Source organism: Colwellia sp. SU-HH01217, assembly GCF_057543495.1.
On record NZ_BAAJLX010000007.1, the window covers coordinates 1 to 57671 of the forward strand.

A 57671-nucleotide genomic window follows, 5' to 3' on the forward strand; every position below is an offset into this window, starting at 1 on the left:
ATCACTTTAGTTTTTAAATGTTTAGCTTAATCGGAAGCTTAACTGGCTATATCGTTTAATGTGATAGGGCTAATAGGTAGTAATCGTAACAGTGGTAGTGTGACTCATGTTGTAGGTAAGCCCATGTGAGAGTAGGACATTGCTAGACTTCCTTTTAGAAAAGCCCGTTACGAAAGTGACGGGCTTTTTGCTTTCTATCACTTTAGTTTTTAAATGTTGAGCTTAATCGAAGTTTCCCCTGATAATTATGACTATTATACAAATGAGTGTTAGCGCTGATGGTAATGTGCTTTAAGTTGCAGTAAAGCATATGTATATAAAGTTCATTTATGTTAACGGATTATATTTTCAAATTGATAGATTTATCTGTATTGCATCTTTTAGATGGTACTTAATAGTAGACTTTATCTAGTTAGCTATATACTCTCCTATCATTAATTATTTAATTTTAAATGGAGTTTTATGTGCTTGAGTATATAGCGCTAGGTATTCTAGTTTTTGTCGCTGTGACTATTTTTTATGGCATTATTGCTATTCATGATATCCCTTATGAGATCGCTAAGAAGCGTAATCACCCGCAACAAGATGCACTTCATGTTGCGGGTTGGGTTAGCTTATTTACATTGCATATTTTGTGGCCGTTCCTTTGGATTTGGGCAATGTTATATAGAGAAGATAGAGGTTGGGGTTTTAGTAATGATTCTCAATTGAAAGATAATAAAGAGGTAAGCTCACAACAAATAACTAGCTTAATAGAACGTATCAAATTATTAGAGCAAAAAGTAGACGCTCAGTTAGAAAATTCAAGTTCATCTAGTAAGAGGAGTATGTAATGGATTTTTTGTTAATTATTACTTATCTTGCATGCTGTATAGCTTTCTTCAAAATTTTTAAGATCCCTCTAACTAAATGGACTGTGCCAACCGCCGCTCTTGGTGGGATATTTTTAATTGGTGGTTTGATTATGGTGATGAATTACAATCATCCTTATTCAGAAGTAAGCCGTCAATACTTTGTATCTACCCCTGTTATACCTACTGTTCGTGGCACGGTAGTCAGTGTTAATGTAGAACCGAATACGCCTGTTAAAAAAGGCCATTTATTATTTACAATTGATCCTGTTCCTTTTCAAAATAAGGTGGATGGCTTAAAAGCACAAATCGTATCTGCTAACTTGGACTATCAACGTGCGGTTATGTTGATGGAGAAAAATATCGGTAAGCAGCGAGATGTTGATACCAGTAAAGCGCAATTAGATAACCTATCCTCTAAGCTTCATGATGCTGAATATGATTTGTATCGTACTAAAGTTCGTGCGCATAGTGATGGTTTTGTTACTCAGATGCTCGTTTATCCAGGATTATATGTTGTGCCAATGCCGCTTAGACCCGCTATGGTTTTCGTTCAACAGGAATCTTTTACTTACGTAAGTTGGTTTCGCCAAAATAGCTCTATGCGCTTGAAAGTTGGTAGTGAGGCTGAAATAGTTTTTGATGCACTGCCTGGAAAAGTATTTAGTGCAGAAGTGGTTAATGTTTTACCTGTCTTAGCGGAAGGTGAAGTACAAGCAAATGGTAGAATGCTTAGTATTACACAAGCTAACAGTATGCCTGGGCGTATACCCGTTCAAATGAAAATAACTGATCCTCGATTTGCTGCTTATGCTCAGCATGTACCTGGCGGTTCATATGGACAAAGCGCCATATACTCTGAACACTTTAGTCATGTAGCTATTATGCGAAAAGTTATATTGAGAATGTCATCATGGATGAGCTATTTCTTTCCATTTCATTAGAAACCGAAGTAGTGACTTAACAACCATAAGAAAGGGAGTAACTAGTTTACTCCCTTTTAATCTTTATCAATAAATCTTACTGTTATTTAAGACGAAAAAAAGACGCTAAAAAGCGTTTTTAATTATTAATTTGGTGGGCGGGGGACATCTTGAACGAAGTTGTAATTTGTTGATATATAAGTGATAAGTTTTTATTATTATTTTTTTAGGTACTAGGTTAGGTACTAAATTAAGAAATCATTAAATAAAATGATTTCTATTTTCAGTTAAAATACTAAACATAAAGTAAAATTCAAGCCTTATATATTAATATCATTTAAGCTTATTATGTAAATGTTTATACGACCATAACCAAGGTAACTAAAAATGTCACAGGACAAAGAACAGCAAACCAATCAAAAACCAGCGGATATTTATTTACAGGAAGTGAAAGCAGGACGTAAGAGCGAGAAGCGACAAACAGCTTGGGAACAAATGTTAAAGAGAGCGGAAGTAAACGCTAAAGAAACAGATAAAATCAGCGATTAAAAAACAATATTTATTTACAGTATATATTATAGAAGAAGCTATTAAAGATTGTAAATTCAAAGCAAAACACAACCTAAATATATCAGCATAATCGACTAGTTACCTTTTAAAAAAATAAACTTAAACAGGTGCTTAAAGCAAAAAAGTAAAGTCAGGATAACTACATATTTTGCATCATAGAAGGAACAAGCTAGTTGATAAACGATAAGAGTATTTAGCACCAAAATATAACCGATAGACCCAAATACAGGGGGCGTAAGCGATACTAGGACAGACACTATCGCTTCAATGAATAAGAATGGCACAGCTAGTCTTATTAACGCTAAACCACTCATTACGGGCTAGTAACCTTGGTTCAAATCAAGGATAGCCCAGTAATAAGGTGTTTATTAATACCCCCGAATTGGTACGTTCTATAGAGCTATAATTGCCCAAAGATGGTTCACTAAAACAGGGTCGCCTTAACGTTATATCTATTAAGTTCCGGTTAAACCAAACTGACCAGTATCATGCAAAAGCCTAATAGAGCATAGCATTAAAATAGTTAAATTTTAAATTGCTAATTATTGGCCTCTTTCAAGTATTTACTTTTAAGTTCTTTGAGGTTTGTAAGTTCACTTTTTTTATAAAAGCCATAAGCGTATGCCGCGGCTATTAATATAGCTAAAGCCCAAGAGCTAGTAAGCTCATTTGTCAGTGATGAAAATAAACAGCCCAACCCAAACCATAAGATGATAAAAAGCTGGTTTTTATCACTCTCTATTTTTTCAATTGAAGTAGAAAGTGTAAGTACTTTCTTAATAATCTCTTGTTCAGTTTCCATTAAAATAATCCATTAAATTTTTTATTTATACTATTAAATACTTTATTACCATATTCAATGATCTTTTAATTTAAAATTGTATTTTTAGTCACCCAAAATCAACATACCACCAACCTAAGCTATTAGAGCATCGATAGAAGTTAAAAAATCACCAAGAAAACTTATTTTAGAGGTGATCAGTAATTAAGTGCTGAATTACAGCGTAACTATTTAGACTAATTCATTGGCTTATTTAATCTACTAGTAGAGTAATCTTTAGTTTGAGGTGGCCTATAGCCTTTACCTCTCCCTTTGGCTAGGTATGAAATACGCAATACTGCCTCCTGTATCCCTTTATGTTCACCACGTGTTATGTTGTAGTAGCAGTTTTTAGGCAACCAATAGCTACCGTCCATATTTTCCCAAATGCTACGGACTTTTGATAATACTCTTGCTGGCCTGTCTATCTTGTTGCCGTCTAGTATTAGCACATAATGATAATGCTGTTGTTTGGCTGTCTCTTGTTCTCTACACCAATTGAAACCAATTCTAGTAAGGCTGTATTCTCTTTTAAGCCATTTAAATAATCTACGGTTAAAAGTGGTCATTCTCTCGTTGTTATCTGTGGGCGTGAGCTGGCGCAAATCAAATCTAATTACATGAACTTTATTATGATGCTCTATCATTGCTTCAAGTTGACTAAGCATCTGTTTTAGCATGGCTGTGTAAATTCCACTTTTTCTTGCATTAATCCAGTACGTGTTTTCGCCAAAATTTATCACGTTCTTAAAGCTTATATATTTCATTATTTAGTAGTCAATAAATAGTAAGATTGATAGACAGATAATATAAAGACCCTAGTAAGAGGATGGTAACCACTAACCTTTATCTGTAGGCTATTAAAGGGGCGAAAGTGTGAAAAACATAAAAAAATGGGGGTAAAAAACCTGCAAATGTAGTCCAATGGTGAACACGCCTTATTTTATATTGGTATCAGGGTTGGTAGTTACTAACTAAAGTTGAACATCTTTAACGTATGATTTTGTGTTTATTAAATAAGAAATAGAGGCGTTTAAGCCTCTTGTTTAAACATATAATTTTAGTCAGCTACGTTATCGCGGTTTGGGAAGTTATCAGCTAATGACCTCATAGCACTTTCATTCATACAGACTAGTTTATACCGTTTACAGTGTTGCATAATCAAATCAACTAGTTTGTATGCTTGTTCAACGTTTAAAAGCTGATATAGGCTATATGGGCTACCCTCTTTATCTTTTAATCTTAATGTTGGGCTAACTAATAAAATATCGTGTTGACGCTTTAAATCAGTCGGGTAATTGCGTCCGCTCATCACATGAGCCGCTCTATCAATACTTTTTTCACTCACGCCTTGAGGGTTATATAAAATATGAATGAATACCCTTAATCTCTTAATAGCTTTAATATTTTTTGTGCTATTGTTTTCGGTGTCGTTATTAGCGCTACTTGGGTTCACCTTAGTTATATTTTTATTTATCATAAAATCTCCTAAGCTGCTAACTGCTGACGTTGTTCAACAAAAGACTTAACAAGCGATTTTATTTCGTCTTGGCTTTTATTGGTGGCCATGGCTAACAATACGGCCGTTAATTCATGCTTAAAATATCCTACTGAATTTGTGCCCAGTGTGATTGCTGCTGGTAATAAACCCTCATTTATTTTGTTGTGAAAATTGCTTTTAGATATGCCTAGCATTGTTAATGCTTGGGGCTTGCGAAGTATTTGTAAATCTGGAATTTGTGCGCTTAATGTTTTGGTTGATACGGGATTTTTCATGGTTCGCCTCAGTTGTGTAGGTATGGATTAACTGAGTGAATTGTGAAGTGGTTTTTTGATAAAGTTTAGATGTTTGGGCAAACACCCAAAGCCTATTTTAGGCTACCGCTTGGTCGTCAACCAAACGGTAGCCCCTTAGATATGTAGCTTTTTTGGTAGACTCCCCCAAGATTTATTTTATGATTCTTTTAGTGTTTCTTTCAGAAAGTGACATCCAATTTTCTTTATCCGGGCTCTTATGCCCACCAAACACTATCCCATCAGGCATAGACACTCTTATTATGGCATCAATATCTTTAGGCTCGGAAAACCCTAACTCTTTTACTATTTTCACAACATCTTGTTTGCTTGGTAAATTAGTTGTGATCGGATTAAATCCATCCCAAACTTGTCTGTATAGACTTTCAGCAACATATAATTTACTTGGTGTATCGTCATCAAAATCTAAAGTTTTTACTTTTATCGAGGATTCATAAGTATTAAATAACATCTTATGCCAAGCATCAGGAATAGCGTTTTTTAATATATCTAAATTTTCAGGTATTGGCGAAAGGCTGGGAGTTAGCGCGTTAAATAAATCATAAATATCATTTATACCATCATTTATGATATCGGAGTTTGAATTTAAAGATACAGCTGCTTGAATTATATTTTCATCACCATAAAGTTTTTTTAATGTGTGAAGTTGCTTATCTTCTTTTAACTCGAAATACTCTTCGCTAGCCAGTTGGTAAGCCTTAATAACAACTTTATTTGGTATATCATTAATATATTTTAAGTATTTATCGGCAAGCTTTGTGAAGTTTAATTGTGGCCATGGTTTTAGTTCTACGTGTTGTCTAAGAAAAGAACCATCATTAAGTATTATTTTCTTTAGAAAGTGTTCGTCAATTTCAATACCTGCTTGTTTGGAGTGGTATATAAATTCAGATAGGTGAACAAAAGAGTGATTAAGATAATTATGATCAACTAAATAGCTATCTATTGGAGTTATTAAGCAACCGATAAGCTCAGGTGATAAATTTTCTGTAAAAGTAGAACTTGTGAATTCTATTTTACTATGTGAGGGGCTTTCAATATGGTTAATAAGTTGAGCTTCACACATACCATCAATTCTCATAGGTATTACACAAAATGCTCTATCAATAGGATGAGGAGCTGGCTTTTTGATATTACAAATACCGGCTATATGGACGTATAAATTTAAATAACTCCTAAGGTGCTCGTAATGTTCTACATTTGGCTCCCTATAGTATAATTCACTTGAAAAATAAGCTTTAGCCGCAATCTCTAATTTTATAAACGCTTCACTATTACTAATAAGCATCATGTACCCTCGATACGACCTCAATTAAACAATCAAGCCAAGGCGGTGAGGTACCGCCAATTCAGGAGCTACCCTAGGCTCGATTTAACCCTTAAATAACCATTTATTAAATATTGGCTACTTGTAATTTTAAACCACAGGCTTTCATTACTTTGTTAATAGTATTAAAACTAGGATTACCATTTTCAGATAATGATTTATAAAGATTCTGCCTGTTAAGTTTTGTGTCTGCTGCTATGGCACTCATGCCTTTAGCTTTGGCAACATCAGCCAAGGCTAAACGTAATGCTACAGGGTCGCCATCTTCAATCGCGGCTTGAATGTACTCTTGTATCATTTCAGGACTATCTAAGTAGTCGCTCATGTCAAAAGGGGTAGTTTTAATGGTCATAATCAACCTCTAGCTTTTCTAATATTTGTTGAGCTTTGGCAATATCTGCGCCTTGGCTGTCTTTGTCACCACCGTTAAGTAGTAAGATTACTTTGCCGTTTCTAATAGTGTAATAAATTCGATAGCCAGCGCCAAAGAAAAAACGTAATTCAAAAAGAGACTCACTTAATTGTTTATGATCTACAAAGTGGCCTTGTATAACTTTTTTTAGTCGTAAACCTATACGCGCTTTAGCTTGGCTATCTTTCAATTTTTTAAACCATTTATCAAATAGCGGTGTTTTTTCTATTCATATACAATCATAACTTTCCTTTATTGTCGTATATGTGCGACATAATGGCAAATTTATTCATTTACAAGCTTTAACCCTTTTACTGAGCTTGATAAGCTAAAATTACCCTTTGAGCATTCTTCAATATGTTCTGACCACCAAACCATCATTGTAGCTCTACGTTTTAAATAATCAGCGCGGTTATAAGCCCGCCTCACTTCATTACTATCAACGTGCGCTAATGCTGCTTCAATTACGTCAGCATCAAAGCCTTGTTCGTTTAATGTGGTACTGGCAACAGAGCGTAAACCATGAGCAACTAATTTATCTTTATAGCCCATTCGTTTTATCGCTGCGTTTGCTGTTGATTCATTAGCATGTTTTCTAGGGTTTCTGTCAGCAGGAAAAATGTATTCTCTATGGCCGCTTATTGGTTTAATAGCACAGAGTAAGTTTAATGCTTGCTGAGTTAAAGGTACTGAATGAGGTCGTTTCTTTTTCATAGTTTCCGCTGGAACATTCCAAAGGCTTTGTTCAAAATCTATTTCTGACCATTTTGCTTTTACAGCTTCCCCAGGTCTTATCATTGTGTGTAATTGCCACTCTATTAAGTATCGGGTAACAATTTTTATACTGGCAATACTTAAATCTTGCATGAATTGAGGCAGCTCATCAGGCTTGATACTTGGCATATTCTTCTTCTTCGGTTTTTCAAAGGCAGCTTTAACGCCAGCTAAAGGGTTGGAGTGAACAAGGCCTGTATTAACCGCATAGTTCATTATTTCGTTTAGTCGTTGGTTAATTCGTTTGACAGTCTCAAGACTACCTTTTTCAGCAATAGGTTTTACTGTTTTTATTGCTATAGGGGCGGTTATTTCGGATATAGGGTATTTACCAAGATCATGAAATATATGTAGTTCAAGCGAACGCCAAACATCTACGGCATAATCTGCTGACACTTGGGTTTTCTTAACCTCGAACCATTGAGCGGCAATGTTAAACAAGGTGTTTTCTAAACGCTCTTTGTTCTGGCGTGATAATGTGTCTTTGTGTTCTTTAGGATCAATATCTTTTGCAAGTAATTCTTTTGCTTTGGCTCTTAGCTTTCTAGCATCAGCTAATGAAATATCAGGATAAACACCAAACGTTAGATTAGTTCGCTTTTTAGTGAAAGGTCTGTAGTACTTAAAAACCCATCTCTTAGTACCCGCTGGCGTTATTTTAAGTTCTAAACCCTCACCATCAAATAAGCTACTTTCTTTATTTTGAGACTTAGCTTTATCTACCTCAGTATTTGTAAGGGGGCGGGTTACTCTAGCCATAGGTCAATCTCCATTTTTAGTACCAAGAAAAGATAGGTTCGTACTTCTAGGTACTAAGTATGGTACTAAAGTTTCAGGGCTCTATCAAACAGCTTAGGACGCTATAGGTCAGTAAATATGGATAACTCATTGGTTTTAGACGAAAAAAAAGACGCCCTAGGACGTCTTTAATTCTATGGGTGGTGGAGCGGGGGGGAATCGAACCCCCGTCCAAAAAGCCTACATCCTCGGTACTACATGCTTAGTCGCTTATTTATTTAACCAATTAGACGCCAAGCGACAGGCTTCGTCATGGTGAGCTTGATACTATTTCGCGGTTCAGCCTCAAGCATGCTTCCCTCGCTAACCTATTTGGGGTGACCATCAATCCTCTAACCAATAGGTGAGATTTCAAGGTGATGGCTAGCCTAAGCGGCTAGTGCGAACGTTTCGTCGTTTGCAATTATGGTTTTGCGGCTTTTTACCAGGCCAACCGCCCCTGGGCATGCACCTTGGGTTTCGTGAATCTTGTCGAATCCTAGATCCGCCCCAAAGTTTTTACATATTAGCGTAATTTACACTGCTAACTTTCTATATTTTAACTCTATTTTTCATAATACACAACGGGAGTAAATATTGTACACCTATTGCTTGTTTATCTATCAATTGAGCTAGCGTTTTTCATGTTTCATCATACGCTCTTTGCTTCTAGCCCAATCTCTATCTTTTATATCTGCACGTTTGTCATGGAGCTTTTTACCGCGTCCTACACAAAACTCAAGTTTAACCCAGCATTGTTTCCAGTACATGGCAGTGGCTATTAATGAAAGGCCATCACGTTGTACTAACATGGCTAGTTTATCTAGTTGTTTGCGATTGAGTAGTAACTTTCTGTCTCTGACTGGATCGCAAATAACATGTGAAGAGGCTGCGTTTAATGATTGAATTTCAGCACCTAATAGATACGCTTCACCATTTTTGATAAAAACGTAGCAGTCAGAAATGTTGACTTTGCCGCTGCGAATACTTTTAACTTCCCAGCCTTGTAAGCTCATACCTGCTTCAAATTTCTCGCCAAGAGTGTATTCATGACGTGCTTTTTTGTTAAGCGCTATAGTATTGCTATTTGATTTGTTTGATTTTTTCTTTGCCATAGTGGCGCTATTATACGGAGAAATGAATTGTTTTAAATCAAGATTTACAATTAAATTCAAATTCTCTGTAATTAGCTTTTCTCGAAAACACCTAGTTGCTTTAAATCAAGGTTCTAGTGTATCGAAGTAGTGAGGTTTTATCGAAGCTTTGTTATGATGTGGCTAATATTTTCGGAGGTTCAATGCCAGTAATTAGTCGTAGTGCATTAGTCATGCATAGTGTAGAAGAAATGTTTCAATTGATAAATGACATTTCAGCTTATCCTCATTTTGTTCCTGATTGTGGAGACAGTAAAATACTATCACATGAGAACAATACAATTACCGCTGCTTTGTTAGTTTCAAAAGGTGGGTTAAAGAAATGGTTTACTACTGAAAACACTCTAGTTGACAACCACCAAGTGATTTTAAATTTAGTGGATGGTCCCTTTAAAAAGCTAACTGGTTGTTGGACATTAAAAGCGTTAGCGGACGATGCGTGTAAAATTAGTTTAGACTTGGATTATGAATTTTCTAATAAGGTCTTCGATTTAACTTTTGGACGGGTGTTTACGCATTTAGCCAACAATATGGTACAAGCATTTACTCAACGAGCAAAAGAAGTCTATGGAAGTGGAAGAAGTTAGTATGACTAAACAAATGATGGACAAACAAATCCAAATTGAAGTGGTATATGGTTTACCTCAGAAACAAGAGCTATTAACTTTACCTGTTCAGGTTGGAACTACTGTTGAACAGGCTATTAATGAGTCTGGAATTTTGTCTATGTTCTCTGATATTGATTTAACGATTAATAAAGTCGGCATATGGAATAGGGCGGCTAAATTATCTGATGTATTGAAAAATTTAGATCGAATTGAAATATACCGCCCATTAATTGCTGATCCAAAAGAAGTAAGAAAGCGTCGCGCTGAAAAAGCAAAAGAAGAAGGCAGGGCAAATAAAATCACCGGAGGAAGGTTAAAGCCAACTTAGTGATATTATGTTGTTATACCAATTTCACTAAGTATGCGACCATTTTTTCTGCGTATAAAGTAGATAACCTAATAATGAAATTGGTAGTAGTGCTAATAAAATTCAAAACTATAGATATAAAAAAAGTGGCCTAATTGCCACTTTTTTATTGCTATATTTATAGAGCTAATTAATTTTCCATGGGCGTATTAAAGTTTTCACCTAATGTGAAATCACCTTCAGCTGAGACTATCTTATCGTCAACAAATTTTATAATAAAATTTTTGTTAACATTAAAGTCTTCATTACGGCCAGATCTAAAACGATAAACGTAATACCAAGTATCCTTATCAAAAGCATCAAGTACAACTGGGCTGCCTAAGATAAATTTCACTTGTTCTTTGGTCATATCAATTTGTAATTTGTCGATATCTTTTTGTTCAAGGTAATTACCTTGTGGTATATCGATACGGTAAATCCAACTTGAGCAACCTGTAATTGTTAAAGCTAATACAACTGTTAAAACTCGAAACAACATGTTTTACATTCATCCTCTAAAAAGTAAGCAGCAATAATAACGTTGCGAGGTTGAAGATTCCATGGCTTTTTTAAAAAATCCTTCAAATAGCCAAAAAAAACTAACTCGCTAGTAATTCTTGTGCATTTGCCATGCTAAATTCAGTGATTTTGTCACCTGCTAACAGACGTGCAATCTCTTTGACGCGATTTTTAGGATTTAGTTCAGTCATAGTTGTTTCTGTATGTTGGCTGTCAGAAGATTTTGCAACAAATAATTGTTGATGACCTTTACTCGCTACTTGAGGTAAATGGGTCACACAGATAACTTGTGTATTACTTGCTAATTGTTGCAGTTTATTCCCTACCATTGCAGCTGTAGGACCACTGATACCAACATCTACTTCATCAAATATTAAGGTAGGTGTTACAACTTTACTCGCTAATATAACTTGCATGGCTAAGCTAATACGTGATAATTCGCCACCTGATGCTACTTTATGCATGGCCTCTAAAGGTTGTCCTTTATTAATACTGACTAAAAATTTCACGTTATCTAGTCCGTTACTACTTAATTGCTCTAAGTTATTTAATGTATCTTGCTCAACATTAATGAAAAATTCACCATCAGGCATATTTAGTTCATGCATACTGCCACTAATTAATTTACTGAGTTTTTTAGCCGCAGCGGTTCTTGATTTTGATAATAATTGAGCTGCAGAAAAGTAATTTTGTTTGGCTTGTTCAATTTCATCATTAAGGCTAATTAACCTTGTTTCATCACCGCTTAATGAAATAAGTTCTGATGATAATTCAGCATGTAGCTGTACAATATTTTCAGGAGCAGTATTGTGCTTTTTAGCCAATTGTAAAGCTTGAGAGTAACGACTTTCAATGGTTGCGTAAGCTTGTGGATCTAATTCAAGCTGTTCATAGTAATGGTGCAATTCAGCATCTGCGTCTTGAATTTGTACTAGCGCCTCATTTAGGGAAAGGGCAACGTTTGCTAAACTTTTGTCGACTTTAGCTAAAGCATTAATATTTTCGCAAGTGTGATTTAGCGAATCCAGAATATTAAATTGTTCATTTTCTGAAAGCGATTGGAGAGCGCCTAAGGTTTCATTCAGTAAGTCTTGTGCATTAGAATAGCGCTTAAAATCACTTTCTAGTGTATTAAACTCTCCTTGTTGCAAAGCAAATTCGTCTAATTCTCTGACTTGATATTGTAATAGTTGGTGCTTGGCGTCTCTTGATATTTTTTCACTTTGAAGCTGTGTTAATTCAGCATTAAGTTGTTGCCACTTTTGATGGTGATATTTCACATCACTTATTAGCTCTAAATGATCAGCATAGTTATCGAGCAAATTTCTCTGTTCAGACGCTTTTACAATAAGTTGATGATCATGCTGGCCATGGATATTAATTAAAAATTGTCCCACTTCTTTTAACTGTGCTAAGGGGACTTGGCTACCATTGATATAGGCTTTTGAACGTCCTTCTGCGGAGATAACTCGTCTTAAAATACAGTCGTTATCACTCACTAAGTCATGATTTGTTAGCCACTTTTTAACTACTTTATTATGTTTAATATCGAATGTAGCTGCTAAATCTGCTTTTTTACAGTCAGGTCTTACAACATTTGTTATTGTTCTTTGTCCTAAGCATAACCCAAGAGCGCCGATAGCAATGGATTTTCCTGCTCCTGTTTCGCCTGTTATGGTTGTCATGCCTTTTTGCCAATCGATATCGAGTGAGCGAACAATAGCAAAATCTTGAATATTTAATTGTAAAAGCATAGTAGCTCCAAAATGTAATAAACGCTTTTTTAAATAATCGTCGTTAATTACGAAAAAACCAGTTACTGTTAATTTATACAGTAACTGGTTTTAGTGCAAGCTGTTTTACAATTTTTGTTTAAAAAAACTTCAACTTTATTTATTAGCCAAACTATATATGATTAATAAAGTTTGTTGCCCCAACTCAATTTACTCCGTAAAACGTTAAAGTAATCATGATCTAATGGGTGTATTAATCTTAAACCACATTCACTTTTCTTTATGATTACTTCATCTCCAGGCATTACCGATAAGATCACATGACCATCGCAACTTACTTGTAAGTTCTCATAATTTTCATTGGCAAGTATAAGCTTAATTTCACTGTCACCATCTACGACAATTGGTCGACTAGTTAAGGTATGAGGAAACATAGGCACTAATGATAATGCATTAAGGTTAGGGGTTAAAATTGGACCGCCTGCTGACATCGAGTACGCGGTAGATCCTGTTGGTGTTGATATAATTAAGCCATCTGAACGTTGGCTAAACATAAATACACCATCAATATAAACCTCAAACTCTATCATACTAGCCACTTTACCGGCATGCAGTACTGCTTCGTTAACAGCACTGTTAGAGCTTTTTAGTTTACCATGACGATAGACTTCAGCTTCAATAATAAAGCGTTGTTCTGATCTAGATCCGCCCCTTAAAATTGCATCAAGAGGAGGAAGTAAAGTACTAGGAGAAAGGTCAGTCAAAAAACCTAAGTTTCCTCGATTAACACCAATTACACCAATGTTATAACCTGCTAATACTCTTGCGGCACCAAGCATATAGCCATCACCACCAACAACAATCGCTAGATCTGCTTGGTCGCCAATATCCGTTAATGAAGTTATTGTGAGGTTTTCAATATTAAGCGAAAGCCCAACTGAACTTTCTACAAGTACTTGATAATTATTTTTTTGCAGGTGTTCGAGCAAGGTCTCTATAGTCGCTTTCGCACCTTCATGATTAGGTTTACCAATTAACCCTATCGTTTTGTATAGTTGTTTCATATGCTAATTTCTTAACTAAATATCTAGGATGTGATGATCTTTGTGTCATTACACAGACAAACTTTAAAGAGCAGTATACCCTAATAACTTACTGTCATATTTGCAGTTTCGCTGTATTTTATGCACTTGTAAAGTTGACTTTTATTAAATGAATTTCTTTTCAAGCTTGAATCAGAAAAACAAAGCCCCATAATTAGCCTCATTGATATAATTTATTTCGTTAGTTTAAACAGAAATTGGGAGTTTTCCATGACGACAGAGTCTACAAATGAAAATGGTGCTAATTTAACACCAGAGCAAGTTGCTGAAGATATTATTAAGCAAGCCGAAGAACAGGTTGAAGAGCAACATGAACATGGTCATGAAGCTATTAGTGCGGAACAAGAAAAAATTAATGAGCTTGAATTAGCGCTTGTTGCTGCACAATCAACAGTGAACGATCAAAAAGATTCAGTTGTTCGTGCAAAAGCTGAAGTTGATAATGTACGCCGCAGAAGTGCACAAGATGTCGAGAAAGCACGTAAGTTCGCTTTAGAAAAGTTTTCTGCTGAGTTATTACCTGTTGTTGATAACTTAGAACGTGCGATTAGCAGTGTAGATAAAGAAGATGAGGGACAAAAAGCTCTTGCTGAAGGTGTAGAGTTGACATTACAAAGCATGATGTCTGCTTTAGATAAATTTGGTGTAAAAGTTGTCGATCCACAAGATCAACCATTTAATCCAGAACTTCATCAAGCAATGTCTATGCAAGAAGTAGAAGGTGTAGCCCCGAACACTGTTATTGCTGTTATGCAAAAAGGCTATGAACTTAATGGTCGTTTAGTAAGGCCTGCGATGGTAATGGTATCTAAAGCCGCGCCAAGTGTTGATGCAACTGCATAGTTTTAATAGATAAAAAACGAAAAGCTAAACCATAGTGTTTAGCTTTTTTTTTTGTGGAATAATAGTATTTTTAATCAAATATTTATTAAATAATTAAAAGTGAATTGTTTTTTATGCCTTGCTAGGCTAATAAAAATGTAGCGTTTAGCATTTATGTACCGATAAGTGTTCATGTTATTTGTGTTGAATACACATTTTTTTACTTTTTTCGCTTTTAAGAGTTGAAAAGGCTTTTCAAGCCCCCATTTATTATTCAACGACAAATGATTCATTATTTAAACGCAGCTTACTTTATTTGTTAAGTTGCCGATTATTAAAATAGGAGCTCCCAAGATGGGCAAAATTATTGGTATTGACCTAGGAACAACTAACTCATGTGTGGCTGTTTTAGACGGTGGTAAAACACGTGTTATTGAAAATGCAGAAGGCGATCGTACAACCCCTTCTATTATTGCTTACACTGAAGAAGGCGAAACGTTAGTAGGACAACCTGCTAAACGTCAATCAGTGACCAATCCAAAAAATACATTATTTGCGATTAAGCGCTTAATTGGTCGTCGTTTTGACGACGAAGAAGTACAGCGCGATATTAAAATAATGCCATTTGGCATTGTTAAAGCAGACAATGGTGATGCTTGGGTTACAGCACGTGATAAAAACGTTGCGCCACCACAAGTTTCAGCTGAAGTTTTAGCTAAAATGAAAAAAACTGCGGAAGACTTTTTAGGCGAAACAGTAACCGAAGCGGTTATTACGGTACCTGCTTACTTTAACGATTCGCAACGTCAAGCAACTAAAGATGCTGGTCGTATTGCTGGTCTTGATGTAAAACGTATTATCAACGAGCCTACAGCTGCTGCACTTGCTTACGGTATGGACAAGCAAGAAGGTGATAAAACTGTTGCAGTTTACGATTTAGGTGGTGGTACATTTGATATCTCAATCATCGAAATTGATGAAATGGATGGCGAGCACACTTTTGAAGTATTAGCGACTAATGGTGATACTCACTTAGGTGGTGAAGATTTTGATAACCGTTTAATCAACTATTTGGTAGCAGAGTTTAAGAAAGATCAAGGAATGGACTTAACTGCTGATCCTCTTGCTATGCAACGCTTAAAAGAAGCTGCTGAAAAAGCAAAATGTGAATTATCTTCAGCACAACAAACTGATGTTAATTTACCTTACATCACAGCAGATGCTTCAGGTCCTAAGCACATGAACATTAAAGTAACTCGTTCAAAATTAGAGTCACTTGTTGAAGATATGGTAAAAGCTACATTAGAGCCACTTAAAAAAGCACTTAAAGATGCAGACTTATCAATCAGCGAAGTTAACGATGTAATTTTAGTTGGTGGTCAAACACGTATGCCATTAGTACAAAAAATGGTAACAGAATTTTTCGGTAAAGAGCCTCGTAAAGATGTAAACCCTGACGAAGCTGTAGCTGCTGGTGCTGCTATCCAAGCCGGTGTTCTTGCTGGTGACGTAACTGACGTATTACTACTTGATGTAACTCCACTTTCATTAGGTATTGAAACTATGGGTGGCGTTATGACTAACGTTATCGATAAAAATACTACGATACCGACTAAGCAATCACAAACTTTCTCAACTGCTGATGATAACCAAGCGGCTGTTACAGTTCATGTGGTTCAAGGTGAGCGTAAGCAAGCAAGTGCGAATAAGTCTTTAGGACAATTTAACCTTGAAGGTATTGATCCAGCGCCACGTGGTACACCACAAATCGAAGTAACTTTTGATATCGATGCTGATGGTATCTTGCACGTAACAGCTAAAGATAAAAACACGGGTAAAGAGCAAAAAATTACCATTAAAGCTTCTTCTGGTTTATCAGATGATGAAGTAGAGCAAATGGTACGCGATGCTGAAGCTAACGCTGATGAAGATGCTAAGTTCGAAGAACTAGTTCAAGCGCGTAACCAAGCAGATGGTATGGTTCATGCTACTCGTAAACAAATTGAAGAAGCTGGTGATGATTTACCAAGCGAAGACAAAGAGAAAATTGAAGCGGCATTAACAGAGCTTGAAGCTGCAATTAAAGGCGATGATAAAGCTGAAATTGATGCTAAATCTCAAGCTGTTATTGAAGCGTCTGCTAAGTTAATGGAAATTGCTCAAGCGAAACAACAAGCTCAAGCAGCTCCAGAAGGTGCTGAAGCATCAAGTGATGATGCAGCTCCTGCTGACGATGTTGTTGATGCAGAGTTTGAAGAAGTTAAAGAAGACAAGTAAGTCGATTTAAGCTTTAAATTGAATAACTTTCAATAAGTTATATTCAATGTGTAGTAAAGCGTCGGTCTTAATCCGGCGCTTTTTGTTATAAAAAGATGTGAAAATACTGTGAATTTATTGCACTAGTAAATAGCCGTAACCAAGAAGCCAATTATGTCAAAACGTGATTATTATGAAGTTTTAGGGGTGAGTAAAAGCGCCACTGAAAAAGAAATCAAAAAAGCTTATAAACGCTTAGCGATGAAATTTCACCCTGATCGTACTCAAGGTGATAAAGACAAAGAAGAGCAATTTAAAGAAGTAAAAGAAGCTTACGAAGTACTGAACGATGACCAAAAACGTGGCGCTTATGACCAATACGGTCATGCTGCTTTTGAACATGGTCAAGGTGGTGGTGGCGGCCATGGCGGTTTTGGCGGTGGTTCTTTTGACGATATATTTGGCGATATTTTTGGCGGCGGTGGTCGTGGAAGAGGTCAAAGCCAATCACGCGCACGTCGTGGTTCTGATTTACGTTATAACTTAGATATATCACTTGAAGAAGCGGTTAAAGGTAAAACGTTAGAAATTAAAGTACCTACTTATGTTGCTTGTGAACCTTGTGATGGTTCAGGTGCTAAAAAAGGTACTAGCGCGAAAACTTGTTCTACTTGTCATGGACATGGACAGGTGCAAATGCGCCAAGGCCTGTTTGCTGTTCAGCAAACTTGTCCAACTTGTAGTGGTAAAGGTAAAGTTATTACAGACCCTTGTACATCATGTCGAGGTCAAGGTCGTGTAGAGAAAACTAAAACGTTATCGGTTAAGATTCCACCAGGCGTTGATACAGGCGATAGAATTCGTTTATCTGGCGAAGGTGAAGCCGGCGAACTTGGTGCTCCTGCAGGGGACTTATACGTTCAAACGAATGTACAAGATCATGCAATATTTGTCCGTGATGAAAATAACTTGTATTGTGAAGTGCCTATCAGCTTTACGACAGCAGCATTAGGTGGTGAAATCGAAGTACCTACTTTAGAAGGTAAAGTTAAGCTTAAAGTGCCGAAAGAAACACAAACGGGTAAAATGTTCCGATTACGTGGTAAAGGTGTTAAATCGGTACGTAGTAGTTTTACTGGTGATCTAATGTGTAAAGTGGTTATTGAAACCCCAGTGAACTTGTCAGGCGACCAAGCAGACTTATTAAGACAACTTGAAGATAAAATGGGTAAGAGCAGCTCTAAGCATCGCCCTAAAGAAACAGGTTTTTTCGAAGGTGTTAAAAACTTCTTTGATGACTTAAAAAGTTAAGCATTAATTTTTATCAGTGTTATATGAAAAAGGTTGAACATTACGTTCAACCTTTTTTTGTACTATTATTTAAAACTATAAGCCCACTTAATGTTATTAATGATGCAAATTAATCGTCAAAATTAGGCAGGACACCGCTGCGACTATGCTCAAAAATAAGTGATGTTTCAACATTAGTAACTTCGTCTCTTGAGGTTATGGCATTAAATACAAATTGACGTAAATGTTCACTATCACGAACAGACATATGAATAAAGTAATCAAAATTTCCGCCCATATGGTAAAGGCTAATAATTTCAGGGAGTTTGAGTAAATCGTCGCGTAATTGGTTAACAATATCTTCAGAGTAGGGTTGTAAACGTATTGCCGCTATTGCTTCGATGTTACCGCCAATAGTTTTAAAGTTAACATCGATAAATGCATTTTTTATTACGCCATTGCTTTTTAAGCGTTTAACTCTTTCTAAGCAAGTTGATGGTGCAATACCAATTTGCGCCGCTAATTCTTTATTGGTGATATCAGCATCATTGTATAATATGGTTAATATTTGTAAATCTATACTGTCGAGCTTCTTCATTTGGCGCCTTTAAAATAATTATTGCTTGATTAAAGTAAATACTACACTTAATTCAGGTGGTGAAACTAGTATAATATGTTAATTTATTGAATTTTTGACGTTTTAAATTTTATTATCCGAATTTTTTGTAGTCGTTAGCATTGATTAATGTGGTAAAATCGTTAAAAATTTTACCTTGATATTGTTTGCCAGTACTGGGTCATTTGACATATTATGACTGTATATCTATGTAATTGTTTTTCGTTATAAAAAATAAAAGGTTTACTCTATGACTTTGCTTTGGATACCCTTGTTATCCTTACTTGGCAGTATTATTTCTTCAATGACGGGGAAGTTAACACGCAATCAATCAACGGGTTTGACGATGTTAATGCCAATCATCGCATTAATTATTGCTGTATCTCTCGCACCCGCTGTGTTTTCTGGTGAAGATATTCGTGAAACATTTTCTTGGATCCCTTTACTCGGGATCGATATAGCTTTTCGACTCGATGGTTTAGCACTACTCTTTGTCTTTATGATCTTAGTGATTGGCATTTTAGTTATCTTCTATGCGCGTTATTACTTAAGTGGTAATGACTCTATGCCGAAGCTTTATTCTTATTTAATGTTATTTATGACAGCAATGCTTGGTATTGTGATGTCCAATAATATTATTCAGCTTTGGTTTTTCTGGGAACTTACCAGTATTAGTTCATTTTTGTTAATTAGTTATTGGTGGCATCAATCTGAAGCACGTAAAGGTGCTATTATGGCTTTAACCATAACAGGGGGGGGCGGTTTAGCATTACTAGCAGGTTTACTACTTTTAGGGAATATTGTTGGTAGCTATAATTTAGATGTTATTTTAGCGAGTAAAGAAATAGTTCAAGCGAGTTATTGGTATGAAACAACCCTTGTTTTAATTTTATTAGGGGCTTTTACAAAGTCTGCACAATTTCCTTTTCACTTTTGGTTACCTCATGCAATGGCAGCACCAACGCCGGTTAGTGCTTACCTTCATTCAGCAACTATGGTTAAAGCAGGTGTTTTCTTATTAGCTCGTTTTTATCCTGTTTTAGCTGGTACTGATATGTGGTTTATTATTGTCAGTATTACTGGTTTGACTACATTGCTATTCGCCGCTTATGTCGCTCTGTTTAAGCATGACTTAAAAGGATTACTCGCTTATTCTACGATAAGCCATTTAGGGTTAATTACCTTACTGTTTGGTTTAAACACCGACTTAGCTACTGTCGCTGCTATTTTTCATATTATTAACCATGCTACGTTTAAAGCTTCTCTTTTTATGGCAACCGGCATTATTGATCATGAAACAGGGACGCGTGATATGCGCAGACTTAATGGTATGTGGCGATATATGCCGTATACCGCAACACTAGCTATGGTTGCTGCAGCCGCTATGGCAGGTGTACCGTTGCTCAATGGTTTTTTATCAAAAGAAATGTTTTTTGCTGAAACACTCCATCAACAATTATTAGGGTCAATGTCATGGATTATTCCTGTATTTGCCACTATAGCGGGTGCGTTAGCTGTTGCTTATTCTGCTCGCTTTATTCACGATGTGTTTTTTAATGGCGATCCTATTAACTTACCTAAACAACCTCACGAGCCACCTCGCTATATGCGAGTACCAATCGAAATTTTAGTGGCGTTGTGTTTGGCTGTAGGAATTTTTCCTAATTATATTGTTAATGATATTTTAACTGCTGCCTCTTTTAGTGTACTTGGTGGTTATGTTCCTACGTTTAAAGTAACACTATGGCATGGTTTTAACTTGCCTTTATTAATGAGTGCTGTTGCGGTTACTGGTGGTTTAATTTTATATACTCAGCGCCGTTATTTATTTAGATTTCAAGAGTCATTACCACCACTTAATGCGAAGAAAGCTTTTGATGGTTTAATTTATGATATGACTAAATGGTGTCAAGCTAAGATAAACGCAATTGAAAATGGCTCATTACAACGCTATTTAACCATTATATTTCTTGTCGTGTTAGTTTTTGCTGGTTGGCCGTTATTTGAAATGGATTATTTAAGCGGACAAAAAGATTTAACACCCATTGATAGTCACAATGCGATAGGAGCTGCACTATTAATGATAGGTGCCTTGAGTACTGTTATTTGGTATCGCAAGCGAGTAATTGCATTGTTAATGATTTCGGTGGTTGGATTAATGGTATCTGTTGCATTTACCCGTTTCTCAGCGCCCGATTTAGCATTAACTCAGTTAACTGTTGAAGTTGTTACCATTGTATTGCTTATGTTGGCCTTATTTTTCTTACCTCAACAGTCAATAAAAGAGAGTAGTTCAATTCGCTTAGTTCGCGATGTAGGTATTTCTGCGGCTTTAGGGGTTGTTGTAGCGAGTATCTGTTACGCACTCATTACTCGTCCACTTGAATCTATTTCTGATTTTTTCTTAGCGAATGCAAAAACAGGTGGCGGTGGCACTAACGTTGTTAATGTTATTTTAGTGGATTTTCGTGGCTATGACACATTAGGTGAAATATGTGTTCTTGGTATTGCCGCATTAGGTATTTACAAATTGTTGATTAATTTACCATTATCAATTCCTGTTAGAGACAGTGAAGGGCGTACGTGGGCTAAAGAAAGATATCCAATTTTATTAGCGAGTATTTCACAATCGTTACTACCTTTAGCATTAATGGTGTCGTTCTATATTTTCTTACGTGGACATAACTTACCTGGTGGTGGATTTATTGCGGGCTTAGTAACAGCGGTTGCATTTATCTTGCAATATATAGCCCATGGTTCGAACTGGATTGCTGAGCGATTAACGATTAACTACCGTAAAATTATTGCATCGGGCATTACTATTTCATTATTTACTGGTGTTGGCAGTTGGTTTTTTGGTAAGCCTTTCATGACAACCTGGTTTGATTATTTCGACATTCCGTTTATTGGGAAAATAGAACTAGCCAGTGCCTTAATGTTTGACTTAGGTGTCTATATTACAGTGGTGGGAGCTACCCTGATGATTTTAGCTAGTCTTGGTAAATTAACGATGAATACGCCTAAAGAAGAGGTGAAAACTTAATGGAAATACTTTACGCATCCTGTGTTGGGTTACTCGTTGCTTGTGGTGTTTTTTTAATACTACGCTCTAGAACTTTTACCGTTGTATTAGGATTAACAATGCTCTCTTATGCGGTGAATTTATTTCTATTTTCATCAGGTAGGCTCAGTCTTAACCACGCGGCGGTGTTGGGATATAACACTGAATACACTGATCCATTGCCACAAGCTTTAGTGTTAACAGCGATTGTTATTGGTTTTGCTATGACTGCATTTGTTGTAATTCTAGCGATTAGAGGACGTGCTGATATCGGCAATGATCATGTAGATGGTAAGCTGCCAGTTAAAAACAAGAAGAGTAAAGTATGATCCAGCATTTGACATTTTTACCTATTTTATTACCAATGCTCGCAGGGGTTACTTTATTGCTACCGCCCTTTGGCAGTAAGACAACAAGTAGAAGAATTACCTCAGTAATATTTAGTGTTATCACTTTTGCTGCTTCATTAATTTTATTATTGTATGTGCAAGCTAATGGTGTTCAAATTTATGAGATTGGTAATTGGAGTGCGCCTTTTGGTATTGTCTTAGTGGCAGATCCATTATCAACATTACTGGTGTGTTTAACTACTTTACTCGGCGTTGTCTGTACACTTTATGCTTGTGCTGGTGATGATGAGAAGGGGAGTTTTTTTCATCCATTAGTTTATTTTTTAATATTAGGTGTCAATGGCGCTTTTTTAACAGGTGATGCATTTAATTTATTTGTATTTTTTGAAGTATTGCTTATTGCCTCGTATTCTTTACTAATGCATGGCGGAGATAAACAAAATACACGTGCGGCATTGCATTATGTTATTTTAAACCTTGTTGGTTCAGCGGTATTTTTAATCGCTTTAGGAGTTCTGTATGGCGTATTAGGTACGCTAAATATGGCAGACATGGCTTTGAAAGTAACCTTATTACAAGGTGACGATGTTTATTTAGCTAAAGTAGGTGGGCTTTTACTTTTAGTTGTTTTTGCATTAAAAGGTGCGCTATTACCTTTACATTTATGGTTACCTAATACTTATGCTACCGCTATACCTGTCGTTGCTGCATTGTTTGCGATTATGACAAAAGTTGGCGTTTACTCAATGATGCGTGTTTATACCCTCATATTTGGTGAACAAGCTGGCGAATTAAGTCATATGGCGCAAAGTTGGTTATGGTGGCTTGGACTTGCAACGATAGCGATGGGTACCATAGGGGTACTTGCTAGTCAGGATCTAAGAAAGCTAGTGGCTAACTTAGTTATAGTTTCCGTAGGGACATTAGTTGCACTTATTGCTGTGCAGACTGTTGAAGCAAGTTCTGTGGCTATTTATTATCTCGTTCACTCAACGTTAGTTACTGCTGCGTTATTCATTTTGGCGGGATTAATTGCACGCCAAAGAGGCCATGTTGCTGACAAAGTAGTAGCAGGCCCTCCAGTGTCTCAACCTAAACTGTTAGGTATTTGCTTTTTAGTATCGGCTATTGCAATCATAGGAATGCCACCTTTATCAGGCTTTATTGCTAAGGTATGGTTGCTTAAAGCTACTTTAGACACGGAATATACGGCTGTTTTTTGGTTGCTCTATTTACTCGCTAGTTTAGCGGTATTATTTGGCGTAGCGAAAGCAGGTAGCACTGTTTTTTGGCATCACCCAGAAAAAAGCATTAATATTAAAGAACAAGAGAAAGTACAGCCTGTTCAGATAGTCGCATTGTGTATTTTAGTTTCAGCAGCTCCTATAATGACCATATTTGCAGGGCCACTAAGCGAGTATTCAATTGGTGCTGCTATCGAGTTACATGACTTTAATAACAATATTAAACTTACTTTAGGAGGTCAGTAATGCGGCTTGAAACACGCTTTAAATGGCTACCTGCTCCATTATTAAGCCTTTTATTATTTTTTGTATGGTTGTTATTAAATAACAGTTTTTCAGCCGGACATGTTTTATTAGCTGTTGTTTTAGCGATTATAATTCCTTTAATTACTAACCCGTTTAACACAAAGCAACCATTAGTTATAAAACGTTGGTTGGCGGTTAAGCACTTATTCTTAGTCTTGTATGATATTGTGACGGCCAATGTGCAGGTTGCCATTTTGATTTTAGGCCCAACTAAAAAACTAACACCTGGCTTTGTTAAAGTGCCGCTAGATTTAACAAGTAGTTTACCAATTACTATTTTGGCAAGCACGGTCTCTTTAACGCCAGGTACTGTAAGTGCTGAAGTTTATCCTTGGACAGAGTGCCTTACTGAAAGTGATAACACCGAGCAGCGTTATTTATTGATACATGTGTTAAATCTTAAAGATGAACAAGCGTTAATCAATACAATTAAGCAGCGTTATGAAGCACCTTTAAAGGAGATATTTCAATGTTAGAAACGGTTCTTTTAATTGTGTTTGCGATGATTGGAATTTCATTACTCTTAAATGTTTGGCGACTATTAGTTGGTCCTTCTTTACCTGATAGAATACTTGCGCTTGATACTATGTATATCAATAGTATTGCATTAATAATCTTGTACGGGATGAGTATGGGGACTTCTTTATATTTTGAAGCCGCGCTGTTAATCGCTATGTTAGGTTTTGTCAGTACAGTAGCAATATGTAAATACCTGCTACGTGGCGATATTATTGAATAAGGAGTAAATTATGGCAGAGTGGATTATTTCAATCTTATTATTAATTGGTGGCTCTTTTGTACTGGTTGGCTCTATTGGTTTAGTGAAAATGCCTGACTTTTTCATGCGCCTTCATGGTCCTACTAAAGCGACTACCCTTGGTATGGCATCTTTATTAACTGCGGCAATGATATTTTTTAGTACCACACAAGCAGAGTTAAGTGTAAAAGAAATACTCATTTCTTTATTTTTGTTATTAACTGCGCCAATCAGTGGTTACATGATGATAAAATCAGCGATTCATCATCAACTTGAATCTATTGAGCGTACGCAGGGTAAAGACAATATAGAAGACGCTTAGTTTACTATATTGTCAACCATTTAATAAAAGCATGAATTTAATTCATGCTTTTTTCTTTTCAGAACCTATTAGCACTTTAAAATATTAAACCCAGTATAAGTAGTTTTAAAATATCGATGTAACATTCACTATTCTTCGATACAATAGCACTATAAATTTTAAGATTGTTTCCGTTTAATGTCTCACCCAATAATGTCTCACGATCATCATCAATACCAAGATTTAATTAAATTGTTTAACGCAAATTTTAGTGACAGTCATAATACTCGTTTGGTAAAAGGTAATGATGAACCTTTATATCGCCCAGCATCGAATGACTGTAGTTACCATCAAATTATTTTTGCACATGGCTTTTATTCAAGTGCTTTGCATGAAATATCGCATTGGTGTATTGCAGGTAGCCGTCGACGTTTATTAGAGGATTTTGGTTATTGGTATCAGCCTGACGGAAGAAATGAGACAGAGCAAAAAGCGTTTGAACAAGTAGAAGTTAAACCACAAGCTGTTGAATGGGCTTTTTGTGTTGCAGCAAACAAAAAATTTACCGTATCTGCAGACAATTTAAATGGTTTTCAATCAAATACCCAATCATTTGAAGCAGCTGTTTATCAACAAGTTTTACATTATCTTGATGTTGGCTTTCCTGCGCAGGCACAAACTTTTATTGTGACCTTGTGCCAGTTTTATCAAACAACATATCCATTAAGTGCTGAGCAGTTTGCTCTTAAGAGATCTTATTATGAATAATATATTTAACTTAGGTTTTATCATTAACCCTATAGCTGGAGTAGGTGGTAGCGTGGCTTTAAAAGGCAGTGATGGCGAAGGGATCGCAGACAAAGCTATTTCTTTAGGCGCTACAGCTAAAGCTAACGAGCGTGCTAAATTAGCACTAGAAATTTTATTACCATACAAAGATCAAATCACCATCTATACCGCGAGTGGTTTAATGGGAGAGAACTGCGCTAAGGCTTTAGGCTTTACTGTGAAAATTGTTTATCAAACCCCTGAAGTGACTTCAGCTATAGATACAGAGAATGCTGTCGAGGCTTTATTAAAGCTACCTATTAAGCAAACTATTGATATTTTACTTTTTGCTGGCGGCGATGGTACTGCAAGGAATATTAACGATAAAGTAGGCGATAAAACTCCTGTTTTGGGTATCCCTGCGGGGTGTAAAATACATTCGGGTGTTTATGCTATTACGCCAAAAGCAGCAGGTAGAGTTATTGAGTTGATGGTAACTAAGCAATTAGTAACGTTAACTGAAGCTGATGTCATGGATATTGATGAAAGTTTGTTTCGTCAAGGCGTAGTAAAAGCTAAGCGTTACGGTGAAATGCAAGTACCAAGTGAATTACGCTACATTCAAGCAGTAAAATCAGGAGGGAAAGAGTCTGATGAGTTAGTATTACAAGATATCGCTGCACATGTTATTGAGCACATGGAAGATGACCTTTACATTATTGGATCTGGCTCAACGACAGCTTTTGTAATGGAAGAGCTCGCCCTTGACAATACCTTGTTAGGTGTAGATTTAGTTCAGGACCAAACATTGCTAGCAAGTGATTTAACAGAGCCTGAACTTTGGCATTATATCGAGCGTCACCAAAGCAATAATACTTCAAGTCATAATAACAACATTAAGCTTGTTATTACTTTGATCGGTGGGCAAGGGCATATTTTCGGTCGTGGTAATCAACAGCTAAGTCCAAGAATACTCAGGGCTATCGGGAAAGAAAATATCTTTATAATTGCAACAAAAGCCAAGTTAAGTGCTTTAGATGCTCGCCCACTAATTAGCGATACTGGTGATAGCGAACTTGATCAATTTTTTTCAGGCTTTATGCCAGTGATAACTGGTTATAAAGATCAAGTGTTATACCCAGTTGCTAGTCCAGTTTAACGTTTAAATTTTCAATAGGAAGTACAATGCAGTTTAAAAATTTGGCAGAACTTTATCAATACTTTGACGAACTTGCTGAGCAAGATGCAGAAAGTGATGTATTATTTTCAAGTAGTTATATTCGCGGTTTTATTGGTTTGTCAGCTAGTAAGTTTGGTGATGAACAACAACCTTTATCTCTAGCACTAGCTGAAGATGTGAGTGAGAGCCTACAGCAGTCACGAGCAGAGTTAACGCCGAGTGATCGAGAACTCGTTAAGCAATATTGGCAAGAAATGTTGATTCATTTTAGTTAACTTTGCAACAAGCTGTGTAAGTGAACATATTGCTTATTATAAAATAGATACTTCAGTTAAAGTGACTAAGTTATTTTCTTTAGCAATAAGAACATTATCAATTAATCTAGCAGGGCATTGCAGATTTTTAATTCCTATTGCACGATTTCTACCCGTGTCTTTAGCAATATAAAGCCCTTTGTCTGCTAAATTAATTAATTCGTTAATATCTTCTGTACTGTTTGCATTTTCTATCGGTAGATAACCAATACTTATCGTGATTGTTTTCGGCGTATCTTCAATAATAATTTGTGCCTTACTTACTAGTTTTAGAATACGCTCGACAACGGCATCAATGCGTAAATTATCATCAGGTGAAAGAATGATCAAAAACTCTTCACCCCCTAATCGAACTACACTATCAAGTAAACGCGAATCGCCTTTCAAATTATTCACTAGCTCTTTTAAGACAATATCACCAGCACTATGACCATAAGTATCGTTGAATGACTTAAAGTGATCAATATCAATCAATAACAGGTAGCTTGTTTGCTTGTTTTGGCAATAATCGATTAATTTGTTGCAAACCACTTCATCAAAATATCGACGATTATAAGCTTGAGTTAATGGATCATAGTAGCGTTGTCGATTAAGCTCTTCTCGTTTATATTGCTGCTTTTTCCAAATCCGCCATAAAAAATGCACCAAGATAACGAACAAAACAAAAGCCTGTGCGGCTGCCATAATAACAATGACATTATTTTCTTTTGATAGCTGTTGATTACTATTTACCGCGGCTGCTAATTGGCTTTGACTGATAATGTTGTCATCATTTCTTATTGCTTGGTTTGCTGCTGAGACTATTTTTTTTAATGCTAAACTATTTGCTGAAATATATGCTTTTGAAAGTTCAAGGTATTGCTTATAGGCCTGACTACTTTGTTGATAGTTCTGCGTTAGCGCTAGTATTTCTGATTGCTTCAACCAAGCTTCAATTATAGTGTCTGTTTCATTATTTTCTTTAAAATAAAGTAATGCTTGAGAAAAATTTTGCTGAACTTTATCTTTTAAATTCCCATCCATTATCTGTAGAAAACTTAAGTACAGCTGACTGTACATTAATAAAAAACTTTCATCATAGTGTTTCGCATATTGGCTAACGTCATTAATTAATTTTTGAGCATTAGAGGTTTTGTTTTGAAGTAGAAATAGGTAAGCAATATCTAAATTAATAAATTGGACTTCACGATGATTTTTTTTCTTTTGTGTTAATGTTAATGATTTTTTATGGTCAAGTAGTGCATCATCTAAACGATTTAACCGAGTGAGGATAAAAGCTTGATTGGTGTAAATTTCTGATAAGTACTGTTTGTTTTCTCGTTGTTCAGTAGCAAGTAAAGCTGATTTACTGTGTTCTAGTGCTATATCAAACTGTTCGGACAGAAAAAATAATTCAGCAAGTAATTGATGAACACTAGACAAACGAGGTTGATCATTGTTTGCTTGTGCAACTTCTAACCCCGTAAATAAAGCGGCTTCAGATAATTGATAATCCTGTAGTTCAATAAATGTATAATAAGCATTTAATCCTATCCAATATTTAAGTGTGGCAAGTTCAGCTTGTTGCACATAAATATAAGCCTTAATGATCGCTCTTTTATAGGCTGCTTTATCTTCATAAAGGCGAGTTATTTCTGCTTCACACAAAGCTGTGGCAGCCCTAACTGAGCCGTTATCACTGAACTTAATTGATAAATCTTGTAAATCTTTTAAACGACTTTTCGCTAATGTTGAAGTTAGTTCTGCTCTTAGTGCGCAATCATAGGCTAAGAATAGCGCTTTTTCTGCTGGAGTCGCTTGAGGTGAATTGGCCAGTAATTCGTCCATTTTTTGTAGTAATTCTGAACTATTATCACCGTATTGTTTGGCAATTTCGTCCATTTTTAATTCTAAAGGCGAGAAGGTATTATTTTGTTGAGCAGAAAGGAGATTGGTAAAAATCAATAGAAGTAATGCTAAAAATCTAATTTTCATGACTTACTACCTACTTGTTTATCGATTGATATAATTGATTAAATACAGTCCTTTATATGGTTAGTTTTAAAGGTTATTGAATACGAATAGCCGCTATTGAAAATATAGTCTTTAAAACATGTCAGTTATTTTCAGTAAATTGGATTTCAGCGCGAATGTCAAGTTTAAGCTGTGTGTTTATTGTACTAAAATAGCAGGAGAATTTATTTAGATTTAATAATATCTCTTATAACAAAACGATTTGCACTTAGATTAAACAACATTTTATTATCAACAGGGTAAGGGGTTCCGCAAATATCGGCCGCAAGAATATCAGCGGCCAGAGGAGCTGAACACAAGCCTCTTGCACCAAACCCTGTCATCACATAAAGATTATCTATTACAGGTGCTGCTTGATGATATTTCCAGTTTTTATCCTTTGCTAAGTGTCCATAAGTTTGTTTGTGGGCAGCAATATCAGGCATAGCACCAACCATAGGAAGATGATCCGGTGTCATACAGCGTAGCCTTGCTTTACTACTTTTGATATCAGCAATTGTCCAATCGGTTATCTTAGGTAAACATTTTTCAAGCATATTTAAATTAAATACATCATCTTCTGTTGTTACCTCTGTATTAAAATCATCTTTAGTAAAGGTTGCTCCAATACAATGCTCACCATTGTTTTGAGGGGTTAAATATCCTTTATGACAAATAACAGTTGAAAGGTTTTTAATTTTATCATTTGATTGCATGCTGGTTACTTGCCCGCGCACTGCTGTTAAAGGGAGTTGTTCAATAACATTTAAGTTAATTGATTCAGCACCGCCGCAAACAATTAAGATTGGTTCATTTATTTGAGCCGTTTGTGTATTTAATTGCCAGCTTCCGTTTGCTTGCTGGGCTATGCTTTTAACATTCACAGAGGTTTCAATTTTTAATCGATTGGTCTTTTTTGCGGTTTGTAAAAGTTGTTCAACTAACTCGATTGGCGCAACCCAACCTGCGTGAGGCATAAATAATCCGCCGTAAGCTAATGGTATACCTGCAATTTCGCTAGCTTGCTTACTTGTTACACCGTGAATAAGTTTATCAGGCCAAGCGTTAATTCGGTCAAAATTGTGCTGCCTATCGACTAATGTCGCTTTATAACTAACCTCTAACAAACCGCACCAGTTGTAGCTATAATGTGCTCCTTTATCTAAAAGTTCACTATATAGTGCTTTAGCGTGCCAAAATGCTTGTTGATAAAAGTCACTAATATCATCTTTTTGTTGATGCAATAATGGATATAAAGCGCCTATTGCATTACTAGAAGCGCCTTGCGCTACTGTGTTTTCTTTACAATATAAAGTAACTTTTACACCTTGTTTGGTCAGTGCGTAAGCAGCACAGGCCGATGCAATACCGCCCCCAATAATAGCAACTTGCCCTGGTTTAACGATAGTAGGGCGTAATTGATAACCTTTTCCTGATGTTTTGTTTTGTTGAAACTTTGCCGTTAGTATTTCCTTTTTAAAGCCTGATGTTGCCTGTTTCTTTATTCTAAAGCCGACATGCATTAGTTTTCTACGTACATCACCTGAAATAGTAAAGGTACTTAAATCAGCTTGGTCTTTTGATAACCTTGCTATTTGTTCAAAAAGAGAAGCGCTCCACATTGCCGGATTTTTTGACGGGGAAAAACCATCTAAATACCATACATCTACTAAGCCAAGCTTAGGGCAGCGTAATGTAGATAATGCTTGGCTAGCATCCTCGAACATTAACTGTAACTTAACTTGGTTATTGAAAAAACTAAGCTCACAATCTTGTGCTAACTTACCAGATGAATTGACTGGGTATTGTCTAATAAGTTGTTGAGCCAAATCAGCCAACTCAGGTAATACTGATAATGCTTGAGTAAGCTGCGTTAAATTAAGTGGATACTTTTCGACACTTATATAGGTTAAAGCAGCTAATGTTTTTTCGGGAGTTTGTTCGGCGGTATTAGCTGCTACTTTTGTTAAGCATGATTGATATGCTTGTAAAGTCAGTAAAAAATTTAAACCACTACCAAAGCCTGTTTCAGCAATTGTTAACGAACTTATGCCACTTAGTAACTTTTCAGTAATATTGTTGGTCTTGATAAATATTTCTTTGCTTTGATCTGAGCCTGTTTTGATATCAAAATAAATGTCATTAAATTTGGCACTATAAGGAGCACCATTCTGATCAAGAGAAAATGTGGAAGTATTAGTCACAACAATAAATTTTTTAACGATAGATAAGTGTTATTTTAACTAGCTTTTTGCGTTATTTATACGAGTAAATCAATAAAGCGACCAAGTTATCGTTTCTAATTCACATTACTAATGATAAAATCAGTGTACAAGTGTACGCTGGATAGACCAGTTGAGTGGGCAAAAGTCTGTATGATACGCCCGAATTCTTAAAATTTGAGTTGGTTAATTAAATGAAACGTGTAGTTATTACTGGTTTAGGTATAGTGTCGAGTATCGGCAACAATGCAGAAGAAGTTTTAGCGTCTTTAAAAACAGGGCGTTCAGGTATTACAAGAGCAGAAAGTTTTGATGAAGTGGGCTTGCGAAGCCAAATTTGGGGTAAACCCGATATCGATACTAAAGCATTAATTGATCGTAAAGCTTATCGCTTTATGGGAGATGCAGCTGCTTACGCTTACATTGCAATGCAACAATCGATTGATGATGCAAAATTAACTGAAGATCAAGTTTCAAATGTACGTACCGGTATTGTAGCTGGTTCTGGTGGTGCTTCATCAGCTAATATCGTGTCTTCGTCTGATACATTACGCGAACGTGGTATTAAACGTGTTGGTCCATATGCGGTACCTAAAACTATGTCGAGTACTATTTCAGCATGTTTAGCTACCCCTTTTAAAATTAAAGGTGTTAACTATTCAATTAGTTCGGCTTGTGCGACCAGTGCGCATTGTATAGGACATGCTGCTGAGCTGATTCAATTAGGTAAACAAGATGTTGTCTTTGCTGGTGGCGGTGAGGAAGTCGATTGGTCTTTAGCTATGATGTTTGATGGCATGGGCGCACTTTCTTCTAAGTATAATGATACACCTGAAAAAGCTTCTCGTACTTATGACGCTGATCGCGATGGTTTTGTTATTGCTGGCGGCGGCGGTATGGTCGTTGTAGAAGAGCTTGAACATGCATTGGCTCGTGGCGCTCATATTTATGCTGAAATTGTTGGTTATGGCGCAACCTCAGATGGTTACGACATGGTAGCTCCAAATGGTGAAGGTGCTGTTCGTTGTATGCAACAAGCTATGCATGGTGTGGAAGGTGAAGTTGATTACTTAAATACTCATGGCACATCAACACCTGTAGGTGATGTAAAAGAGCTTGGTGCTATTCAAGAAGTGTTTGGTCAAAAATCACCTGCAATTAGCGCGACTAAAGCAATGACAGGGCACGCCCTTGGTGCTGCTGGTGTTCATGAAGCTATTTTCTCTATGTTAATGTTAGAAAATAATTTTGTTGCTCCATCAATTAATATTGACACGTTAGACGAACAAGCTGAAGGTTTAGACATTGTAAGAGAAATGCGCGAAACTGAATTAAATATGGTTATGTCGAATAGTTTTGGATTTGGCGGCACTAACGCGACTTTAGTGATGAAAAAGTTTAAAAATTAATTTAAATACAGCTTTAAAGACAAGGTTACGCTTTAAATTATATTTAATAAAAAGCCCTATAAAACAATTGAATGTTTTTAGGGCTTTTTTATTTTTGTTTTAACTATTTTAAGTATAATTACCGAAAATTATTTCCTGTGTGTAAGTCAATCGCGAATGAAAATTTTTTATGATGAAAATATGCCTTTTGCTAAAGAGTTTTTTAGTGATATTGGCGAGTTGGTGCCGTTCTCTGGCCGAAAATTAACCGCTGAGCAGGTAGGCGATGCTGACATTTTATTAGTCCGTTCAATTACCAAGGTTAATGAAGCGCTATTAAAGTTTAATAGAAAGCTGTTATTTGTGGGAACTGCCACTATTGGTATTGACCATATTGATCAAGAGTACCTATTAAAGCGTAATATTCCCTTTAGTTCGGCGCCGGGGTGTAATGCAATCTCAGTAGCTGAATACGTGCTAAGTGCTTTGGTGATTTTAGCGGAGCAAAAACTTTTTAATGTACTCGATCTTACCGTTGGCATTATTGGGGCAGGCAACACCGGAACTCGATTAAGTGAGAAGCTTTGCGCATTAGGCATTAAGCATGTCATGCACGATCCATTGCTCGAGCAACAAGGAGACAAGCGTCAGTTTGTTTCTTTATCTCAAGCATTAGCATGTGATGTGGTGTCTTTACATGTGCCATTAACCCGCAGTGGTAATTTCCCTACGTTTCATTTACTCAATGAAGAGCGCCTGCAAGCGCTTTGCGATAATCAAATATTGATCAATGCTTGTCGTGGAGAAGTTATTGATAATCAAGCATTACTCGCTTTAAAAAAACAAGGAATGAAAACATCAATAATTTTAGATGTTTGGGAAAATGAGCCTGATATTTTACACGCGTTAATTCCATATGCTGATATTGCCACAGCACACATCGCTGGTTATAGCTTAGAAGGAAAAGCCCGTGGTAGTGAAATGCTCTATCTGGCATTATGTCAACAGTTAAAAATTCCTCCCAAAAAGCAACTGAGTGAGTTTTTACCGGCACCGTCAATTGACCAAGTTCAAATAAAGCAGGATTTTAGTGAAATAGTACTAAACCAGCTAGTGAAAATGGTTTACGATGTCAGGCGAGACGATGCATTATTTCGTCACCAAATTATTAACCAAGGTTTCGATTATATTCGCAAAACATACCCCGCTCGCAGGGAGTTTTCTGCAATATCGGTTACTTTGGCAACTTCTGTCAAGACTGATGTGCCACATCAACTTGGCTTTACTAAATTATCCTAAATAAGAGAGAGGGGCATGGCACAGAAATTTGACGTTTGCGTACTTGGCGCAACTGGACTTGTTGGTAAAACAATTATAGAAATACTTGAGCAAAGAGATTTTCCAATTAATAAACTTTACCCACTAGCAAGCGCTCGCTCTGCGGGTGAGTTTATTGAGTTTAATGGCGAAAGCGTAGAAGTGCTTGATGCTGATAATTTTGATTGGAGCCAAGCACAAATTGGCTTTTTCTCTGCTGGCGGGAACATTTCGGCAAAGTATGCACCAATTGCAGGTGAAGCAGGTTGTATTGTTATTGATAACACTTCTGAATTTCGCTACGAAGACGATATTCCTTTAGTGGTTCCTGAAGTTAACCCTCAAGCATTAGCTGACTATCGTAACCGTAACATAATCGCTAACCCTAATTGTTCAACCATTCAAATGATGGTGGCGTTAAAACCAATTTATGATGCAGTCGGTATTGAACGAGTTAACGTGTGTACCTATCAATCTGTTTCTGGTGGTGGTAAAGAGGCAATGGATGAATTGGCTAAGCAAACAGCTGATCTTTTAAGTGGCAAACCTGTAGAGCCTAAGAACTTTTCACGTCAAATTGCTTTTAACGTTATACCGCAAATCGATGTGTTTCTTGATAACGGTTACACCAAAGAAGAAATGAAAATGGTTTGGGAAACCAAAAAGATTTTAGGCGATGACAGCGTACTAGTTAACCCAACTGCTGTTCGTGTTCCTGTATTTTTTGGCCACGGTGAAGCATTGCACATTGAAACAACGTCTCAAATATCGGCAGATGAAGTGAAAGCTTTACTCAGTCAAGCCGAAGGTATTGTTGTGTGCGAGAACGATGAAGACTTCCCAACACAAATTGGTGATGCAAGCGGTAAAGATGAAACATTCATTGGTCGTATTCGAGAAGATGTTAGTCACAGTAACGGTATCAATATGTGGATAGTTGCTGATAACGTTCGTAAAGGCGCTGCTACTAATAGTATTCAAATTGCTGAATTACTTGTTAAAGAGTATCTTTCATAAATAATGCGTAATTAAGTATTATTTACTGTTTTCTAAAGAAAATCAGAAACGAGTCGTTAATATACAATGACAAGTTTCTGATTTTTTTATTTTAAAGATTAATCTTTAGAAGTAATGCCAATTTCATTAATTAGGTGATCTACTTTATACGCAGGAAAAATGACAAAAGATAAAATATTTATTTTAATAATTAGTTGTTCTACATATTAAATAAGTAACGCAGTAGTTGATTATTTTAGCCAGCAGAAATGATCACATCGTTAGTGATATATATATAAATGTAAAAGGTCATTGTTTTATAGTTGGAATAAAATTTGCTATATTTCTATGGTCTTGAATGTGACAAATCTTTGGCGCATTATAAAATATGAACTTGTTCAGTTGCTTAGTACTATTTCGCTTATTTTAAGCGATAATGGATAAAGAAAAACTGGTATTGTTATCATTACAAAAATAATTAGGAAAGCCTCGATGCAACGATTGTTAAGCCTGTGCCTGTGGCAGGTTATTATAATAGGAATGCTCTCATGGAATTATTCAGCGGTTGCTGAAGAAAGTGTAGGGATCAGTATTCGAGGTCCAAAAGCGACAGACAAGGATCCTCTTGCACAATATGGCCCGATAAACTCTACAGATACTCTATGGAATATTGCTCTAAGAGTAAGACCTGAGCCTAACCTTACTGTTTATCAGGTTATGCAGGCGTTATTTCTAACTAATCCCCAAGCTTTTGCAGAAGATAATATTAACCACCTTGTTGAAGGGCAAATCATTAACATTCCTGACGTTGATGTGATGCGTTCGATTAATGATAACTCAGCAAAAATTAAAGCAAACTCAGATGCTAAACGTTGGGAGAGTGTTTCAGCTAAAAAAGAAAAAACTGTCGATTCACCAACAGCTCCTAAAGAGTTATCAGTTAAACAAAAAGATTTAGATAGTGCTAAAACTGAAATTAATGATCAATTAAAAACCTTGGGCGATGCGCAAAAGCAACAGTTTGAAACTATTCAAAATGATGTCTTAGATTCGATTGATGGCGTACAAGCACTGTTAAAAGAGAACCAGGAATTACGCTCTGATATTTTATCGGTAGGTAAAAGAGTGGACGTTGTTCAAGAAGACGTTGCCAAAGATGCTGAAATTAAAAAATTAAATGAAATAGTTACCCAACTACAGCGATTAATGGCAGAAGCTAATGCTCGCGATCAAGCTAGGCAGTTGTTAGAAGAGCAGGAAAAGTTACGCGGTCAAGATTTTACTTCTAGCCCATATTTTACTGTTTTGTTAGGTACTCTTCCTGCTTTACTTCTTATTAGTTTATTTATGTTTTTTTACAGTAGACGAAACAAAGAAAATTCAACTAACGACAATATTGAACAAAAGCCAGCAGTAAAAGAGAAAGCTCCAGCTGAAGAATTAGTCTTAAATCAAGATCTTGATGATGAGCTTTCACTTGATGGAGAGTTATCCTTAGATGATGAACTGTCACTCGACGATGAATTGTCCTTAGATGATGAGTTATCACTTGATGACGAATTATCTCTTGATGATGAGCTTTCAATTGATTTAACAGAATCTGAAGAATTACTTTCTGATGACGTGATCCATCTCGATGATGAAAGTGATGTAGATGACTTAGCCGATCTGGATGATTTAGACGACTTAGATGATCTAGAAGACATTATTTTAGATGACGATGAAGATAATGAACTTCCTGGCGGAGAATTAGATCAAAGTGATTTAGATTCTTTACTTTCTGGATTAGATGACGATGAAGATAGTGAAACAGAAGATGATAATCTTGAAGAAGAAATAGAAGCTTTAGAAAATGGGCAGTTAGATCAAAGCGATTTGGATGATTTACTCGGTAATTTAAACGACTTAGATGATGAAGCCGAAGAGATTGTTGATATTGATGATGTGTTGGAACCTGAAGCGGTTGATGGTGCTAAAGAAAATGCAGAAGAAAATGCAGAAGAAAATGCAGAAGAAAACGCAGAGCTTACCGATCCTGACGACATAGACGCCTTGTTAGCGTCTGCTGCCGCACCAGAAGAAGCAGCTAATAATGAAACTGAAAGTGCAGATGTTACCGATCCAGACGACATAGATGCCTTGTTAGCGTCTGCTGCTGCACCAGAAAATTCGGCTGACAAAGCTGAAGAAAGTGCAGATGTAACCGACCCTGACGATATAGACGCCTTGTTAGCGTCCGCTGCTGCACCAGAAGGTTCGGCTGACAAAGCTGAAGAAAGCGCAGATGTAACCGATCCAGACGATATAGACGCCTTGTTAGCGTCCGCTGCTGCACCAGAAGATTCGGCTGACAAAGCTGAAGAAAGCGCAGATGTAACCGATCCAGACGATATAGACGCTTTGTTAGCGTCTGCTGCTGCGCCAGAGGAAGCAGCTAATAATGAAACTGAAAGCGCAGATGTAACCGATCCAGACGATATAGACGCTTTGTTAGCGTCTGCTGCTGCGCCAGAAGAAGCAGCTAATAATGAAACTGAAAGCGCAGATGTAACCGATCCAGACGATATAGACGCCTTGTTAGCATCCGCTGCTGCACCAGAAGATTCGGCTGACAAAGCTGAAGAAAGCGCAGATGTAACCGATCCAGACGACATAGATGCATTGCTAGCCGCTGCGGGAGTGCCTGAAAGCGAAAGCCAAGTAAGTACCCAGGTAACAGATGAAGATATAACAGAGGTCGAAGAAGCCACTTCACCAGATAAAGCTAGTGAGAACATTGCTAAAATTGAAAACTTTACAGACGATTATATTGCCCCATTTCTTGAGGTAGATTTAAGTGATTTAGCGACCCAAGACGCGTCTTCTGCTGAAGTAATTGACGATGAAGTTACACCAGATGAAGATGAGCTTGATATTGACGCACTTATTTCTCAAGTAAGCGAAGAAGCTAACACTGACGATGAGCACTCAAGCATTGAAGAGTTAGATATTGGAGACGATATTCTTGCTGATTTGGATAGCGAAAGTGGAGCTGATGATATAGTTGAAGACAGTGTTGAAAGTGACACGTTAGATGCCCTCTCGGCCGAGTTTGATGAATCAACACTCACTCAATTATTAAATGATGAAAAAGAAGTATCTTCAGTAGAGTTATCGCCTGACTTTACCGATCAAAATGTTTTAGCAGATCTACTTGCTGATGATGATACAGAAAAAGAAAGCGTAGCTGAAGCGTCTGAAATAGAAGATATTCAAGAGTTAGATAGCCTAGATTTTGATGAGTTACTTGCCAATATTGAAGAAGAATCCGCTATTTCTAGTAATGATGATTTTGAGATAGATATCGATGACATTGATAATATTAGTAATATTGATGAAAGTAACCCACATCCTACCGGGGATGAGAGTTTAGATGAAACTTTAATAAATAATACTGATAACGCTGATAAAAACAAAGACAAGAACTTTATCTCTGTTGACTCTTTATTGACTGATAGTCTTGAAAGTAGTACTGATGAAGAGCCCTACGATAAAGCAAATATTAACGTTGGTTTAAACGATTTTCCAGAATTTACTTCTGAAGATAGTGGTGTTGATGTAGATGCTGATGAACAAAGTGTAACTGCAAAACTAGACTTAGCTAAAGTGTATTTAGACATAGGTGATAATGATAATGCCGAAGTTGTTTTGGCTGATATAGTCAGTTCAGGCGATGAGCAACAACAAGCTGAGGCACAAAAATTACTCGATAGTTTGAAAAAGTAATGACACAGCTTTAGTTACAGGGTCAAAAAAACGGTTAGAAATTTTAAATTTCTAACCGTTTTTTTTAGTATAATCAATCTAGTTGCTAGGTGTTATAATACCAATTTCATTAAGTTCATTAAGTTATTACTCATTTGTATTGGTTAAAATACCCCACAGCGGCGTTGCTCTCATCCCAATATCCCGCTATTGGTTAATCTAGCGCCTTGCTTTGAAATATTTTTGTTGTGCATAACAAGATCACAAACTTAATAAAAATGGTATAATGCCGCCGAAAAGTCGGTAGTTGAATAATAGTTGGGGTAAACATGCGGTACGCTTTAGGTGTTGAATACGATGGAAAAAATTACTGCGGATGGCAGAGACAAAAAAGTGTATCAAGTATTCAGCAAGCATTAGAAGAAGCGCTATCTAAAATAGCTAATGAGCCTATTGAAGTTATTTGTGCAGGACGTACTGATACAGGGGTAAATGCAACACATCAAGTTGTTCATTTTGACACTGAAAAGATTAGAAAAGATGTTGCTTGGACCTTAGGTGTCAATACGCATTTACCTAAAGACATCGCCGTAAAGTGGGTGAAAGAAGTTAATGATGAATTTCATGCCCGTTTTAGTGCGACCGCTCGACGTTACCGTTACATTATTGGCAATACCCGATTAAGATCAGCAATTTTAAGTAGCGGTATTAGCCATTGTCACTTTCCTCTGGATGAAAACTTAATGCACCAAGCCGCTCAGAGCTTATTGGGCCGAAACGATTTTACTTCTTTTCGCACCGTGCATTGTCAGTCGCATTCACCTAATAGAACGTTGATTCATTGCAATGTCTCTCGAAAGGGAGATTTTATTATTATTGATATTAAAGCCAATGCTTTTTTACATCATATGGTTAGAAATATAGCTGGTAGTCTTATGGTCGTTGGCCAAGCACTGCAACCTGTTTCTTGGATCAAAGAAGTATTAGATGCTAAAAACAGATGTGTAGCAGGGATCACAGGCCCTTCAGCAGGACTTTATTTTGTAGATGTTGACTATCCTAATGAATTTGATTTACCCAAAAGTAAACTTGGACCGTTGTTTTTAGACTAGACAGTATAAATACTGAATAAATAGAAAGAGTTATTTATGACTAAGTTTTAACAAAACAGACCAGTTTTTTATATTCAAACTATACTAAACTATGGTCTAATTACGGGTTATACGTGTTTTTATATTATATTTAAAATTTGATGAGGAAATTTTCATCAAAAATTGGTTTTTATTTGTTTAATAGGCAAAAAATAAATTATGAGTTGGATAGAGAAAATTCTCCCAAAAGCAAAGACTGCGCAAAAGCGAAATATTCCAGAAGGAGTGTGGAGCAAATGCACATCTTGTAATTCAGTGCTTTATAAAGTCGAATTAGAGCGACAAATTTACGTGTGTCCTAAATGTGACCACCATATGCGTATAAGTGCGCGTAAACGTATCGAAAACTTCCTTGATCAAGGGGAAAGAGTAGAGTTAGGTGAAGAATTTGAAGCACAAGATATCCTAAAGTTTAAAGACTCAAAGCGATACAAAGATCGCATATCAGCGGCACAAAAAACTACTGGCGAAAAAGATGCGTTAGTTGTAATGAAAGGTGAATTACATGGTTTACCTGTTGTTGTTGCTGCTTTTGAATTCTCATTTTTAGGTGGCTCAATGGCTTCTGTTGTTGGTGCGCGTTTTGTCAAAGGTGTAGAGTATTGTTTAAAGCATAATGTCCCATTTATTTGTTTTTCGGCAAGTGGTGGCGCAAGAATGCAAGAAGCCTTGTTTTCACTTATGCAAATGGCAAAAACAAGTGCTGCTTTAGCTAAAATGAGTGAAAAAGGCCTTCCTTATGTTTCAGTACTTACTGATCCAACGATGGGTGGTGTATCTGCGAGTTTAGCTATGCTAGGCGATATTAACGTAGCAGAGCCTAAAGCGCTTATTGGTTTTGCTGGACCTCGTGTTATTGAACAAACCGTTCGTGAAAAATTACCTGAAGGTTTTCAACGTAGTGAATTTTTATTAGAAAAAGGTGCTATTGATCTTATTGTTGATCGCCGTGAAATGCGTATGACCTTAGCTCGAATGCTAGCTAAATTTACTGGTCAAGAAAGCCCTGTAAAAACAGATTCATAGTTATAATCCTTACCATGTGATTAATCGATATTATGTTAGAAAACCTTAAAAGCCACTCGCCAAGAAATAACTTAGCGCAGTGGCTTTGTTATTTAGAAACAATTCATACCACTGAGATTGAGTTAGGCTTAAATCGGATTTCAGCGGTTGCTCAGCGTTTAGCGATTGATTTTAGTGCTTCAAAAGTAATAACTGTTGCTGGCACTAACGGCAAAGGCACAACGTGTGCTTTTCTTGAAAATGCTATGTTGGCTGACAAAAAATCGGTTGCTGTGTATTCATCCCCGCATATTGAAAAATTTAATGAACGCTTAAGAATTAATAAAGTAGATATAGATGACAAGGCGTTAATTAAAGCATTTGAGTTAATTGAAGCGGCAAGAGAAACGATCTCATTAACTTATTATGAGTTTACCACTTTAGCCGCCTTTGTAATTTTAACTGAAATACGGCCTGAATTTATAATACTAGAAGTAGGTTTAGGCGGGCGTTTAGATGCAACCAATATGATTGATGCCGATATTGCTGTAATTACTGCCATTGATTTAGATCACCAAGCATTCTTAGGTGATACACGAGAATTAATTGGCTTTGAAAAAGCAGGCATTATGCGTAAAGGTGGATTAGCGGTGTTGGGTGATGTAATGCCCCCACAATCAATTATCAATCACGCATGCGCCATTAAGGCTAAGCTACATACTCGTGAACAACAATTTACTGTCAACGCGAAAGGTGATTTTTGGCAGTGGTCGTTTGGTGATATCTCTCTGAGTCAACTTGTTCGCACGCATATTCCTCAAGATAACGTTGCAACAGCATTAACTGTGCTACATTTACTTGGTTTTGAATTGAGTGAAACTCAAGTAAACCAACTTATCGAGCAAACAAAAGTTGCTGGCCGTACAGAATTGTTTAAAGCAGACTGTGATGTCTTGTTAGACGTTGCACATAATCCTCAAGCGGCTCGATATTTAGCCCAGTATTTGACCGATAATGTGCAAAAAAGACAATATCAACGCGTTCATGCTGTAATTGGTATGCTACAAGACAAAGATGTTGCTAATACCTTAGCACCTTTGATTGAACTTGTAGACGAATGGTACGTTGGCAATTTATCCGTGCCACGTGCTGCTAGTAGTGATTTTATCTGTGCGCAAATCAAAAAAGAAATGCTAACACAGACTAAGTTGGTCAATTGCTTTGACAATATTACTCAGGCATTTAAAATGGCTAGTCAAAATATAAGTGAAAATGATTTGATAGTTGTTTTTGGCTCTTTCTATACCGTTGCTGAAATTAGACGTTTACTTCTTTAGCTTTTTTACTTTTATAAGCCTATGTATTTTGCTAATTAGTTAGGAGTTAGATTTGTCTACACCTTTTCAAAATCGTCTGGTGGGCACAATAATTGTGTCTGCTGCCGTTATCATATTTCTTCCTGACATTCTTGATGGTGAAAAACAATCCTATCAAGCCGATTTTGAAGCTATCCCTAATGCGCCTTCTTTTGTTAAAAAGCAAGCCGATAAAACATTCCCTATTGAAAAAATTAACACAGTAAAACAGCCCATCGTTGAAGAAACAGCGTTAGACGATGACGTTGAAACCAAAGTCATCTCTAATCGTGATAATGACGAGTTAAAAATTGCTGTGTTAACTAAAGACAAGCCGTTAGAAAACACACCACCAGAAGTTTCTAAAGTTAAGACTACAACGGTAGCTAAAGAAAAAGTTATCAAGAAAGCGCCTGAAAAAGCAGTAGTCAATCGAGCATGGGTAATTCACTTAGGCAGTTTTCGTCATAAGCAAAACGTTAAAGAATTATTAGCAAAATTAAAAGAAAATGGTTATGTGGCATTTACAAGACCCATTAAAACTAAAAAAGGGACCTTAACCAAAGTGTATGTTGGTCCAGAATTAATTAAGTCATCTTTAGATAAAAAGTTACCAAAACTTAAGGCGTTAACTGGAGTACAAGGAAAAGTTGCCCGTTTCGATGCTAATAAATGAGTTTAAACTCTGTGCTAAAACAATAAAAAAATAGCGCTTGGGTAAGTTGTTCTGTTAGAATGCGCGCCTCTATTATAATGAGAAATTCGATTTATGGTTTGGATAGATTACGCCATTTTGGCAATTATTGGCATATCGACATTAATTAGTTTAGTGCGGGGCTTTGTTAAAGAAGCTGTTTCACTGGTTGTCTGGTTTAGTGCTTTTTTTATTGCTAGTACATTCTATGAAAACTTAGCGAGTCTCCTCACGAATATCTCTGAGCCATTTTTAAGAAACGCAGCGGCGATTGCTATTCTTTTCATTTCTACCTTGATCCTTGGCGCTTTAATCAATTATTTAATTAGTCAGTTAGTCGATAAAACGGGTTTGTCAGGCACTGACCGAGTACTAGGACTCGCATTTGGCGCGCTCAGAGGGGCATTAGTTGTTAGTGCTATGCTCTTTTTTATGGATGCTTTTAGCACAGCGGCTTCAACAAGTTGGTGGCAAGCATCTCAATTAATTCCTGAATTTACTGTAGTGGTACAATGGTTCTTTGAGTATTTAAAAGAATCATCTAATTTTTTGAAATAAATTAATCAATGAAAATTCATTGATACATTAACCTTTCTGTGGAGAAAATTTCATGTGTGGTATTGTTGGCATTGTCGGTAAAACACCTGTTGGTCAATTATTATATGATGGTTTAACGGTGTTACAGCATCGTGGTCAAGATGCTGCGGGTATTGTTACTATCAGTGATGATACTTTTAGATTACGTAAAGGTAATGGCCTTGTTAAGGATGTATTTCATACGCGTCATATGTTGAGATTACAAGGCGATATTGGCATTGGTCATGTGCGCTACCCAACGGCAGGCACGTCAAGCTCTTCGGAGGCACAACCTTTTTATGCTAATTCACCTTTTGGTATTTCATTAGCTCACAATGGTAACCTTACCAATGCTGACGAGCTTAAAATATGGCTACGTGAAGAAGCTTATCGTCATGTTAACACCACTTCAGATTCTGAATTGTTGTTAAATATTTTAGCCCATGAATTACAAACCTCAGTCCATAACTTAACGCCAGACGATATTTTTACAGCGGTTGCTAATGTGCACAAACGTGTTCGTGGTGCCTATGCTACTGTTGCTTTGGTCATTGGACACGGCATGATTGCTTTTAGAGATCCTAATGGTATTCGACCTTTAGTTTTTGGTAAGCGCGAAACCGCCACAGGTGTTGAGTATATGGTTGCTTCAGAATCAGTAGCCTTAGACGCTTGTGATTTTGAGTTTGTTAGAGATATTGCACCAGGCGAAGCGATCTTTTTTCCTGAAAATGGGCCGTTACACAGTAAGCAATGTGCTGAAAACCCAACCTATAGTCCTTGTATTTTTGAGTTTGTTTATTTTGCTCGTCCCGACTCAACAATGGATAAAATGTCAGTTTATGCTTCTCGTGTTGAAATGGGCAAAAAACTTGGCCAAAAAATAGCTAACCAATGGGACGATCTCGATATCGATGTGGTTATCCCTATACCTGAAACTTCATGCGATATTGCTTTAGAGATAGCGTTACAACTGAATTTACCGTACAGACAAGGGTTTGTTAAAAATCGTTATATTGGCCGTACATTTATTATGCCGGGCCAAGAGCAACGTAAAAAGTCAGTTAGACAGAAACTAAATGCTATTAAAGCAGAGTTCGTTGGAAAAAATGTTTTATTAGTTGATGACTCTATTGTGCGAGGAACAACGTCAGGTCAAATTATTGATATGGCACGCGCATCAGGTGCTAAAAAAGTTTACTTTGCTTCTGCAGCTCCTGAAGTACGCTTCCCTAATGTTTATGGTATCGATATGCCAAGCCCTAATGAATTAGTCGCTCATGGCAGAGATTTAGATGATATTTGTCAATTAATTGGTGCTGATAAGTTAATATTTCAAACGATTGACGATTTAGTTACCGCGGTTTCATCTGGAAACCCTGATGTGAAAATGTTTGACACTTCTGTATTTGATGGTCGTTATATCACTAATGATATTGATCAAGGATATTTAGAAAGATTAGATGCACTGAGAAACAATACGACTAAAGAAACTTCTGATAAAAATGCAGATTCAATTCTTGATTTGTATAACGAAGGTGAAAGCTAAGCTAGGCAATTGACAAATTAATTAAGTTTATTAACTTGTAAAAAAAGGCACCTTTGGTGCCTTTTTTAATGAACGTATTTCGTACAGCTTATGAAATAAACTCTGGTCCGAAGCCTAAGCTCCACAATACGGCACTTGCTGCCATAATTCCAACCAGTAATACTAAGCCACAGGTTACAACAGAGCTTGAGTAGATAAAACCTTTCTCTTCTTCAATATTCATCATGATAGGTACACCAGAGTACAGTAGATAAACAGAGTAAGATAAAGCGACTATACCAGCAATTGCAACAAACCATAACACAGGGAATAAGGCGGTAATACCTACCATCAGTAGTGGTGTTGATGTATAAGCTGCAAGCTCTAACGACTGAGTAAAGTTAGGTGCAGAATCAAAAGTTTTTGCCATCCAATGTATTAAATAAGCAAGTGCAAATACACCACCTATTAACGCAAAGTACATACCAACAGTCATCAGTAAAGCACTAGTTTGGGTGAGTTTTATCGGATCACCTGCACCTATTGTCCAACCAATATGTGCTGCTGCATAATAACCACAAATAGTTGGTATAAGGGCTACTGTGAGAATATGTACTAAAGAGTACATTAAACTCTCATGACGTTTTTCAATCGTTTGCCATTCATCTCTAGGGTGAGCGTAAAGCCCCCATATATGATTTAAGATCATAAACTTCTCCTCGCTGTCCCAGATACTATATCTTACGGTTTTCATTCTTACCGTAGATTGCTCGTACCAACTTTATTTAGTCTTAGTTTTTAAGTTGATATGTTATTTATGTAAGATGGTGAGGCATTCGTCAAGACTTGTTTGAAAAACAGTCGATAAAGAGGGCAAATAATTAGTTTTAATAGCCAAAATAAATAAAACTTATGGTTCTATATGTTTTTTAGTTATTTAAATATAAGAAAAGACATTAAGCTATTTTTACTCTGACCACTTTCATTATTTCTATTTCAAAACCTGCAACGTTTTCGGTGTCGGGGTAGTAAGTAATATTAACTTGTTGGCCTTGCAAAGATTTGTACATTTTTTTGCGTTTGTACTTAAACGGAACATCAACACCTTTTAGCATCAGTGTATTCAACAACCAGTCGTCTTGCTCACGTTGAATATGCGAAACAACTTGGATTTGTTCGGTATGCACGAGTTTATTATGCTGTTTTAACAGCTTGTCAGATGGCGATTTCAAAATAAATTATCCTAGCCTAGTGCTAAAGCATTAGAAAAGTGTATTTGCGTTAGTATCTCAAGAATTAACTATTTTAAACAGCTTAAGTTTTTCTAATAAATATTATTAATCCCATTATTCAATGTTAACTCTAATAATATGATTGGTACTACTTTGATGAATTAAAAGATCGCCATCTCGAGTTGGTCGCATATGTCTAATTATGCCTGCATGCACTTTTCCAGAAGGGATAGCCCAGCTTTGAAATTTTTCGCTTGATGGATCGAACCGTACTAATGCATCGGGTCTCATTCCTGATTCATTATACCAAACGATGTTATTGACAACGGCTATTGCGTAAGGGTGAGATTGATGTCCACTGGGCGAGGGCCACTCTTTAATTTCACCATTTTTAGGGTTATATCTGCCAATCTTACCTTGTGAAGAATTAACGTACCAAATCATACCATCGCTAGATATATCGAGCCTACGTACCTTTGTTGCTTCGTTCGGCAATATTACATCGGTTAATTTCATTGTGTCAGGATCAACTTTTACTAAGCAATTTCTTCCATTACAAGCAACCCACGGAGTGCCATTAGCATCAATTTTAATGCCGTAAGGCTTAGAACGAGGTGAGTTCATGGTAACTAACTTTATTTCTCCATTAGATGGTGTTAATCGACCGATCATATTACTGTGTTGTAGTGTAAACCAAAGCGTTCCTTTATCATCGAATATTGCGCTGTGAGGATCTTTAGCCAGTTTGTTTGGCATTGCAAACTCAGTAATCTCACCCGTTTTACTATCTAGTTTACCGACCGTGCCGTTTTTGTTGCCGGTGTACCAAATATTTCCATTATTATCGGTAGTTACCGTATGAGGCATAGCATTTTCAGGTAATGGGTACTCTGTCATTTGTCCGAAATTTGGATCAATGCGACCAATGAGATTCGCTCGTTGTCCTGCCCACCAAATTGAACCATCAACCGTCTCTATAGGATCTCGTGAACGTTGCCCAAGGGTAGGTGTTTGCCATTGAGTAAAGCTTATTGTTGCATCACCCTGTATTAATTTTGGGGTGCGTTTTGAAGTTGGAGGATAGTTAGCAAAAAGGTATGTTATTATTTTTCGCTCAATTTCAGGTGTCGCAGATAAATCTATCATAGTGCGTGTTAATGATCGCCAGTCACTAGCATGATAACCTGAGCTTCTAGTAATTAAACTTTCTCGATGACAAGTTGTACAATAGTGCTTTGTTAAAGTTTTTCCTTCTGCATTTTTAACATCATCAACCAATCCTGCCTGAGTGTTTTGGCTATAAGCGCCAAAAGAAAAGTAATAACTAAAAATTAGTACGAACAGTTTTGCGATTGTAGATTTAATCATAACAATATTCCTTGCTAAATTTGTGAAGTTACACCATAGCTACTTTATGATAATTGAGGCTTGTGTGTAAATCTTTTCAACAATACTTAGTTGTGTGCCTTTTACATATTAAATAAAGCGACATATTTTTTATATGATATGGTAAAATTTTAACTAATTTAATGTTTAAAAGTGAAATACATCAACACATGCCAACCTCAAAATTATTAGCGCCTATTTTAACATTTTTGCAAGCAGAAACTCCCGATAGCTGGCTAAATGAAGCTAAGAAGGCAGAGCACTTACCTTTATTGCTTACCGATCATCTAATTTGTGAATTAAAAGCAGGGCAAACTGCAATGTGGTTAATTCGAAAGTATGCGGTAGACAAAGCGAGTGGTGATGCATTGTTGCAGTGGTTTCAGCCTTTTGAAAAGTACATCTACCGAAAAGAAGGGAACTTAAGCAGTTTAGCTGATCATAATAAACTATCAAAATCGATAGTGCCCAGAAGTGATGCGTTATTTGGCCAGAGCATTGTTGATAAAATGGTGCTGTTGATTAAAGAAGAATTACATCACTTTTATCAAGTGCTCGAAATAATGGATGCACGCGGCATTGAATATGAAAACATAACTGCCAGTCGATACGCTAAAGGCTTAATGAGCCAAGTTCGAACACATGAGCCTGTGACATTGATTGATAAGCTTATTTGTGGTGCTTACATCGAAGCGAGATCTTGTGAACGTTTTGCGAAGCTTGCGCCTTTGCTCGACGATGAGCTTCATAAATTTTATATTTCTTTGCTAAGATCTGAAGCTAGACATTTCCAAGATTATTTGACTTTGGCTGAGCAGATAGCGGGTGAAGATATTTCAGAAAGAGTTCACTTTTTTGGTCAAATAGAAGCAGGGCTCATTACAAGTCCTGATAAAGACTTTAAGTTTCACAGCGGCGTACCTTATTAAAACGCTTTATTGAGTAAAGTAAAGCCATTGGCATCGACTTTCAACCACGCGCCTTGTTCGTACCAGTCGCCTAATACGATACGTTTGGCGGGTAAGTTATTGGCTGAAATATCATGTACCCAAGGACGGTGAGTATGGCCGTGGATCAACCATTGGCATTGGTACGTTTCTAGACACTTTACAACTTCGAGTTTATTAACATCCATGATATCTTGGGCTTTCATTGCTGTAGCTGCAGCACTTTTCTTTCGATAATTGTCAGCAATTTTACGCCTAACAAATAAGGGCAGGGATGTGATCATCGTTTGCCACCACCACGAACGCGACTTTTTACGAAACTTTTGATAATCAACATCATCAATACACAATGTATCACCGTGCATAATTACTGCTTTTTGACCATATAGGTCAATAGCTTTAACTTCAGGTAGTAAAGTCATCCCAGATTTTTTTGCATATTTTTTGCCTAGCAAAAAATCTCTGTTGCCATGTATATAATAAATCATGGTGCCACTTTGTTTTAATGCAAATAATGCCGATGCAATATTTAATACGAATACACTATCGTCGTCATCACCAATCCAGCTTTCAAATAAATCCCCTAGAATATAAAGCGTTTTAGCAAGTACGGCTTCATTTTCTAGAAAATCGATAAAACATTGTGTTATATCGTTTCTATTTTGAGCAAGGTGAAGATCAGCAATAAAATAGGTAACATCCTGTTTAATTGACATCTGATTAGTGTATTCCTGGTTGAGTAAAATTAAAGTTCGGCATTAAATTCATTTTAATTAATAGCTGAGTATAAAATTAAGATATTTCAGTTGATTCAATAATAATCTCATCTTTTGGAACATCATCATGATAACCGCGACGACCAGTTTCGACGAGTGTCATTTTGTCTACTATGTCCATACCTTCAACAACTTCAGCAAAAACACAATAGCCCCAGCCAGACTCAGTCTCACTTTTATGATCTAAAAAGTCATTATCGGTTAAGTTAATGAAGAACTGTGCAGAAGCTGAATGTGGATCATTAGTACGAGCCATAGCTAGCGTGCCACGTTTGTTACTTAACCCATTGTTTGCTTCATTTTCTATTGAAGCACGAGAGTCTTTTTCTTCCATGCCTGCTGCAAATCCACCACCTTGTGCCATAAAACCTTTAATTACACGGTGAAAAATAGTGCCGTTATAGTAGCCTTCTTCAACGTATTGTTGAAAGTTTTTGGCTGTGATCGGCGCTTTATCGGCGTTAAGTTCAATTTTAATGTCACCAAGGTTTGTTTTAAAAGTAATCATATTTATCTCTTATTTTCTGTAAAAAAGTATAACCAATATTTAGTGTGTGGATTGTAGCGTATTTTTTTGGGAAATTGTGCAGATCTGGTGACCAATTTGTTTTGTTAAGGTACAATCGAGCTGATTATGCTCATTGGGAGCAAATAAAAATTTTACTAAAGGAAGTCAATAGCGTTATGTTGCAAATCTATAATACATTAAGCCGAAAAAAAGAAGTATTTAAACCTATCAATGAAGGAAAGGTTGGCTTATATGTGTGTGGCATTACTATTTATGACCTTTGTCACATTGGGCATGCGCGTACTTATGTTGCTTTCGATATTATCGCGAGATATTTTAAACACTTGGGTTATGATTTAACCCATGTACGTAATATTACCGACATAGACGATAAAATTATAACTCGTGCCAATGAAAATGGTGAAAGTGTTGAAGATCTTACGTTACGTATGACAGAGCAAATGTATCAAGACTTTGACGACTTAAACATTATGCGTCCTGATATTGCACCAACGGTTACCGGTCATATGCCTGAGATTATCGCTATGATAGAGAAATTGATCGAAAAAGGTCATGCTTATGTTGCAAGTAACGGTGACGTACTGTTTGAAGTTAGTACCTTTGAAAATTACGGTAAACTGAGTTTACAAAATTTAGACATGTTACAAGCAGGTGCTCGTGTTGATGTTGATACAACGAAAAAGAGCCCACTTGACTTTGTATTATGGAAAATGGCAAAACCAGATGAACCTAGTTGGGATTCTGTTTGGGGGAAAGGTCGTCCTGGCTGGCACATAGAGTGTTCTGCAATGAACTTAAAACATTTAGGCGAGCATTTTGATATTCATGGCGGCGGCTCAGATTTACAGTTTCCCCACCATGAAAATGAAATCGCACAGTCGTGCTGTGCTTCGGGTACTAGTTATGTTAACTATTGGATGCACGGCGGCATGGTGCAAGTTAATAAAGAAAAAATGTCAAAGTCATTAAATAACTTTTTTACTTTACGCAGCGTTCTTGATGAATATGATGCTGAGTCGGTACGTTTTTTCTTAACGTCAAGTCATTACCGTAGTCAGCTAAACTATTCACAAGATAATTTAGCTCAAGCGCGTGCAGGCCTTGAGCGTATTTATACATCGCTTCGTGGTGTAACCCCTGTGGAAGTTAGTTTAACAGGTAATGAATATGTCCAACGCTTCGAAAAAGCCATGAATGATGACTTTAATTGTCCTGAGGCAATGCCGGTATTGTTTGAGCTATCAAAAGAATTGAACCGCTTAAAAGCGGAAGGTGTTAATGAAAATAAAGCAGGGCAGCTTGCTTATATTTTAATAAAGCTTGGAGCGATTTTAGGTATTGCACAAAGTTCACCTGAAGCGTTTTTTCAAGGAGAGCAATCGAGTGACAATGAATCAGCCGTTGTAGAAGCATTAATAAAACAACGTAATGAAGCACGAGCTAATAAAGATTGGGCAAGTGCTGACGATGCTCGCGATAAGCTTAATGAAATGAAAATTATATTAGAAGACAGTGCAAACGGCACAACTTGGCGTAAAGGGTAAATAAAACTCGCTATAGCGAGTTATAATTTATTGAAAGTGATTGCTAGGTATGCCTCGCAATCACTTTTTTGTTTTTACTGACCAAATTCTTCACAAGCAATTAATGTGTTTTCAATTAAACTTGCTACTGTCATTGGGCCAACGCCGCCAGGAACCGGGGTTATGTGTGCGGCTTTAGTTTCGGCTACATCAAAACCAACATCACCAACCAATTTACCGTTATCTAAACGGTTAATACCTACATCAATTACAATTGCACCATCTTTTATCCATTCTCCTGGAATAAAGGCTGGCTTACCAACAGCGACAACTAATAGGTCTGCATTACGAACTTTCTCTTCAAGGTTTTTAGTAAATCGATGAGTAGTGGTTACTGTGCAACCTGCTAATAATAATTCTAGGGTCATTGGGCGACCGACAATATTAGAAGCACCTACCACGACAGCTTCTAAACCATGGGGTTTAATACCTGTTGATTCAATTAAAGTAATTATTCCCTTAGGAGTACAAGGCCGCAAGCCTGGTTGGCGTAAAACAAGTTTACCCACATTAAACGGGTGAAAACCATCAACGTCTTTTTTAGGGTTGATATGTTCAATCACCAAATTTGCATTCAATCCTTCAGGTAAAGGTAGTTGAACTAAAATTCCATCTATCGCATCATCTTGATTAAGCTCATCAATTAAGCTAAATAATTCACTTTCTGAAGTCGTATTTGGTAAATCATATGAACGAGACACGAATCCTACTTCTTCACATGCTCGGCGTTTACTTCCGACATAAACTTGTGATGCGGGATCACTTCCCACTAATATGACCGCTAAACCCGGTGCGCGCAATCCATTTGCAATTCGCTGATTGACCTTTTCTTTTACTGTGTTTCTTACCTTTGCGGCAATTGCTTTGCCATCAATTAATGTTGCTGTCATGATTAAGAATTATTACCGAATTGTTGCTACGTATAGCGGGGATGAAAATCTGCAGTATTTTGCCATAAGTCGTCAGGGATTTGTAGGCGAAAATACAGACATTTGTACAATATATCATAAGCAGCTGATTTTAATTCTGCTCTATTTACTTAAATAAACTATAAACCGAATTTGGTTCGAGTTAATTTACAAAATAAATAATCAATTTAACCCATTAAACTTAGTTGTATTTGATTAAAATTAAGCAATATGATTTAAAAGTGAGCGAACAAGACATTTTTTATAAAAAGTGTTTGACGGGGGTACAGCAACTCGGTAATATCCGCACCCGTTGAAAGCACACTTGTTTAGTTGCTTTAAACGCAAAAGATTTCGGTGATTAGCGCAGCTTGGTAGCGCACTTGGTTTGGGTCCAAGGGGTCGCAGGTTCGAATCCTGCATCACCGACCACTTTTGTTTATTTAATGACGGTTGTGAGAATAACAATACATTAAATTGTAAAAGCACTTTGTAGGTAAATGTGCGCCCTTAGCTCAGCTGGATAGAGCAACGCCCTTCTAAGGCGTGGGTCGCAGGTTCGAATCCTGCAGGGCGTGCCATATTTACAAAAGGCAAAAAATACAGTGGTGGCTATAGCTCAGTTGGTAGAGCCCCGGATTGTGATTCCGGTTGTCGAGGGTTCAAGTCCCTTTAGCCACCCCATTTTTTCTAAGACATATATATCGGTGATTAGCGCAGCTTGGTAGCGCACTTGGTTTGGGTCCAAGGGGTCGCAGGTTCGAATCCTGCATCACCGACCACTCTTTTCTAAATTAGCTCTTAGTCAGTAATTCTATAAAATCCAATACTTTTTGGATTGGAATTTACTAGGCTCTTCCTCTTATTTTCTATAAAATTGTTTGAATTTCATTCGAACGAAAAAATATTTTCTATATCTACTCGACTCTTGCTGCTTCCACCGCTATAATTTCGCGTCACTATTTTAATCTGAACCATATTTATTCGGATATTCCGAGCTCGAATAGCACAGGCTGTACGGGTATACGCAATAATTGCCCAGTGTTACGGTGTGCTTATTGTAGATAAAATTGTTCTTGAATGCGTAAATACGCTAAGTTTTGAGGTAATTAAATGCAAGTTTCAGTTGAGACTACACAAGGTTTGGAGCGTCGTTTGACTATTTCTGTTCCTGCCGAAACAGTAGATGTTGAAGTTAAAAACCGTCTTCGTCATATCGCTAAGACACAACGTATCAACGGCTTCCGCCCAGGTAAAGTTCCGCCAACAGTAATTCAAAAGCGTTACGGTAAATCTGTACGTCAAGAAGTCGCTGGCGAAATCATGCAGCGTAATTTTGTTGATGCAATTGTAGCTGAAAAATTAAACCCTGCGGGTCGTCCTAATTTTGTTGCTAAAAGCAATGAAGACGGCAAAGCATTAGAATTTGAAGCAACGTTTGAAATCTACCCAGTAGTGGAATTAAAAGATTTAGAAAAAATCACTATTGAACAGCCAGACGTTGATGTAACGGATAAAGATTTAGACGAAATGTTTGAAACGTTACAAAATCAGCACAAAACGTGGAAAGAAAACAAGCGTAAAACCAAAAAAGGCGATAAATTAACAATCGACTTTACTGGACGTGTTGACGGTGAAGTGTTTGAAGGTGGTAAAGCAGAAGCATTCGAACTTGAGTTAGGCGCTGGACGCATGATTCCTGGTTTCGAAAAAGACATTATCGGTATGAAAGTTGGTGAAGAAAAAACGATCACTGTTACTTTCCCTGAAGATTACCATGCTGAAAACCTTAAAGGTAAAGAAGCTGAATTCGATATTGTTGTTAACAAGACTGAAGGTCCTGTATTACCGAAAATTGATGAAGAATTTGCTAAGCTATTCAACATTGAAGAAGGTGGTGTTGAAGCATTACGTGATGAAGTACGTAAAAATATGACGCGTGAATTAACTCAAGCAGTTAAAACTAAAGTTAAAGAGCAAGTTATTGAAGGCTTATTGTCAACAAACAGCGTTGATCTTCCTAGTGCACTTGTTGCTCAAGAAGTTGATGTATTACGTCAACAAGCAATGCAGCGTTTTGCTGGTCAAATGGATCCTAAAAACATGCCTGAGCTTCCTGCAGATATGTTTACAGAACAAGCCGAACGTCGTGTTAAAATTGGTTTGTTGTTAGGTGAAGTTATTAAAGTTAACGAATTAAAAGTTAACGAAGACAAAGTGACAGACTTAATTGCTTCTGCTGCTTCTGCTTATGAAGATCCACAAGAAGTTATTGAATACTACAACAGCAATGCTGAAATGAAGCAACAAATGCAAAATGTTGCTTTAGAAGAGCAAGCAGTTGAACTTTTACTTGAAAAAGCAAAAGTTAAAAGTAAAAAAGCTAGCTTCAAAGATATTATGAATCCTGAAGGTAAATAGTCCTAGTACAAATTTTATTCACTCTTTACATTAAGAGGAATTAATTTGCCAAGGAACACCGCTTTCGATTGACATTAAGTCAAGCAATAGCTTAAATGGCTTGTATGGGGACATACGAGCCATTTTTTTAATTTAAGGATATATTTTTGTTTACTTCTATTAACAATTCTCATGATTTAACAAGTACGACAGAGAGTGCACTAGTGCCAATGGTTGTTGAACAAACACCTAAAGGCGAGCGCTCTTATGACATTTATTCTCGTTTATTAAAAGAGCGAGTAATCTTCCTATGTGGTCAAGTTGAAGATCACATGGCTAATTTAATCGTTGCTCAATTATTATTTTTAGAATCTGAAAGTCCAGATAAAGACATCTTTTTATATATCAACTCACCAGGTGGTTCAGTAACTGCTGGTATGGCGATTTATGATACAATGAAATTTATCAAGCCAAATATCAGCACAGTATGTATTGGTCAAGCTGCTAGTATGGGCGCCTTTTTATTGTCAGGTGGTGAAAAAGGAAAACGTTATTGTCTTCCTAATGCTCGCGTTATGATTCATCAACCGCTAGGCGGTTTTCAAGGCCAAGCGTCTGATATTGAAATTCATGCGAAAGAAATTTTATATATTAAAGAAAAGTTAAACCGTTTAATGGCTGATCATACTGGCCAACCATTAGATAAAGTCTCTCACGATACTGATCGTGATAATTTCTTAAGTGCTCAAAGCGCTGTTGATTATGGTTTAGTAGATGCCATATTAGAACAAAGAGACATTAACAAATAAAAATTGTATTAGTTTAGATGTATTGTAATTTTGAAATTTTAAAGGCTTAAGATTACAATTTAAACTGTCAATACTAAATTAAGGATAAGAGGTACGGTATGACCGATATAAAAAGTGGTGACGGTGATAACGGCAAGTTACTGTATTGCTCTTTTTGTGGCAAAAGCCAACATGAAGTTCGTAAATTAATTGCAGGCCCTTCGGTTTTTGTTTGTGATGAATGTGTTGAGCTTTGTAACGATATTATTCGTGAAGAAATTAAAGAGATTTCGCCAAAAGAAGACAATGAAAGCCTTCCTACACCGATTGAAATTCGTGAAAGTTTAGATGATTACGTTATCGGTCAAGAACATGCGAAAAAAGTACTAGCGGTTGCGGTTTATAATCACTATAAGCGTTTACGTAATGGAGATACCCATAACGGAATTGAGCTTGGTAAAAGTAATATCTTACTTATTGGGCCTACTGGTAGTGGTAAAACTTTATTGGCAGAAACGTTAGCACGTTTACTTGACGTACCATTTACCATGGCAGATGCGACCACATTAACAGAAGCTGGTTATGTTGGTGAAGATGTAGAAAATATCATCCAAAAGCTGTTGCAAAAATGTGATTACGATGTAGAAAAAGCCCAGCGTGGTATTGTTTACATTGATGAAATTGATAAAATTTCTCGTAAGTCTGATAACCCTTCAATTACCCGTGACGTATCTGGTGAAGGTGTTCAGCAAGCCCTGTTAAAGCTAATTGAAGGCACGATTGCTTCTGTACCTCCTCAAGGTGGTCGTAAGCATCCGCAACAAGAGTTTTTGCAAGTCGATACATCTAAGATCCTCTTTATTTGTGGTGGTGCTTTTTCTGGTTTAGATAAAGTTATTGAACAACGCTCATTAAAGGGGACAGGTATTGGTTTTGGTGCTGAAGTTCGTAGTAAAGACGTTGAAAAAACGTTAACAGAGAACTTCCAGAACGTTGAACCTGAAGATTTAGTGAAATACGGGTTAATACCTGAATTTATTGGTCGATTACCTGTGGTTGCTACCTTAACTGAATTAGATGAAGATGCATTGATTCAGATCTTACAAGAGCCTAAGAATGCCTTAACTAAACAATTTACAGCGCTTTTTGATATGGAAGGTGTTGAATTAGAGTTTAGAGAAGATGCGTTAAAAGCAATTGCCAATAAGGCGATGGTTCGTAAAACTGGTGCACGTGGTTTACGCTCGATTGTTGAAGGTGTATTACTTGAAACTATGTATGAGCTTCCTTCAATGGAAGATGCCGCGAAAGTTGTGGTTGATGAAACTGTAATAAAAGGTGAATCAAAACCTTTAGTTATTTTAGAATCTTCGCAAGATAAAGCTGTTTCTGAGTAAGTTCACCTGATTATTTTTATAAAAGAGCCTAAATGGCTCTTTTTTTTTGTTTATCTGTTGAAAGCTAGGGTTAAATCCCCATATATTTTCTAAAGAACATTTTGATCCAAGTTAAAGCCTTAAAAATAAGGCGATCAATGAATGTTTGCTTCTTTTATTATTTCCGAGAGAGACTTTATGACCACTGAAAATTCAGGTGTACTTGATATTCCCGTTCTTGCATTGCGCGATGTTGTTGTTTACCCGCAAATGGTCATTCCATTGTTTGTTGGCAGAGAGAAATCTATTCGTTGTTTAGATATTGCAATGGAAGCCGATAAACAAATATTTTTAGTGGCTCAAAAAGATGCGGCTGTTGATGATCCTAGTCAAGATGATGTTTATTTTACTGGCACAGTAGCCACAATTTTACAAATGCTTAAACTGCCTGATGGTACAGTTAAAGTTCTAGTTGAAGGCAGCAAAAGAGCTACTGTAAGTAAGTTTGTAGAGACCGAAGAATATTTTACTGCTGATATCGATTACATCGTTTCTGAGCCTATTGAAGATGATAGTGATGAAGTACTTATCCGCTCAGCGATTTCTCAATTTGAAGGGTATGTCAAACTCAATAAAAAAATTCCTCCAGAAGTATTAACCTCTGTTTCAGGTATCGATGATGCTGAGCAATTAGCTGATACTATGGCAGCACACATGCCTTTAAAGCTGGTTGAAAAGCAAAAAGTACTCGAAATTACACATATTGCTCAACGGTTAGAAT

Annotated in this window: 54 protein-coding genes, 4 tRNA genes and 1 other RNA gene (1 of these 59 running past the window's edge); 37 read left to right on the forward strand and 22 right to left on the reverse strand. The window is 36.7% G+C overall.

Translation table 11 applies throughout. The annotated features are described in order from the left end of the window. Positions 1 to 452: 452 nt before the first annotated feature. The 3 genes from AC27G3_RS10315 (at position 453) to AC27G3_RS10325 (ending at position 2323) form a co-directional block, all read left to right on the forward strand. Entirely contained in the window at positions 453 to 833 is a 381-nt protein-coding gene (locus AC27G3_RS10315; protein ID WP_487121285.1) for a DUF3302 domain-containing protein, read from the forward strand. Then, positions 833 to 1795: an HlyD family secretion protein gene (locus AC27G3_RS10320; protein ID WP_487121287.1), complete on the forward strand. Its 963-nt coding sequence runs from the start codon at positions 833 to 835 to the stop codon at positions 1793 to 1795. The genes AC27G3_RS10315 and AC27G3_RS10320 overlap by 1 nt, the downstream gene beginning before the upstream one ends. Positions 1796 to 2161: 366 nt before the next feature. After that, positions 2162 to 2323 (forward strand): hypothetical protein, encoded by a 162-nt coding sequence (locus AC27G3_RS10325; RefSeq protein ID WP_487121289.1) that lies wholly within the window; start codon positions 2162 to 2164, stop codon positions 2321 to 2323. 559 nt (positions 2324 to 2882) lie between these two features. Here the strand turns inward: AC27G3_RS10325 and AC27G3_RS10330 are convergent. The 10 genes from AC27G3_RS10330 to smpB all read right to left on the reverse strand — a co-directional run bounded on the left by AC27G3_RS10330 (position 2883) and on the right by smpB (position 9384). Then, positions 2883 to 3146: a hypothetical protein gene (locus AC27G3_RS10330; RefSeq protein ID WP_487121291.1), complete on the reverse strand. Its 264-nt coding sequence runs from the start codon at positions 3144 to 3146 to the stop codon at positions 2883 to 2885. Between the two features lie 215 nt (positions 3147 to 3361). Next, positions 3362 to 3931 carry a YagK/YfjJ domain-containing protein gene (locus AC27G3_RS10335; protein WP_487121293.1) on the reverse strand — a complete coding sequence of 190 codons (570 nt, stop codon included), beginning with the start codon at positions 3929 to 3931 and terminating at the stop codon, positions 3362 to 3364. 293 nt (positions 3932 to 4224) lie between these two features. Next, positions 4225 to 4644: a hypothetical protein gene (locus tag AC27G3_RS10340; protein WP_487121294.1), complete on the reverse strand. Its 420-nt coding sequence runs from the start codon at positions 4642 to 4644 to the stop codon at positions 4225 to 4227. A gap of 8 nt (positions 4645 to 4652) precedes the next feature. Then, entirely contained in the window at positions 4653 to 4940 is a 288-nt protein-coding gene (locus AC27G3_RS10345) for a helix-turn-helix transcriptional regulator (protein ID WP_487121296.1), read from the reverse strand. Between the two features lie 172 nt (positions 4941 to 5112). Further along, on the reverse strand, positions 5113 to 6270 hold the full coding sequence (locus tag AC27G3_RS10350) for a hypothetical protein (RefSeq protein WP_487121298.1): 1158 nt from the start codon (positions 6268 to 6270) through the stop codon (positions 5113 to 5115). A 103-nt stretch (positions 6271 to 6373) separates the two neighbouring features. After that, positions 6374 to 6658: an addiction module antidote protein gene (locus AC27G3_RS10355; protein ID WP_487121300.1), complete on the reverse strand. Its 285-nt coding sequence runs from the start codon at positions 6656 to 6658 to the stop codon at positions 6374 to 6376. Continuing rightward, positions 6648 to 6947 (reverse strand): type II toxin-antitoxin system RelE/ParE family toxin, encoded by a 300-nt coding sequence (locus AC27G3_RS10360; protein ID WP_487121535.1) that lies wholly within the window; start codon positions 6945 to 6947, stop codon positions 6648 to 6650. The genes AC27G3_RS10355 and AC27G3_RS10360 overlap by 11 nt, the downstream gene beginning before the upstream one ends. Positions 6948 to 7003: 56 nt before the next feature. Then, a complete protein-coding gene (locus AC27G3_RS10365) occupies positions 7004 to 8251 on the reverse strand; it encodes an integrase domain-containing protein (protein ID WP_487121302.1) in 1248 nt (415 codons plus the stop codon). A gap of 180 nt (positions 8252 to 8431) precedes the next feature. Beyond that, positions 8432 to 8781: a transfer-messenger RNA gene (gene ssrA / locus AC27G3_RS10370) on the reverse strand. A gap of 120 nt (positions 8782 to 8901) precedes the next feature. Next, positions 8902 to 9384, reverse strand: coding sequence for an SsrA-binding protein SmpB (gene smpB / locus AC27G3_RS10375; protein WP_487121304.1), 483 nt, complete (start codon positions 9382 to 9384; stop codon positions 8902 to 8904). A gap of 182 nt (positions 9385 to 9566) precedes the next feature. Between smpB and AC27G3_RS10380 the strand changes: the two genes are divergently transcribed. Beyond that, a complete protein-coding gene (locus tag AC27G3_RS10380) occupies positions 9567 to 10010 on the forward strand; it encodes a type II toxin-antitoxin system RatA family toxin (protein WP_487121306.1) in 444 nt (147 codons plus the stop codon). 13 nt (positions 10011 to 10023) lie between these two features. Next, a complete protein-coding gene (locus AC27G3_RS10385; protein WP_487121537.1) occupies positions 10024 to 10359 on the forward strand; it encodes an RnfH family protein in 336 nt (111 codons plus the stop codon). A 169-nt stretch (positions 10360 to 10528) separates the two neighbouring features. On the opposite strand, the gene AC27G3_RS10390 is transcribed toward AC27G3_RS10385, so the two are convergent. The 3 genes from AC27G3_RS10390 to nadK all read right to left on the reverse strand — a co-directional run bounded on the left by AC27G3_RS10390 (position 10529) and on the right by nadK (position 13693). Then, on the reverse strand, positions 10529 to 10876 hold the full coding sequence (locus AC27G3_RS10390; RefSeq protein WP_487121307.1) for an outer membrane protein assembly factor BamE: 348 nt from the start codon (positions 10874 to 10876) through the stop codon (positions 10529 to 10531). Positions 10877 to 10976: 100 nt separating this feature from the next. After that, complete coding sequence (recN, locus tag AC27G3_RS10395; protein ID WP_487121308.1) at positions 10977 to 12650, reverse strand: DNA repair protein RecN; 1674 nt, start codon at positions 12648 to 12650, stop codon at positions 10977 to 10979. 161 nt (positions 12651 to 12811) lie between these two features. Continuing rightward, positions 12812 to 13693, reverse strand: coding sequence for an NAD(+) kinase (gene nadK / locus AC27G3_RS10400; RefSeq protein WP_487121309.1), 882 nt, complete (start codon positions 13691 to 13693; stop codon positions 12812 to 12814). A gap of 249 nt (positions 13694 to 13942) precedes the next feature. Here nadK and grpE point away from each other — a divergent pair, with 249 nt between their 5' ends. The 3 genes from grpE to dnaJ all read left to right on the forward strand — a co-directional run bounded on the left by grpE (position 13943) and on the right by dnaJ (position 18121). Then, positions 13943 to 14575, forward strand: a complete 633-nt coding sequence (gene grpE / locus AC27G3_RS10405; RefSeq protein ID WP_487121311.1) for a nucleotide exchange factor GrpE — start codon at positions 13943 to 13945, stop codon at positions 14573 to 14575. A gap of 333 nt (positions 14576 to 14908) precedes the next feature. Beyond that, positions 14909 to 16831, forward strand: a complete 1923-nt coding sequence (gene dnaK, locus AC27G3_RS10410) for a molecular chaperone DnaK (protein WP_487121312.1) — start codon at positions 14909 to 14911, stop codon at positions 16829 to 16831. Between the two features lie 153 nt (positions 16832 to 16984). Further along, on the forward strand, positions 16985 to 18121 hold the full coding sequence (gene dnaJ / locus AC27G3_RS10415; RefSeq protein ID WP_487121314.1) for a molecular chaperone DnaJ: 1137 nt from the start codon (positions 16985 to 16987) through the stop codon (positions 18119 to 18121). A gap of 109 nt (positions 18122 to 18230) precedes the next feature. Here dnaJ and AC27G3_RS10420 read toward each other — a convergent pair whose 3' ends face one another. Then, on the reverse strand, positions 18231 to 18698 hold the full coding sequence (locus tag AC27G3_RS10420; protein WP_487121315.1) for an Lrp/AsnC family transcriptional regulator: 468 nt from the start codon (positions 18696 to 18698) through the stop codon (positions 18231 to 18233). Between the two features lie 268 nt (positions 18699 to 18966). Here AC27G3_RS10420 and AC27G3_RS10425 point away from each other — a divergent pair, with 268 nt between their 5' ends. From AC27G3_RS10425 to AC27G3_RS10465, 9 genes are all read left to right on the forward strand, one after another. Then, positions 18967 to 21759 carry a monovalent cation/H+ antiporter subunit A gene (locus tag AC27G3_RS10425; protein WP_487121316.1) on the forward strand — a complete coding sequence of 931 codons (2793 nt, stop codon included), beginning with the start codon at positions 18967 to 18969 and terminating at the stop codon, positions 21757 to 21759. Continuing rightward, positions 21759 to 22106, forward strand: coding sequence for a Na+/H+ antiporter subunit C (locus AC27G3_RS10430; RefSeq protein WP_487121317.1), 348 nt, complete (start codon positions 21759 to 21761; stop codon positions 22104 to 22106). The genes AC27G3_RS10425 and AC27G3_RS10430 overlap by 1 nt, the downstream gene beginning before the upstream one ends. Continuing rightward, positions 22103 to 23617: a monovalent cation/H+ antiporter subunit D gene (locus AC27G3_RS10435; RefSeq protein ID WP_487121319.1), complete on the forward strand. Its 1515-nt coding sequence runs from the start codon at positions 22103 to 22105 to the stop codon at positions 23615 to 23617. The genes AC27G3_RS10430 and AC27G3_RS10435 overlap by 4 nt, the downstream gene beginning before the upstream one ends. Further along, positions 23617 to 24153, forward strand: a complete 537-nt coding sequence (locus tag AC27G3_RS10440; RefSeq protein WP_487121321.1) for a Na+/H+ antiporter subunit E — start codon at positions 23617 to 23619, stop codon at positions 24151 to 24153. The genes AC27G3_RS10435 and AC27G3_RS10440 overlap by 1 nt, the downstream gene beginning before the upstream one ends. Further along, positions 24147 to 24416, forward strand: coding sequence for a K+/H+ antiporter subunit F (locus AC27G3_RS10445; protein ID WP_487121323.1), 270 nt, complete (start codon positions 24147 to 24149; stop codon positions 24414 to 24416). Before AC27G3_RS10440 ends, AC27G3_RS10445 begins: the two co-directional genes overlap by 7 nt. Before the next feature lie 10 nt (positions 24417 to 24426). Then, a complete protein-coding gene (locus tag AC27G3_RS10450) occupies positions 24427 to 24756 on the forward strand; it encodes a Na+/H+ antiporter subunit G (RefSeq protein WP_487121325.1) in 330 nt (109 codons plus the stop codon). 177 nt (positions 24757 to 24933) lie between these two features. Next, the gene (locus AC27G3_RS10455; RefSeq protein ID WP_487121327.1) at positions 24934 to 25503 is read left to right on the forward strand and encodes an elongation factor P hydroxylase; all 570 of its coding nucleotides are present in this window, start codon (positions 24934 to 24936) and stop codon (positions 25501 to 25503) included. Next, the gene (locus tag AC27G3_RS10460) at positions 25496 to 26662 is read left to right on the forward strand and encodes an ATP-NAD kinase family protein (RefSeq protein ID WP_487121329.1); all 1167 of its coding nucleotides are present in this window, start codon (positions 25496 to 25498) and stop codon (positions 26660 to 26662) included. The genes AC27G3_RS10455 and AC27G3_RS10460 overlap by 8 nt, the downstream gene beginning before the upstream one ends. A 26-nt stretch (positions 26663 to 26688) precedes the next feature. Next, complete coding sequence (locus AC27G3_RS10465; RefSeq protein WP_487121331.1) at positions 26689 to 26958, forward strand: YfcL family protein; 270 nt, start codon at positions 26689 to 26691, stop codon at positions 26956 to 26958. A 36-nt stretch (positions 26959 to 26994) separates the two neighbouring features. On the opposite strand, the gene AC27G3_RS10470 is transcribed toward AC27G3_RS10465, so the two are convergent. Together AC27G3_RS10470 and mnmC are read right to left on the reverse strand one after the other, a co-directional pair. After that, positions 26995 to 28971: a GGDEF domain-containing protein gene (locus AC27G3_RS10470; protein WP_487121333.1), complete on the reverse strand. Its 1977-nt coding sequence runs from the start codon at positions 28969 to 28971 to the stop codon at positions 26995 to 26997. Positions 28972 to 29174: 203 nt separating this feature from the next. Beyond that, on the reverse strand, positions 29175 to 31193 hold the full coding sequence (mnmC, locus tag AC27G3_RS10475; protein WP_487121335.1) for a bifunctional tRNA (5-methylaminomethyl-2-thiouridine)(34)-methyltransferase MnmC2/FAD-dependent 5-carboxymethylaminomethyl-2-thiouridine(34) oxidoreductase MnmC1: 2019 nt from the start codon (positions 31191 to 31193) through the stop codon (positions 29175 to 29177). A gap of 212 nt (positions 31194 to 31405) precedes the next feature. Here mnmC and fabB point away from each other — a divergent pair, with 212 nt between their 5' ends. From fabB to purF, 10 genes are all read left to right on the forward strand, one after another. Next, positions 31406 to 32620, forward strand: coding sequence for a beta-ketoacyl-ACP synthase I (gene fabB / locus AC27G3_RS10480; RefSeq protein ID WP_487121336.1), 1215 nt, complete (start codon positions 31406 to 31408; stop codon positions 32618 to 32620). Between the two features lie 156 nt (positions 32621 to 32776). After that, positions 32777 to 33898, forward strand: a complete 1122-nt coding sequence (locus AC27G3_RS10485; RefSeq protein WP_487121338.1) for a 4-phosphoerythronate dehydrogenase — start codon at positions 32777 to 32779, stop codon at positions 33896 to 33898. A gap of 15 nt (positions 33899 to 33913) precedes the next feature. Further along, entirely contained in the window at positions 33914 to 34933 is a 1020-nt protein-coding gene (locus AC27G3_RS10490) for an aspartate-semialdehyde dehydrogenase (RefSeq protein ID WP_487121340.1), read from the forward strand. 519 nt (positions 34934 to 35452) lie between these two features. Further along, entirely contained in the window at positions 35453 to 38677 is a 3225-nt protein-coding gene (locus AC27G3_RS10495; RefSeq protein ID WP_487121342.1) for a FimV/HubP family polar landmark protein, read from the forward strand. 308 nt (positions 38678 to 38985) lie between these two features. Next, positions 38986 to 39768 (forward strand): tRNA pseudouridine(38-40) synthase TruA, encoded by a 783-nt coding sequence (gene truA / locus AC27G3_RS10500; protein WP_487121344.1) that lies wholly within the window; start codon positions 38986 to 38988, stop codon positions 39766 to 39768. 198 nt (positions 39769 to 39966) lie between these two features. Continuing rightward, a complete protein-coding gene (gene accD, locus AC27G3_RS10505) occupies positions 39967 to 40833 on the forward strand; it encodes an acetyl-CoA carboxylase, carboxyltransferase subunit beta (protein ID WP_487121346.1) in 867 nt (288 codons plus the stop codon). Positions 40834 to 40865: 32 nt separating this feature from the next. Continuing rightward, positions 40866 to 42149 carry a bifunctional tetrahydrofolate synthase/dihydrofolate synthase gene (gene folC, locus AC27G3_RS10510; protein ID WP_487121347.1) on the forward strand — a complete coding sequence of 428 codons (1284 nt, stop codon included), beginning with the start codon at positions 40866 to 40868 and terminating at the stop codon, positions 42147 to 42149. 52 nt (positions 42150 to 42201) lie between these two features. Next, on the forward strand, positions 42202 to 42843 hold the full coding sequence (locus AC27G3_RS10515) for an SPOR domain-containing protein (RefSeq protein ID WP_487121348.1): 642 nt from the start codon (positions 42202 to 42204) through the stop codon (positions 42841 to 42843). 93 nt (positions 42844 to 42936) lie between these two features. Continuing rightward, positions 42937 to 43419, forward strand: coding sequence for a CvpA family protein (locus AC27G3_RS10520; protein WP_487121350.1), 483 nt, complete (start codon positions 42937 to 42939; stop codon positions 43417 to 43419). A 52-nt stretch (positions 43420 to 43471) separates the two neighbouring features. Continuing rightward, positions 43472 to 44986 carry an amidophosphoribosyltransferase gene (gene purF / locus AC27G3_RS10525; RefSeq protein ID WP_487121352.1) on the forward strand — a complete coding sequence of 505 codons (1515 nt, stop codon included), beginning with the start codon at positions 43472 to 43474 and terminating at the stop codon, positions 44984 to 44986. Positions 44987 to 45074: 88 nt separating this feature from the next. Here purF and AC27G3_RS10530 read toward each other — a convergent pair whose 3' ends face one another. The 3 genes from AC27G3_RS10530 to AC27G3_RS10540 all read right to left on the reverse strand — a co-directional run bounded on the left by AC27G3_RS10530 (position 45075) and on the right by AC27G3_RS10540 (position 47565). After that, positions 45075 to 45674 carry a Yip1 family protein gene (locus AC27G3_RS10530; protein ID WP_487121354.1) on the reverse strand — a complete coding sequence of 200 codons (600 nt, stop codon included), beginning with the start codon at positions 45672 to 45674 and terminating at the stop codon, positions 45075 to 45077. A gap of 247 nt (positions 45675 to 45921) precedes the next feature. Continuing rightward, positions 45922 to 46197, reverse strand: a complete 276-nt coding sequence (locus AC27G3_RS10535) for a hypothetical protein (RefSeq protein ID WP_487121356.1) — start codon at positions 46195 to 46197, stop codon at positions 45922 to 45924. Positions 46198 to 46311: 114 nt separating this feature from the next. Beyond that, positions 46312 to 47565, reverse strand: a complete 1254-nt coding sequence (locus tag AC27G3_RS10540) for a Vgb family protein (RefSeq protein WP_487121358.1) — start codon at positions 47563 to 47565, stop codon at positions 46312 to 46314. A gap of 188 nt (positions 47566 to 47753) precedes the next feature. Between AC27G3_RS10540 and miaE the strand changes: the two genes are divergently transcribed. Further along, positions 47754 to 48512: a tRNA isopentenyl-2-thiomethyl-A-37 hydroxylase MiaE gene (miaE, locus tag AC27G3_RS10545; RefSeq protein WP_487121360.1), complete on the forward strand. Its 759-nt coding sequence runs from the start codon at positions 47754 to 47756 to the stop codon at positions 48510 to 48512. Here the strand turns inward: miaE and AC27G3_RS10550 are convergent. After that, positions 48509 to 49246 carry a UDP-2,3-diacylglucosamine diphosphatase gene (locus AC27G3_RS10550; RefSeq protein ID WP_487121362.1) on the reverse strand — a complete coding sequence of 246 codons (738 nt, stop codon included), beginning with the start codon at positions 49244 to 49246 and terminating at the stop codon, positions 48509 to 48511. The two genes, miaE and AC27G3_RS10550, sit on opposite strands and share 4 nt — an antisense overlap. A 76-nt stretch (positions 49247 to 49322) precedes the next feature. Beyond that, positions 49323 to 49814: a peptidylprolyl isomerase gene (locus AC27G3_RS10555; RefSeq protein WP_487121364.1), complete on the reverse strand. Its 492-nt coding sequence runs from the start codon at positions 49812 to 49814 to the stop codon at positions 49323 to 49325. A gap of 176 nt (positions 49815 to 49990) precedes the next feature. On the opposite strand from AC27G3_RS10555, the gene cysS reads away from it, so the two are divergent. Beyond that, a complete protein-coding gene (cysS, locus tag AC27G3_RS10560) occupies positions 49991 to 51379 on the forward strand; it encodes a cysteine--tRNA ligase (RefSeq protein ID WP_487121366.1) in 1389 nt (462 codons plus the stop codon). Positions 51380 to 51453: 74 nt separating this feature from the next. Here the strand turns inward: cysS and folD are convergent, their stop codons facing one another. Further along, positions 51454 to 52308: a bifunctional methylenetetrahydrofolate dehydrogenase/methenyltetrahydrofolate cyclohydrolase FolD gene (folD, locus tag AC27G3_RS10565; RefSeq protein ID WP_487121368.1), complete on the reverse strand. Its 855-nt coding sequence runs from the start codon at positions 52306 to 52308 to the stop codon at positions 51454 to 51456. A gap of 373 nt (positions 52309 to 52681) precedes the next feature. Here folD and AC27G3_RS10570 point away from each other — a divergent pair. The 8 genes from AC27G3_RS10570 to lon all read left to right on the forward strand — a co-directional run. Then, positions 52682 to 52758: transfer RNA gene (locus AC27G3_RS10570), tRNA-Pro, on the forward strand. A 72-nt stretch (positions 52759 to 52830) separates the two neighbouring features. Then, a tRNA-Arg gene (locus AC27G3_RS10575) sits at positions 52831 to 52907 on the forward strand. Between the two features lie 27 nt (positions 52908 to 52934). Next, positions 52935 to 53010, forward strand: a tRNA-His gene (locus AC27G3_RS10580). A 21-nt stretch (positions 53011 to 53031) separates the two neighbouring features. Further along, a tRNA-Pro gene (locus tag AC27G3_RS10585) sits at positions 53032 to 53108 on the forward strand. Between the two features lie 331 nt (positions 53109 to 53439). Then, positions 53440 to 54747, forward strand: coding sequence for a trigger factor (gene tig, locus AC27G3_RS10590; protein WP_487121370.1), 1308 nt, complete (start codon positions 53440 to 53442; stop codon positions 54745 to 54747). A 158-nt stretch (positions 54748 to 54905) separates the two neighbouring features. After that, entirely contained in the window at positions 54906 to 55535 is a 630-nt protein-coding gene (gene clpP / locus AC27G3_RS10595; RefSeq protein WP_487121539.1) for an ATP-dependent Clp endopeptidase proteolytic subunit ClpP, read from the forward strand. Between the two features lie 98 nt (positions 55536 to 55633). Next, the gene (gene clpX, locus AC27G3_RS10600; protein ID WP_487121371.1) at positions 55634 to 56911 is read left to right on the forward strand and encodes an ATP-dependent protease ATP-binding subunit ClpX; all 1278 of its coding nucleotides are present in this window, start codon (positions 55634 to 55636) and stop codon (positions 56909 to 56911) included. Between the two features lie 177 nt (positions 56912 to 57088). Then, on the forward strand, positions 57089 to 57671 hold the 5' end (the start) of the coding sequence (gene lon / locus AC27G3_RS10605) for an endopeptidase La (protein ID WP_487121372.1). Its footprint extends 1766 nt past the window's final position; the window shows 583 of its 2349 coding nt (coding positions 1–583); its start codon is at positions 57089 to 57091; its stop codon lies beyond the right edge, outside the window.

What these genes read in the sequence shown, in the direction of transcription:
- AC27G3_RS10315 (WP_487121285.1), top strand. Translation starts at nt 453, where the DNA reads ATGGAGTTTTATGTGCTTGAGTATATAGCGCTAGGTATTCTAGTTTTT.
- AC27G3_RS10320 (WP_487121287.1), top strand. Translation starts at nt 833, where the DNA reads ATGGATTTTTTGTTAATTATTACTTATCTTGCATGCTGTATAGCTTTC.
- AC27G3_RS10325 (WP_487121289.1), top strand. Translation starts at nt 2,162, where the DNA reads ATGTCACAGGACAAAGAACAGCAAACCAATCAAAAACCAGCGGATATT.
- AC27G3_RS10330 (WP_487121291.1), bottom strand. Translation starts at nt 3,146, where the DNA reads ATGGAAACTGAACAAGAGATTATTAAGAAAGTACTTACACTTTCTACT.
- AC27G3_RS10335 (WP_487121293.1), bottom strand. Translation starts at nt 3,931, where the DNA reads ATGAAATATATAAGCTTTAAGAACGTGATAAATTTTGGCGAAAACACG.
- AC27G3_RS10340 (WP_487121294.1), bottom strand. Translation starts at nt 4,644, where the DNA reads ATGATAAATAAAAATATAACTAAGGTGAACCCAAGTAGCGCTAATAAC.
- AC27G3_RS10345 (WP_487121296.1), bottom strand. Translation starts at nt 4,940, where the DNA reads ATGAAAAATCCCGTATCAACCAAAACATTAAGCGCACAAATTCCAGAT.
- AC27G3_RS10350 (WP_487121298.1), bottom strand. Translation starts at nt 6,270, where the DNA reads ATGATGCTTATTAGTAATAGTGAAGCGTTTATAAAATTAGAGATTGCG.
- AC27G3_RS10355 (WP_487121300.1), bottom strand. Translation starts at nt 6,658, where the DNA reads ATGACCATTAAAACTACCCCTTTTGACATGAGCGACTACTTAGATAGT.
- AC27G3_RS10365 (WP_487121302.1), bottom strand. Translation starts at nt 8,251, where the DNA reads ATGGCTAGAGTAACCCGCCCCCTTACAAATACTGAGGTAGATAAAGCT.
- smpB (WP_487121304.1), bottom strand. Translation starts at nt 9,384, where the DNA reads ATGGCAAAGAAAAAATCAAACAAATCAAATAGCAATACTATAGCGCTT.
- AC27G3_RS10380 (WP_487121306.1), top strand. Translation starts at nt 9,567, where the DNA reads ATGCCAGTAATTAGTCGTAGTGCATTAGTCATGCATAGTGTAGAAGAA.
- AC27G3_RS10385 (WP_487121537.1), top strand. Translation starts at nt 10,024, where the DNA reads ATGATGGACAAACAAATCCAAATTGAAGTGGTATATGGTTTACCTCAG.
- AC27G3_RS10390 (WP_487121307.1), bottom strand. Translation starts at nt 10,876, where the DNA reads ATGTTGTTTCGAGTTTTAACAGTTGTATTAGCTTTAACAATTACAGGT.
- recN (WP_487121308.1), bottom strand. Translation starts at nt 12,650, where the DNA reads ATGCTTTTACAATTAAATATTCAAGATTTTGCTATTGTTCGCTCACTC.
- nadK (WP_487121309.1), bottom strand. Translation starts at nt 13,693, where the DNA reads ATGAAACAACTATACAAAACGATAGGGTTAATTGGTAAACCTAATCAT.
- grpE (WP_487121311.1), top strand. Translation starts at nt 13,943, where the DNA reads ATGACGACAGAGTCTACAAATGAAAATGGTGCTAATTTAACACCAGAG.
- dnaK (WP_487121312.1), top strand. Translation starts at nt 14,909, where the DNA reads ATGGGCAAAATTATTGGTATTGACCTAGGAACAACTAACTCATGTGTG.
- dnaJ (WP_487121314.1), top strand. Translation starts at nt 16,985, where the DNA reads ATGTCAAAACGTGATTATTATGAAGTTTTAGGGGTGAGTAAAAGCGCC.
- AC27G3_RS10420 (WP_487121315.1), bottom strand. Translation starts at nt 18,698, where the DNA reads ATGAAGAAGCTCGACAGTATAGATTTACAAATATTAACCATATTATAC.
- AC27G3_RS10425 (WP_487121316.1), top strand. Translation starts at nt 18,967, where the DNA reads ATGACTTTGCTTTGGATACCCTTGTTATCCTTACTTGGCAGTATTATT.
- AC27G3_RS10430 (WP_487121317.1), top strand. Translation starts at nt 21,759, where the DNA reads ATGGAAATACTTTACGCATCCTGTGTTGGGTTACTCGTTGCTTGTGGT.
- AC27G3_RS10435 (WP_487121319.1), top strand. Translation starts at nt 22,103, where the DNA reads ATGATCCAGCATTTGACATTTTTACCTATTTTATTACCAATGCTCGCA.
- AC27G3_RS10440 (WP_487121321.1), top strand. Translation starts at nt 23,617, where the DNA reads ATGCGGCTTGAAACACGCTTTAAATGGCTACCTGCTCCATTATTAAGC.
- AC27G3_RS10445 (WP_487121323.1), top strand. Translation starts at nt 24,147, where the DNA reads ATGTTAGAAACGGTTCTTTTAATTGTGTTTGCGATGATTGGAATTTCA.
- AC27G3_RS10450 (WP_487121325.1), top strand. Translation starts at nt 24,427, where the DNA reads ATGGCAGAGTGGATTATTTCAATCTTATTATTAATTGGTGGCTCTTTT.
- AC27G3_RS10455 (WP_487121327.1), top strand. Translation starts at nt 24,934, where the DNA reads ATGTCTCACCCAATAATGTCTCACGATCATCATCAATACCAAGATTTA.
- AC27G3_RS10460 (WP_487121329.1), top strand. Translation starts at nt 25,496, where the DNA reads ATGAATAATATATTTAACTTAGGTTTTATCATTAACCCTATAGCTGGA.
- AC27G3_RS10465 (WP_487121331.1), top strand. Translation starts at nt 26,689, where the DNA reads ATGCAGTTTAAAAATTTGGCAGAACTTTATCAATACTTTGACGAACTT.
- AC27G3_RS10470 (WP_487121333.1), bottom strand. Translation starts at nt 28,971, where the DNA reads ATGAAAATTAGATTTTTAGCATTACTTCTATTGATTTTTACCAATCTC.
- fabB (WP_487121336.1), top strand. Translation starts at nt 31,406, where the DNA reads ATGAAACGTGTAGTTATTACTGGTTTAGGTATAGTGTCGAGTATCGGC.
- AC27G3_RS10485 (WP_487121338.1), top strand. Translation starts at nt 32,777, where the DNA reads ATGAAAATTTTTTATGATGAAAATATGCCTTTTGCTAAAGAGTTTTTT.
- AC27G3_RS10490 (WP_487121340.1), top strand. Translation starts at nt 33,914, where the DNA reads ATGGCACAGAAATTTGACGTTTGCGTACTTGGCGCAACTGGACTTGTT.
- AC27G3_RS10495 (WP_487121342.1), top strand. Translation starts at nt 35,453, where the DNA reads ATGCTCTCATGGAATTATTCAGCGGTTGCTGAAGAAAGTGTAGGGATC.
- truA (WP_487121344.1), top strand. Translation starts at nt 38,986, where the DNA reads ATGCGGTACGCTTTAGGTGTTGAATACGATGGAAAAAATTACTGCGGA.
- accD (WP_487121346.1), top strand. Translation starts at nt 39,967, where the DNA reads ATGAGTTGGATAGAGAAAATTCTCCCAAAAGCAAAGACTGCGCAAAAG.
- folC (WP_487121347.1), top strand. Translation starts at nt 40,866, where the DNA reads ATGTTAGAAAACCTTAAAAGCCACTCGCCAAGAAATAACTTAGCGCAG.
- AC27G3_RS10520 (WP_487121350.1), top strand. Translation starts at nt 42,937, where the DNA reads ATGGTTTGGATAGATTACGCCATTTTGGCAATTATTGGCATATCGACA.
- purF (WP_487121352.1), top strand. Translation starts at nt 43,472, where the DNA reads ATGTGTGGTATTGTTGGCATTGTCGGTAAAACACCTGTTGGTCAATTA.
- AC27G3_RS10530 (WP_487121354.1), bottom strand. Translation starts at nt 45,674, where the DNA reads ATGATCTTAAATCATATATGGGGGCTTTACGCTCACCCTAGAGATGAA.
- AC27G3_RS10540 (WP_487121358.1), bottom strand. Translation starts at nt 47,565, where the DNA reads ATGATTAAATCTACAATCGCAAAACTGTTCGTACTAATTTTTAGTTAT.
- miaE (WP_487121360.1), top strand. Translation starts at nt 47,754, where the DNA reads ATGCCAACCTCAAAATTATTAGCGCCTATTTTAACATTTTTGCAAGCA.
- AC27G3_RS10550 (WP_487121362.1), bottom strand. Translation starts at nt 49,246, where the DNA reads ATGTCAATTAAACAGGATGTTACCTATTTTATTGCTGATCTTCACCTT.
- AC27G3_RS10555 (WP_487121364.1), bottom strand. Translation starts at nt 49,814, where the DNA reads ATGATTACTTTTAAAACAAACCTTGGTGACATTAAAATTGAACTTAAC.
- cysS (WP_487121366.1), top strand. Translation starts at nt 49,991, where the DNA reads ATGTTGCAAATCTATAATACATTAAGCCGAAAAAAAGAAGTATTTAAA.
- folD (WP_487121368.1), bottom strand. Translation starts at nt 52,308, where the DNA reads ATGACAGCAACATTAATTGATGGCAAAGCAATTGCCGCAAAGGTAAGA.
- tig (WP_487121370.1), top strand. Translation starts at nt 53,440, where the DNA reads ATGCAAGTTTCAGTTGAGACTACACAAGGTTTGGAGCGTCGTTTGACT.
- clpX (WP_487121371.1), top strand. Translation starts at nt 55,634, where the DNA reads ATGACCGATATAAAAAGTGGTGACGGTGATAACGGCAAGTTACTGTAT.